61 protein-coding genes, 1 pseudogene and 1 riboswitch (1 of these 63 running past the window's edge) are annotated in these 57671 nt (G+C 46.2%); of the genes and pseudogenes, 51 read left to right on the top strand and 11 right to left on the bottom strand.

The genetic code is table 11. The features are described 5' to 3' along the window. A protein-coding gene (locus DWX43_RS13785) for an ABC transporter permease (protein WP_109731984.1) crosses the window boundary here: on the top strand, position 1 shows a 1-nt sliver of it. It extends 1049 nt beyond the left edge of the window; a 1-nt sliver of its 1050-nt coding sequence is all that appears in the window; its start codon lies off the left edge, out of view; its stop codon straddles the left edge of the window (only 1 of its three bases is visible, at position 1). Then, complete coding sequence (locus DWX43_RS13780) at positions 1–1026, top strand: ABC transporter permease (protein WP_109731985.1); 1026 nt, start codon at positions 1–3, stop codon at positions 1024–1026. The genes DWX43_RS13785 and DWX43_RS13780 overlap by 1 nt, the downstream gene beginning before the upstream one ends. Before the next feature lie 122 nt (positions 1027–1148). Continuing rightward, positions 1149–2390, top strand: a complete 1242-nt coding sequence (locus DWX43_RS13775; protein ID WP_242996113.1) for a sugar ABC transporter substrate-binding protein — start codon at positions 1149–1151, stop codon at positions 2388–2390. Positions 2391–2479: 89 nt separating this feature from the next. Further along, the gene (locus tag DWX43_RS13770; protein ID WP_109731987.1) at positions 2480–3517 is read left to right on the top strand and encodes a uroporphyrinogen decarboxylase family protein; all 1038 of its coding nucleotides are present in this window, start codon (positions 2480–2482) and stop codon (positions 3515–3517) included. A gap of 11 nt (positions 3518–3528) precedes the next feature. Beyond that, on the top strand, positions 3529–3852 hold the full coding sequence (locus tag DWX43_RS13765) for an L-rhamnose mutarotase (RefSeq protein ID WP_109731988.1): 324 nt from the start codon (positions 3529–3531) through the stop codon (positions 3850–3852). 756 nt (positions 3853–4608) lie between these two features. Further along, on the top strand, positions 4609–5604 hold the full coding sequence (locus tag DWX43_RS13760) for a WYL domain-containing protein (protein WP_118620681.1): 996 nt from the start codon (positions 4609–4611) through the stop codon (positions 5602–5604). 34 nt (positions 5605–5638) lie between these two features. Then, positions 5639–6544 carry a TMEM198/TM7SF3 family protein gene (locus tag DWX43_RS13755; protein ID WP_118620680.1) on the top strand — a complete coding sequence of 302 codons (906 nt, stop codon included), beginning with the start codon at positions 5639–5641 and terminating at the stop codon, positions 6542–6544. 105 nt (positions 6545–6649) lie between these two features. Then, positions 6650–7480 (top strand): PHP-associated domain-containing protein, encoded by an 831-nt coding sequence (locus tag DWX43_RS13750; protein ID WP_109731991.1) that lies wholly within the window; start codon positions 6650–6652, stop codon positions 7478–7480. A 10-nt stretch (positions 7481–7490) separates the two neighbouring features. Here the strand turns inward: DWX43_RS13750 and DWX43_RS13745 are convergent, their stop codons facing one another. Further along, entirely contained in the window at positions 7491–8369 is an 879-nt protein-coding gene (locus tag DWX43_RS13745; protein WP_109731992.1) for an AraC family transcriptional regulator, read from the bottom strand. A 165-nt stretch (positions 8370–8534) separates the two neighbouring features. Here DWX43_RS13745 and DWX43_RS13740 point away from each other — a divergent pair, with 165 nt between their 5' ends. From DWX43_RS13740 to DWX43_RS13725, 4 genes are all read left to right on the top strand, one after another. Further along, complete coding sequence (locus tag DWX43_RS13740) at positions 8535–10787, top strand: glycogen/starch/alpha-glucan phosphorylase (RefSeq protein WP_118620679.1); 2253 nt, start codon at positions 8535–8537, stop codon at positions 10785–10787. A 110-nt stretch (positions 10788–10897) separates the two neighbouring features. Beyond that, positions 10898–12247, top strand: a complete 1350-nt coding sequence (locus tag DWX43_RS13735) for an ABC transporter substrate-binding protein (protein ID WP_118620678.1) — start codon at positions 10898–10900, stop codon at positions 12245–12247. A gap of 89 nt (positions 12248–12336) precedes the next feature. Beyond that, on the top strand, positions 12337–13179 hold the full coding sequence (locus DWX43_RS13730; RefSeq protein ID WP_109731995.1) for a sugar ABC transporter permease: 843 nt from the start codon (positions 12337–12339) through the stop codon (positions 13177–13179). Then, entirely contained in the window at positions 13180–14052 is an 873-nt protein-coding gene (locus DWX43_RS13725) for a carbohydrate ABC transporter permease (RefSeq protein ID WP_118620677.1), read from the top strand. It begins immediately after the preceding gene. Positions 14053–14057: 5 nt separating this feature from the next. Here the strand turns inward: DWX43_RS13725 and DWX43_RS13720 are convergent, their stop codons facing one another. Continuing rightward, on the bottom strand, positions 14058–14732 hold the full coding sequence (locus tag DWX43_RS13720) for an MgtC/SapB family protein (RefSeq protein ID WP_118620676.1): 675 nt from the start codon (positions 14730–14732) through the stop codon (positions 14058–14060). A 330-nt stretch (positions 14733–15062) separates the two neighbouring features. On the opposite strand from DWX43_RS13720, the gene DWX43_RS13715 reads away from it, so the two are divergent. The 3 genes from DWX43_RS13715 (at position 15063) to DWX43_RS13705 (ending at position 17232) form a co-directional block, all read left to right on the top strand. Further along, positions 15063–15980, top strand: a complete 918-nt coding sequence (locus DWX43_RS13715; RefSeq protein WP_109731998.1) for a LysR family transcriptional regulator — start codon at positions 15063–15065, stop codon at positions 15978–15980. A 128-nt stretch (positions 15981–16108) separates the two neighbouring features. Continuing rightward, positions 16109–16633 carry a hypothetical protein gene (locus DWX43_RS13710; RefSeq protein WP_118620675.1) on the top strand — a complete coding sequence of 175 codons (525 nt, stop codon included), beginning with the start codon at positions 16109–16111 and terminating at the stop codon, positions 16631–16633. Positions 16634–16656: 23 nt separating this feature from the next. Further along, positions 16657–17232 carry a signal peptidase I gene (locus DWX43_RS13705; RefSeq protein WP_118620674.1) on the top strand — a complete coding sequence of 192 codons (576 nt, stop codon included), beginning with the start codon at positions 16657–16659 and terminating at the stop codon, positions 17230–17232. Between the two features lie 86 nt (positions 17233–17318). Here the strand turns inward: DWX43_RS13705 and DWX43_RS13700 are convergent, their stop codons facing one another. Next, positions 17319–18335 carry a putative ABC transporter permease gene (locus tag DWX43_RS13700; protein ID WP_118620673.1) on the bottom strand — a complete coding sequence of 339 codons (1017 nt, stop codon included), beginning with the start codon at positions 18333–18335 and terminating at the stop codon, positions 17319–17321. Between the two features lie 193 nt (positions 18336–18528). Here DWX43_RS13700 and DWX43_RS13695 point away from each other — a divergent pair, with 193 nt between their 5' ends. From DWX43_RS13695 to thiC, 3 genes are all read left to right on the top strand, one after another. Next, positions 18529–18756, top strand: coding sequence for a FeoA domain-containing protein (locus DWX43_RS13695; RefSeq protein WP_109732002.1), 228 nt, complete (start codon positions 18529–18531; stop codon positions 18754–18756). Then, positions 18753–20798, top strand: a complete 2046-nt coding sequence (feoB, locus tag DWX43_RS13690) for a ferrous iron transport protein B (protein WP_118620672.1) — start codon at positions 18753–18755, stop codon at positions 20796–20798. Before DWX43_RS13695 ends, feoB begins: the two co-directional genes overlap by 4 nt. Positions 20799–20889: 91 nt before the next feature. Continuing rightward, a riboswitch (TPP riboswitch) is annotated at positions 20890–21001 on the top strand. An 81-nt stretch (positions 21002–21082) separates the two neighbouring features. Then, entirely contained in the window at positions 21083–22387 is a 1305-nt protein-coding gene (thiC, locus tag DWX43_RS13685; RefSeq protein WP_109732004.1) for a phosphomethylpyrimidine synthase ThiC, read from the top strand. 32 nt (positions 22388–22419) lie between these two features. On the opposite strand, the gene truA is transcribed toward thiC, so the two are convergent. Continuing rightward, complete coding sequence (gene truA / locus DWX43_RS13680; RefSeq protein ID WP_118620671.1) at positions 22420–23151, bottom strand: tRNA pseudouridine(38-40) synthase TruA; 732 nt, start codon at positions 23149–23151, stop codon at positions 22420–22422. 194 nt (positions 23152–23345) lie between these two features. Here truA and DWX43_RS13675 point away from each other — a divergent pair, with 194 nt between their 5' ends. Together DWX43_RS13675 and DWX43_RS13670 are read left to right on the top strand one after the other, a co-directional pair. Continuing rightward, positions 23346–23831: a hypothetical protein gene (locus tag DWX43_RS13675; protein ID WP_118620670.1), complete on the top strand. Its 486-nt coding sequence runs from the start codon at positions 23346–23348 to the stop codon at positions 23829–23831. Continuing rightward, the gene (locus DWX43_RS13670; protein ID WP_109732007.1) at positions 23831–24304 is read left to right on the top strand and encodes an acyl-CoA thioesterase; all 474 of its coding nucleotides are present in this window, start codon (positions 23831–23833) and stop codon (positions 24302–24304) included. Before DWX43_RS13675 ends, DWX43_RS13670 begins: the two co-directional genes overlap by 1 nt. Here DWX43_RS13670 and DWX43_RS13665 read toward each other — a convergent pair. Further along, positions 24301–24582: a hypothetical protein gene (locus DWX43_RS13665; protein ID WP_118620669.1), complete on the bottom strand. Its 282-nt coding sequence runs from the start codon at positions 24580–24582 to the stop codon at positions 24301–24303. The two genes, DWX43_RS13670 and DWX43_RS13665, sit on opposite strands and share 4 nt — an antisense overlap. Then, positions 24533–25171, bottom strand: coding sequence for a hypothetical protein (locus tag DWX43_RS13660; RefSeq protein ID WP_182440696.1), 639 nt, complete (start codon positions 25169–25171; stop codon positions 24533–24535). Before DWX43_RS13660 ends, DWX43_RS13665 begins: the two co-directional genes overlap by 50 nt. 126 nt (positions 25172–25297) lie before the next feature. Here DWX43_RS13660 and DWX43_RS26975 point away from each other — a divergent pair, with 126 nt between their 5' ends. Next, positions 25298–25444, top strand: coding sequence for a hypothetical protein (locus tag DWX43_RS26975; RefSeq protein ID WP_181368741.1), 147 nt, complete (start codon positions 25298–25300; stop codon positions 25442–25444). A gap of 77 nt (positions 25445–25521) precedes the next feature. Here the strand turns inward: DWX43_RS26975 and DWX43_RS13655 are convergent, their stop codons facing one another. Next, positions 25522–25782 carry a chorion class high-cysteine HCB protein 13 gene (locus tag DWX43_RS13655; RefSeq protein ID WP_118620668.1) on the bottom strand — a complete coding sequence of 87 codons (261 nt, stop codon included), beginning with the start codon at positions 25780–25782 and terminating at the stop codon, positions 25522–25524. A 148-nt stretch (positions 25783–25930) separates the two neighbouring features. Here DWX43_RS13655 and DWX43_RS13650 point away from each other — a divergent pair, with 148 nt between their 5' ends. Further along, entirely contained in the window at positions 25931–26845 is a 915-nt protein-coding gene (locus DWX43_RS13650; protein WP_109732180.1) for a S8 family peptidase, read from the top strand. Between the two features lie 82 nt (positions 26846–26927). On the opposite strand, the gene DWX43_RS13645 is transcribed toward DWX43_RS13650, so the two are convergent. Beyond that, complete coding sequence (locus tag DWX43_RS13645; RefSeq protein ID WP_182440695.1) at positions 26928–28421, bottom strand: glycosyl hydrolase; 1494 nt, start codon at positions 28419–28421, stop codon at positions 26928–26930. A 116-nt stretch (positions 28422–28537) separates the two neighbouring features. After that, positions 28538–29392, bottom strand: a complete 855-nt coding sequence (locus DWX43_RS13640) for an AraC family transcriptional regulator (protein ID WP_118620666.1) — start codon at positions 29390–29392, stop codon at positions 28538–28540. Between the two features lie 290 nt (positions 29393–29682). Between DWX43_RS13640 and DWX43_RS13635 the strand changes: the two genes are divergently transcribed. From DWX43_RS13635 to trmD, 17 genes are all read left to right on the top strand, one after another. Then, positions 29683–30765: an alcohol dehydrogenase catalytic domain-containing protein gene (locus DWX43_RS13635; RefSeq protein ID WP_182440694.1), complete on the top strand. Its 1083-nt coding sequence runs from the start codon at positions 29683–29685 to the stop codon at positions 30763–30765. Next, complete coding sequence (locus tag DWX43_RS13630; RefSeq protein ID WP_118620664.1) at positions 30750–31649, top strand: class II fructose-bisphosphate aldolase; 900 nt, start codon at positions 30750–30752, stop codon at positions 31647–31649. Before DWX43_RS13635 ends, DWX43_RS13630 begins: the two co-directional genes overlap by 16 nt. Then, positions 31636–32844, top strand: coding sequence for a M20 family metallopeptidase (locus DWX43_RS13625; RefSeq protein WP_118620663.1), 1209 nt, complete (start codon positions 31636–31638; stop codon positions 32842–32844). The genes DWX43_RS13630 and DWX43_RS13625 overlap by 14 nt, the downstream gene beginning before the upstream one ends. Beyond that, positions 32829–33728 carry an alpha/beta fold hydrolase gene (locus DWX43_RS13620; protein ID WP_207666093.1) on the top strand — a complete coding sequence of 300 codons (900 nt, stop codon included), beginning with the start codon at positions 32829–32831 and terminating at the stop codon, positions 33726–33728. The genes DWX43_RS13625 and DWX43_RS13620 overlap by 16 nt, the downstream gene beginning before the upstream one ends. A gap of 1 nt (position 33729) precedes the next feature. Beyond that, entirely contained in the window at positions 33730–34719 is a 990-nt protein-coding gene (locus tag DWX43_RS13615) for an aldo/keto reductase (RefSeq protein WP_118620661.1), read from the top strand. Between the two features lie 13 nt (positions 34720–34732). Next, positions 34733–35161, top strand: a complete 429-nt coding sequence (locus DWX43_RS13610) for a hypothetical protein (RefSeq protein WP_181368742.1) — start codon at positions 34733–34735, stop codon at positions 35159–35161. A 19-nt stretch (positions 35162–35180) separates the two neighbouring features. Then, a complete protein-coding gene (locus DWX43_RS13605) occupies positions 35181–35672 on the top strand; it encodes a PTS sugar transporter subunit IIB (RefSeq protein WP_109732017.1) in 492 nt (163 codons plus the stop codon). A gap of 13 nt (positions 35673–35685) precedes the next feature. Next, entirely contained in the window at positions 35686–36432 is a 747-nt protein-coding gene (locus tag DWX43_RS13600) for a PTS sugar transporter subunit IIC (RefSeq protein WP_109732018.1), read from the top strand. Between the two features lie 17 nt (positions 36433–36449). Next, entirely contained in the window at positions 36450–37280 is an 831-nt protein-coding gene (locus tag DWX43_RS13595) for a PTS system mannose/fructose/sorbose family transporter subunit IID (protein ID WP_118620659.1), read from the top strand. A gap of 34 nt (positions 37281–37314) precedes the next feature. Beyond that, the gene (locus DWX43_RS13590; protein WP_109732020.1) at positions 37315–37572 is read left to right on the top strand and encodes an HPr family phosphocarrier protein; all 258 of its coding nucleotides are present in this window, start codon (positions 37315–37317) and stop codon (positions 37570–37572) included. An 18-nt stretch (positions 37573–37590) separates the two neighbouring features. Beyond that, positions 37591–39093 (top strand): phosphoenolpyruvate-utilizing N-terminal domain-containing protein, encoded by a 1503-nt coding sequence (locus tag DWX43_RS13585; RefSeq protein WP_118620658.1) that lies wholly within the window; start codon positions 37591–37593, stop codon positions 39091–39093. A 92-nt stretch (positions 39094–39185) separates the two neighbouring features. Further along, entirely contained in the window at positions 39186–39536 is a 351-nt protein-coding gene (ylxM, locus tag DWX43_RS13580; RefSeq protein WP_330405380.1) for a YlxM family DNA-binding protein, read from the top strand. 1 nt (position 39537) lies between these two features. Then, positions 39538–40893, top strand: coding sequence for a signal recognition particle protein (gene ffh / locus DWX43_RS13575; protein WP_109732022.1), 1356 nt, complete (start codon positions 39538–39540; stop codon positions 40891–40893). 96 nt (positions 40894–40989) lie between these two features. After that, entirely contained in the window at positions 40990–41235 is a 246-nt protein-coding gene (gene rpsP, locus DWX43_RS13570; protein ID WP_009003357.1) for a 30S ribosomal protein S16, read from the top strand. Positions 41236–41258: 23 nt separating this feature from the next. Beyond that, complete coding sequence (locus tag DWX43_RS13565; protein WP_009003358.1) at positions 41259–41489, top strand: KH domain-containing protein; 231 nt, start codon at positions 41259–41261, stop codon at positions 41487–41489. Positions 41490–41642: 153 nt separating this feature from the next. Then, a complete protein-coding gene (gene rimM, locus DWX43_RS13560; protein WP_118620657.1) occupies positions 41643–42146 on the top strand; it encodes a ribosome maturation factor RimM in 504 nt (167 codons plus the stop codon). Positions 42147–42161: 15 nt separating this feature from the next. After that, complete coding sequence (gene trmD, locus DWX43_RS13555) at positions 42162–42896, top strand: tRNA (guanosine(37)-N1)-methyltransferase TrmD (RefSeq protein ID WP_118620656.1); 735 nt, start codon at positions 42162–42164, stop codon at positions 42894–42896. Between the two features lie 57 nt (positions 42897–42953). Here trmD and glnA read toward each other — a convergent pair whose 3' ends face one another. Together glnA and DWX43_RS13545 are read right to left on the bottom strand one after the other, a co-directional pair. Then, positions 42954–44381 carry a type I glutamate--ammonia ligase gene (gene glnA, locus DWX43_RS13550; RefSeq protein WP_118620655.1) on the bottom strand — a complete coding sequence of 476 codons (1428 nt, stop codon included), beginning with the start codon at positions 44379–44381 and terminating at the stop codon, positions 42954–42956. A gap of 125 nt (positions 44382–44506) precedes the next feature. After that, positions 44507–45391 (bottom strand): MurR/RpiR family transcriptional regulator, encoded by an 885-nt coding sequence (locus DWX43_RS13545; RefSeq protein ID WP_109732026.1) that lies wholly within the window; start codon positions 45389–45391, stop codon positions 44507–44509. A 339-nt stretch (positions 45392–45730) separates the two neighbouring features. Here DWX43_RS13545 and DWX43_RS13540 point away from each other — a divergent pair, with 339 nt between their 5' ends. The 12 genes and pseudogenes from DWX43_RS13540 (at position 45731) to lepB (ending at position 57632) form a co-directional block, all read left to right on the top strand. Continuing rightward, on the top strand, positions 45731–46414 hold the full coding sequence (locus DWX43_RS13540) for a cyclase family protein (protein WP_109732027.1): 684 nt from the start codon (positions 45731–45733) through the stop codon (positions 46412–46414). A 25-nt stretch (positions 46415–46439) separates the two neighbouring features. Next, positions 46440–47456: a substrate-binding domain-containing protein gene (locus DWX43_RS13535; RefSeq protein ID WP_109732028.1), complete on the top strand. Its 1017-nt coding sequence runs from the start codon at positions 46440–46442 to the stop codon at positions 47454–47456. A gap of 78 nt (positions 47457–47534) precedes the next feature. Then, the gene (locus tag DWX43_RS13530; RefSeq protein WP_118620654.1) at positions 47535–49037 is read left to right on the top strand and encodes a sugar ABC transporter ATP-binding protein; all 1503 of its coding nucleotides are present in this window, start codon (positions 47535–47537) and stop codon (positions 49035–49037) included. Positions 49038–49051: 14 nt separating this feature from the next. After that, positions 49052–50041 (top strand): ABC transporter permease, encoded by a 990-nt coding sequence (locus DWX43_RS13525; RefSeq protein ID WP_118620653.1) that lies wholly within the window; start codon positions 49052–49054, stop codon positions 50039–50041. 16 nt (positions 50042–50057) lie between these two features. After that, positions 50058–50675: an SIS domain-containing protein gene (locus tag DWX43_RS13520; RefSeq protein WP_109732031.1), complete on the top strand. Its 618-nt coding sequence runs from the start codon at positions 50058–50060 to the stop codon at positions 50673–50675. Then, the gene (locus DWX43_RS13515) at positions 50672–51733 is read left to right on the top strand and encodes an alcohol dehydrogenase catalytic domain-containing protein (protein ID WP_118620652.1); all 1062 of its coding nucleotides are present in this window, start codon (positions 50672–50674) and stop codon (positions 51731–51733) included. The genes DWX43_RS13520 and DWX43_RS13515 overlap by 4 nt, the downstream gene beginning before the upstream one ends. Positions 51734–51764: 31 nt before the next feature. Next, positions 51765–53084 carry an NAD(P)-dependent oxidoreductase gene (locus DWX43_RS13510; protein ID WP_118620651.1) on the top strand — a complete coding sequence of 440 codons (1320 nt, stop codon included), beginning with the start codon at positions 51765–51767 and terminating at the stop codon, positions 53082–53084. A 13-nt stretch (positions 53085–53097) separates the two neighbouring features. After that, on the top strand, positions 53098–54612 hold the full coding sequence (locus DWX43_RS13505; protein WP_182440693.1) for an FGGY-family carbohydrate kinase: 1515 nt from the start codon (positions 53098–53100) through the stop codon (positions 54610–54612). A 252-nt stretch (positions 54613–54864) separates the two neighbouring features. Further along, positions 54865–55536 (top strand): annotated as a pseudogene (locus DWX43_RS13500) (Rpn family recombination-promoting nuclease/putative transposase); the annotation flags it as partial. 78 nt (positions 55537–55614) lie between these two features. Continuing rightward, the gene (locus DWX43_RS13495) at positions 55615–56349 is read left to right on the top strand and encodes a DUF6198 family protein (RefSeq protein ID WP_118620648.1); all 735 of its coding nucleotides are present in this window, start codon (positions 55615–55617) and stop codon (positions 56347–56349) included. A gap of 186 nt (positions 56350–56535) precedes the next feature. Further along, entirely contained in the window at positions 56536–56883 is a 348-nt protein-coding gene (gene rplS / locus DWX43_RS13490) for a 50S ribosomal protein L19 (protein ID WP_109732038.1), read from the top strand. A gap of 83 nt (positions 56884–56966) precedes the next feature. Continuing rightward, positions 56967–57632: a signal peptidase I gene (gene lepB / locus DWX43_RS13485; protein WP_118620647.1), complete on the top strand. Its 666-nt coding sequence runs from the start codon at positions 56967–56969 to the stop codon at positions 57630–57632. Positions 57633–57671 lie beyond the last annotated feature (39 nt).

Here is a 57671-nt window from a genome sequence, read left to right as displayed (position 1 = left end):
ATGAAAAATAAGAAGATTAAAATTAGTGCAAACTTAATTAATGAAAACAGATCTTATCTTTTCCTGGCTCTGATATTGATAATTGGTCTTTTTGTAGATAATTTTTACACCATGTACAACATTAGTGCCGCTACGGGAAACGGAAGCCTTGTAATCTGGCTGGGACTTGGGTTTACAGTATGTATGATCGCCGGGCACATGGACCTTACGATTATGTATATGTCCACGTTTGCAGCCCTGCTCTGCCTCGGTCTGCACGGTGACCAGGGACTGCCCTGGGCCGTATGTATTCTGATTGCAACACTGGCCGGCGTTTTGGTAGGATGCATCAACGGCTTCCTCGTTACAAAGTTAAAGATACACTCCTTTATCGCAACGCTGGGTATGCAGTTCGTATTAAAAGGCTCCATGTATATCTACACAGGCGGTGAAGAACTCAGTATCGGAAAAGATTATGCATTCAGTGATGTGCTGAATGACACACCGGTTGGTTTCCTGCCGTTTTCCACCTATTTCCTGATTACAACACTGGTTGTGTTCATCGTCATGATCGTACTGCGCTACACAAGATTCGGCCGCAACGTATACATGATCGGCGGCAACCTTGAGACGGCATGGCTGGCAGGAATCAAGAGCGACGGCGTGACAACAATGGCATTCGTCATTTCTTCCGCAGCATGTGCACTGGGCGGGGCGCTGAACGGAATTTACTCAGGAACGGCCGGAATCACAATGGGTGAGAAAGGAATCAGCCCTCTTATGATCGCCCTGACCGCTACCATCATCGGCGGAACCGCAATCAATGGCGGTAAAGGAAGTGTCATATGGACATGGGTTTCACTGGTTGCAATCGCACTTCTGAAGGCGATCTTTAAGAAAACAGAGATCCAGGTGCTTGTAATCGCCGCGATACTGATCGGATGTATCGTCTACGAAACAATCGCTTTATATAACAGGAACAAGACGGTTGGCACAAGACCCAACCTGCATAAAGAAGCCTTGAAAGAACTCGGAAAATCACACTAAATTTCAACGGGTGCTTTAGGATCAGGGGAAGGCCCCGTCAGAAATAAAAGATGCAGGGTGTTATATGGATTAGAAACATGCGGGACATGTTTTTAATAAACAAACAAAAGGAGGAAAGAAAAATGTTCAAAAAGTATTTAGCAGTTATGCTTGCCGGAACGATGCTGGTGAGCACCTTATGTCTCACAGGATGCGGAAACAGCGGCTCAGACTCAAAGGATGACAAGAAAGCGTCATCGGAGGATTCTTCTTCAGGCGGGGACAATCTGGCAGAATCAAAGGAATTGCTGCAGAAAGCAATCGATGACATTCAGACGACGGACAACCACCAGATGATGGCGGAAGGAACAACTTTCGACGTACCGGAAGCAGAAGGTGATGCAGAGGCACTGGAAAAACTGGATGATTCCGACATGAACAAGTGGCATTATTATGAATATCTGGACTGGGATTCAGAAGCTGACTCAAGATTCCCGGAATCTCCGGCTGACGGACAGAAGGGCAAACACGTAATCCTGATCGTACATGGCGCCCATGCATGGACAACATGTTATCAGGAAGCTTTTGAGGAAGCTTGTGAAGCAGTTGGAATGACTTGTGACGTATATGATCCGAACTGGGACCAGTCCACGCAGGACGGATATATTGACCAGGCTATCAATGAGCAGCCGGATGCTATCGTAGTTATTCCTGTAAGTGCTGACCATGCGGGACAGCAGTTCAAGAAGATCACAAAAGCCGGTATTCCTGCATTCTGCAGCAATACACTTCCGGAAGCTGACGCAATGAACAACATCTTAGCTTACACAGGACCGAACGACTGGTACCAGATGAGAAACCTTGCAAGCAAGCTTGGTGAGGAACTCGGAGGAAAGGGCGGCGTTGCCTACATCACACATAATGTAGGAACATCACCATATTATGCACGTACATTCGGACCAATGTCCACATTAGCAGAAGAATATCCTGACATCAAATCTCTTGACGTACAGTCACCGGGATTCGAAGCTTCTGCTGTAAAACAGGTTGTTTCAGACTGGATCACAAAATATGGAAAAGATCTGAATGCAATCGTTCTCGCAGATGATTCTGACCAGGCAATCGGAGCAACAGAGGCCTGCAAGGCAGCAGGGCGTGAAGATATCCTGATCGTGGCAGCAGGTATGTCCAAACAGGGTGCAGAGCTCATCCAGAGCGGCGAACTGAAATATGCAAGCTACCAGTCATGTCAGGCAGATGCAGGTCTGGCAGTAAGAACAGTATCCGAGTACTTTAACGGTGAAGATATCGAAAGAGTATCTTATATCGGAACAGACATCATCGGAGCTGACAATGTAGAAGAGTACCTTCCTTGCCAGTGGTAGGCAATTGAGCGAAGCAGCATAAAAAGAATGGGCGGACGGGCGGAGGCCGGCAGTAAAGCTTCCGCCTGTCTTGTAAAAAGGAGAGACAGATGAACAGTAAAGAACGTTTTTTGGCAACGGTTGAGAGGAAACCGGTAGACCGCCCCGCAGCATGGCTCGGTATGCCGGATATCTATGCACAGCCGGCATTATTTGAGTACTATGGTGTTAAGAATATGCATGAGTTAAAACTGGCGGTAGGGGATGATTTCTATGCGGTGGAAGTTCCATATCAATCACCGACGGCAAGTGCCATTTATGCTGCATTTGACTGGTATATGGACGGAAATGTGGATGCAGAAGACCGCACGCTGACCGCTGACGGATGCTTTAAAGATGCGGAGGAGCTGGAAGATCTGGATTTCTTTAAATGGCCGGACCCGGCGGAATATATTGACGTCGAAGAGTGCAGACGCCGTGTAGAGGCGGCTCCCGACGATAAAGTGACTTTAGGCATGTTATGGTCTGCACATTTTCAGGATACGTGCGCGGCTTTCGGTATGGAGACAGCCTTAATGAACATGATTGCAAATCCGGAGATTTACGAGGCTGTTGACGAGAAGATCATGGATTTCTACCTGAAAGCAAATAAAATTTTCTTTGAAGCCACAAAGGGCAGACTGGACGCCGTACTGATCGGCAACGACATGGGAAGCCAGAGGGGGCTGATGCTTTCTCCGGACATGGTTCGCCGTTTCATTATCCCGGGCTGTAAACGACTGGTGGAACAGGCACACAGTTATGGTGTAAAAGTAATCTATCACTCCTGCGGATCAATCGCCGATATTATTCCGGACCTGATTGAAGCAGGCGTGGATATCGTACATCCGATTCAGGCACTGGCTGCAGGCATGGAACCGGAAAGCCTGAAAGAAAAATTCGGTGACAAAGTATCCTTCTGCGGAGGCGTAGATACACAGGACCTGCTGGTAAACGGAAGCCCGGAGGATGTGCGTAACAAAGTAAAAGAACTGCGTACCATATTCCCGACAGGACTGATTATATCCCCAAGCCATGAGGCAGTTATGCCGGACGTTCCTCCTGCAAACATCCATGCATTATTTGAAGAAGCACAAAAAGTATATTAGGAGGTGCAGCAATGCAGAGATATGGTTCCATAATTGGAGTGAAAAAAGAAAAATTAGATGAATACAAATATCATCATGCAAATATATGGCCCGAGATCAACGCCATGATCAAAGAGTGTAACCTGTCGAACTATTCCATTTATAACTTTGGTGAATTATTGTTCTCCTATTATGAGTATACCGGCGACGATTATGAGGCAGACATGGCAAAAATGGCCGCAGACCCTAAGACACAGGAATGGTGGGATCTGGTGATGCCTTTCCAGCAGCCGCTTGACGGAAGAAAAGAAGGCGAATGGTGGGCTGAGATGGAAGAGGTCTACCATCTGGATTAATTCATGCCTGCATTATAAATATGTATACGAAGACAGCCTTAAGAATCAGGAATAGAAATATCTGACAATCAGACAGAACTGTCTGCCCGGAAACTGGCAGCAGAAACTGTCAGAATGTCAGATATTTTTGCTTTTAATCAAAAATAATACACACTTTATTCTTTGATTAGAGCCAAATAAAAAGATAATTACTCAAAAATATATAAAAAAACTAAAAATAGTGTTGACAAAATGGGAAACGTGTAGTATTCTTAATACAAGAAATAAAACAAATGAACAATCACTTAAAAAGAAAAAGTAATCTCATAAGAGAGAGGAAAATTCTTCGTAAATGAAAGTTCAGAATGTTTTAGTAACTGGACAAAAGTAAATGATTAGAACGGAAAGATGGAGAAATTATCATAATGACGAGAAAGTTATGAGAGAAGTAAAATCCATCGTAAAAAGAAAATCATCGAACAAGTCCGGTAAAGTTTAAGAACAGGAGGTACGGACCACCAGCAAATTAAAGTTTTAAACCAAACCGCTATCAACAAAATTGGTAGAGAAAGAGGTAAAAAAAGAATGATAGAAATATCAGTGTGAAGATGGGTGTTAATCATAATTAGATTGGCATCCATCTTTACTTTGTGTGGATATAAAATAGCTTTGCGGAAAGTGACCCGAAAAGCTATTTTGTGTTGTATATTTCTGCAAAAATTGTTAAAATAAGAAAGATGTGGGGAGAAATCAGAACATGTTGCAGGGGAGATGAGTATGGCAAGATCAAGTAACCAGAAGGAAAAGATCCTGTTTCTTATGAGGCTGTTCCACGAGGAAACAGATGCGGTGCATCCTCTTTCCAGAAAGCAGCTTGAAGAGAAGCTGTTGGAATATGGAATTCAGGCAGAACGGAAAAGTCTGTATAATGATATCGAGACGCTGAAAAAGTTCGGGATGGATATCGCTTACCGGAAAGAGCGGCCTGAAGGATATTTTCTTCAAAGCCATGAATTCGAACTGGCGGAGCTGAAATTACTGGTGGACGCGGTTCAGTCTTCCAGATTTATTACAGAGAGCAAGTCGAACAGCCTGATCCGTAAGATCGAGAGTATGGCAAGCAAGTATGAAGCAAAGCAGCTTCAGCGTCAGGTTGTTGTTGCGAACAGAATCAAGGCGATGAATGAAAGCATTTATTATAATATAGATAAGATTTATGCGTCTATTGCTTCAAACCAGCAGATTCTGTTCCGGTATTTCGAATGGACGATCGAGAAGACAACCAGGCTCAAGAAGGGCGGGGAGCCATATCAGGTCAGTCCCTGGGCGCTTACATGGGACGATGAGAATTATTATCTGATCGGGTATGATGTAGATGCCGGAATCCTGAAGCACTTCAGGGTGGATAAGATGCTTGATATTGAAACATTGGGAGAACCAAGGGTCGGGAAGGAAGAGTTTGGAAGATTCGACCTGGCACACTATACGAAAAAAACATTTGGTATGTTTGGCGGGGAGGAAGAGACCTTACGTATCAGATTTCATAATAAATACATAGGCGTTGTCATAGACAGGTTTGGGAAGGATGTATCTGTCAGGCCGGACGGGGAGGAGAGTTTCACGGCACGCGTGGATGTGGCTGTCAGTGGACAGTTTTTCGGCTGGCTGACCGGGCTGGGGAAGGATGTCAGAATTCTTTCTCCGGTGTACGTGGCGGATATGTATCTGGATTTCTTAAAGGAGATCACCGGGGCATATGACAGCGGGGAGTAACTGTAAATAATTTTAAGGGACAAAGGTGAACAAGATGATAATGAATATGGATTACATTTTAGGACAGGTGCAGGGGTACCTTGATACAGGTATGGCTGTGTTGACGGATAAGGGGAGAGGATTGGGTCAGGCGGATCTTATCACTTTGATTGTGGTGGCTGCCACCGGCCTTCTGTTTTGCTTCTTCGGACTGAAGATGGTGCGGTTCTGGGCAGCGGTTCTCGGACTGGCCGTCGGTTTTTCAGGCGGGGCGTATCTGGCTTCTTATTTCGGACTGGACGGCTACATCCCACTAATTATCGGTGCGGCGGCAGGTCTGATCCTCGCAGGGCTTTGTGCGGGATTCTTTCTGGCAGGGGCATTTTTTGTCATGTGGATTCTGGGTACGGCAGGCAGTGCATGCATTTTACAGCCGAAGGACTGGCAGTTTATGCTGGTCTGTGCAGCAATCGGGCTGGTCATCGGATTAATTACCCTGAAATTCGCGGGGCCGGTTACGATGCTGGTTACCGGTATTTGTGGTGGTTTTGCCGCAGGACAGGCAATTTACATCCTGCTTCCTTTGAAGAACCGGATTATAAATATCGCGGTCATCGCAGTGCTTGCGATTCTCGGCATTATTGTACAATTTCTTTTGGAATCAAAGAAGCGCAAAAAGCAGCATCTAAAGAAAGCTGAGGAGATTCGAAATACACAATCTGTTGCCAATGAAGTGGACAAGGCCCGTGCAATGGTGGACAATCTGGATCAGGAGGCACCAGTTATGGAGGCTGGCCCTGACGATATTGGTGAGGAGCCGGAGGATGAAGGTGAGGCGTATTCCGGTATGGATTTCGATGACATCGATGAGGATATTGACGAAGAATTTCTGGAAGATGATGAAGAATTCGAAGACGATGACGACATCCAGATTTTCAGTCTGGATGATGATGAAAAATAATCTGGATACAGTTTACAGGACGGAACAGGAAGAAGTTTATTGCCAGTCCCCCGGCAAAGTTGTATAATATATCTATAATCCAATTGAAGAAAAGGGGGCTTACTTATGAAGATTGATATGCATTGCCACGTGAAAGAAGGGTCTATTGACAGTAAAGTAAGCTTGGACGAATATATTACAATTCTAAAGAGCAAAGGTTTCCAGGGGATGGTGGTTACTGACCATAACACGTATAAGGGGTACCGCCACTGGAAGTACCACATGAAAGGGAAGGCCCATGAAGATTTTGTGGTGCTAAAGGGGATCGAGTACGATACGAGAGATGCCGGACACATTCTGGTCATCATGCCTGAGGGCGTGAAGATGCGGCTTCTTGAGATGCGGGGGATGCCGGTATCTGTGCTGATCGACCTTGTCCACAGGAACGGCGGTGTATTAGGGCCGGCCCACCCGTGCGGAGAGAAGTATCTGAGCATTACGAATACGAAGAAGTTTTATACGAACCCGGAGATCATGAAGCGCTTTGATTTCGTCGAGGCTTATAACTGCTGTGAGTCTGCCGCATCCAATGCGGGAGCGATGAAGCTTGCACAGAAGTATGGAAAGGTGACGATAGGGGGAAGTGATTCGCATAAGCCGGGCTGTGTGGGACGGGCCTATACGATCATACCGGAACCTGTGACCTGTGAGACCGAACTGATCTCCATGATCCATAAAAAGACGAAGTTTGAGACCGGAGGTACGTTATACGAGAAGACGACGAAGGACCGCATCGGCAAGGTCAATAAGATTCTCGTCTATTCCTTCTGGTTTTACAACAAAGGCGGCGAGCTGCTGAGAAGGCACGGAAGGAATGAGAAGATGGATGTCGAGAACCCGGTCGACCCGATTGATCCGATCGAATTGTACTACACGGGGGACCCAAACCTGTTCTAACCAGCCGCTGTCAGACAGATTTGCGGTACTGCATTGGTGTGAGGTGGTATTTACGTTTGAACAGCCGGTTAAAGTAGGACAGGTTGTCAAAGCCCGTGCGCGCTGCAATCTCAAGGACGGAGGCCCCTGTGGAGGCGAGCAGCCGCGCGGCCATCGTGAGGCGGTAGTCATTCAGGTATTCGATGAATCCTGTGCCCATATGGGTTTTGAAGAACTTCATGAAGTGGGATTTACTGTAGTATGTCAGTGCCGCCATATCATCGATAGTGATTGAATCGGCGTAGTGGTCTTCCACATATTTTAATATTGTTTTTAATTTCTTCAGAGATTTTGTCTTGATTTTCGGGACAGGGTCTCTGTTTTTTTGTGCCGAGATAAGAAAAAAGAAGAAGCGGAACAGCTCGGCTTTGACAGCAAGCTGATACCCTTCGGACTGCACCTCGCACAATTCATCGATATGACGGATACAGCCTGCAATTTGCGGATAAATCTGGCAGGCGGGGGTGATGAAGGTCAGAGGGCTCTGCTCCTCATTCAAAAGGGGCAGGATAAACCGGTTCGCACACAGGTCATTTTCACCCGATATGAGCATCCCGGGCATGAACAGTATATTCTCGTATTCCATTTCACAGCCTGCCTTCTGATCGATCGAGTGGAGCTGGCCTGGGAGGATCAGGACGATGTCCCCGGCAGTGACCGTCTCGGAGTGCAGATCTGCGGAGACATAACCCTGCCCCTTTTTTATGACAATCAGTTCCAGTTCTTCGTGCCAGTGGAACGGGACCTGCGTGAAATCCAGTGGGATGGAGCAGAGATAGGTATTGTAGGGAAATTCAGATGATGTATGTGATTTGGTTTCATGATAGTTTTGGTATTCTTTGATATTCATGGGAGGTCCTCATTTTCTGCAAAAAACTATTTTACGGATGCTGTTTTGCGATTAATATGATAGTATTGTACTATAAATGAAGAGGATTTTGCAAGAAAATGAGATAGAAACATATTAAAATGCATACTATAGAAACTGTTTATATGCATTGAAAGGAGTAGTCTAATGAGTATACAGGATAGTTTGCAGCAGAAATTAGGAAGAGGAATAGCGGAGGCGTCGAATGAAGAGATTTATTCGGCTCTTTTAAAGATTGTACAGGAGATGGCTAAGGGGAAGGAACGCCCGGAGAAAAAGAAAAAACTGTATTACATATCGGCAGAATTTCTGATCGGTAAACTACTTTCCAATAATATGATCAACCTTGGGATTTACAATGAAGTCAGGGATGTACTGGCGGCAAATGGGAAGGATATCTGCGAGATTGAAGAAGTGGAGCCGGAGCCTTCCCTTGGAAACGGGGGGCTTGGACGCCTGGCAGCCTGTTTTTTGGATTCCATTTCCACACTGGGATTGAGCGGTGACGGGATTGGGCTGAATTACCACCTCGGGCTTTTTAAACAGGAGTTTGAAAATGAACTCCAGAAGGAGACTCCAAATCCGTGGATTGAGAACGAAAGCTGGCTTGTAAAGACGGATGTGAGCTACCCGGTTTCCTTTAAGGGAATGACTCTGAATTCCAGAATGTACGATATTGAAGTGACCGGATACAATAATATTACGAATAAACTTCACCTGTTTGATGTGGAAACTGTGGATGAGGATATTGTGGAAAACGGGATTGATTTTGACAAGGAGGATATCGAAAAGAACCTGACCCTGTTCTTATATCCGGATGACAGTGATGAAAAGGGGCGCCTCCTGCGTATTTACCAGCAGTATTTTATGGTAAGCAACGGTGCCAGACTGATTCTGGATGAATGTACGGCGAAAGGTTGCAGCCTCTATGACCTGCCGGATTATGCCGTGATCCAGATCAATGATACCCATCCGACAATGGTGATTCCGGAACTGATCCGCCTTTTGATGGAGAGGGGGATGGAAATGGATGACGCGATTGATGTAGTTTCCCGTACCTGTGCATACACAAACCATACGATTCTGGCCGAGGCACTGGAAAAATGGCCGCTCGGATATCTGAAAAAGGTAGTGCCGCAGCTGGTACCGATCATCGAAGTGCTGGACGACAAGGTGCGGAGAAAATATGCGGACGAAAGTGTGGCAGTGATCGACAGGAACGACACCGTACATATGGCACATATCGATATCCATTATGGGTTCAGTGTGAATGGGGTTGCCGCACTGCATACAGAAATATTGAAACAGAACGAGCTGAATAACTTTTACAAGATTTATCCGGAGAAATTCAACAACAAGACGAACGGAATTACGTTTAGAAGATGGCTGCTCCACTGCAACCCGCTCCTGACAGAGATGCTGGACTTTATTATAGGAAAAGGATACCGTTCAGATGCAAAACAGCTGGAGCGCCTGTTGAATTTCCGGGGGGACCAGAACGTACTGAGCCGCCTGCAGGAGATCAAAAAAGCGAATAAGGAAAAACTCTGTGAATATCTCATGGAAACACAAGGGATAAAGCTGAATCCGGATTCCATTTTTGACATTCAGGTAAAACGCCTCCATGAGTACAAACGTCAGCAGATGAATGCGCTCTACGTTATCCACAAGTATCTGGAAATTAAAGCAGGAAAACTTCCGGCTACACCGATTACCGTAATCTTCGGTGCAAAAGCAGCTCCGGCCTATATCATCGCAAAAGACATCATCCACCTGATCCTGTGCCTGCAGGAAGTTATCAACAACGACCCGGAAGTCAGCCCGTATCTCAAGGTGGTCATGGTGGAAAACTATAACGTAACAAAAGCAGAAAAACTGATTCCGGCATGCGACATATCTGAGCAGATATCCCTCGCATCCAAAGAGGCAAGCGGAACCGGCAACATGAAATTCATGCTCAACGGAGCAGTAACACTCGGAACCGACGATGGTGCAAACGTCGAAATCCACGAACTGGTCGGCGATGAAAACATCTTCGTATTCGGCGCATCCAGCGATGAAGTCATTGAACATTACGCAAAAGCAGACTACATCTCCCGCGAGTATTACGAAAAAGACGCCGACATCAAAGCCGCGGTAGACTTTATCACCAGCGAAAAAGTACTCGCCGCAGGAAACGCAGAAAACCTGACAAGACTTCAGAACGAACTCCTGAAAAAAGACTGGTTCATGACACTGCTCGATTTCAAGGCATATGCAAAGAAAAAAGAAGAAGCATTCAAAGCTTACGAAAACAAAAACGAGTGGGCAAAGAAAATGCTGGTAAATATAGCGAAAGCAGGATACTTTTCCTCAGATCGTACAATAGAAGAATATAATAGAGATATCTGGAAACTATAAAGAGGTACACCACAAAAGTCAAAAAGGTGCACCACTGAAGTTAATTCGGGACGTAGCCTTTCTGCAAAAGGCTACGTCCCGAATTAAGTTTTATCATTAGGAGGATAAGTATGAAGAGCAAGAAGGTTTTATCAGCGATTCTGGCGGCGTCTATGCTTGCCGGGCTCTGCACCGGATGTGCGGGGAAAAAATCGGAATCTGCCGGTTCGAAGGAGGACAAGGGCAGTGTATACTACTTGAGTTTTAAGCCGGAACAGGCGAAGCAGTGGGAGAAGGTCGCGAAGGAATATACGGAGGAAACCGGTGTGCAGGTAAAGGTCCAGACTGCGGCGGCAGGTACGTATGAGCAGACTCTGAAATCTGAGATTGCAAAGAAGGACGCACCTACGATTTTTCAGGTGAATGGCCCGGTCGGATATCAGAACTGGAAAGATTACTGCATGGATCTTGCAGACACGAAGCTGTATACGTGGCTGAACGATAAGGACATGGCGATCAAGGGGAAGGGTGACGGTGTATATGCGATCCCTTATGCCGTGGAAGGATACGGAATTATCTACAATGAGGAGATTATGGATAAATATACAGCAATGGACGGGGCAAAGGTTAAGTCCGTGGATGAGATTAAAAACTTCATGACGCTGAAGGAAGTTGTAGAGGATATGACAGCTAAGAAGGACCAGCTTGGAATCAGCGGTGTGTTCGCTTCTACTTCGTTTTCGCCCGGCGAGGACTGGAGATGGCAGACGCATCTGATGAATGTACCGGTTTATTATGAATATAAAGGTGAAAATGTGACTGATGAAAATGCGATCAGTTTTAAATACAATGAGGAATTTAAAAATATTTTTGACCTGTATCTGAACAATTCTACGACGGAACCGGCGATGCTTGGTTCTAAAACGGTTTCTGACTCGATGGCTGAGTTTGCGCTCGGCAAGGCTGCAATGGTGCAGAACGGCAACTGGGCATGGGGAGATATCAGAGGCGTGGAAGGAAATATAGTTAAGGAAGATAAGATTAAATATCTGCCAATTTATACCGGGATAGAGGGTGAAGAGAAACAGGGCCTGTGTATTGGCGGTGAAAATTATCTCTGTGTGAATGATAAGGTTTCAGAGGCAGACAAGAAGGCTTCTATCGATTTTATTGAGTGGCTGTTCGGCAGTGAGGAAGGAAAGGAAGAAGTTGCAGAACAGCTGGGATTCATTACGCCGTTTAATACGTTTGAAGAAGACCAGAAACCGACCGATCCTCTGGCACAGGAGGTCATCCGGTATATGGAAAATCAGGACCTGACGAATCTCTCATGGGATTTCCAGACATTCCCGAGCCAGACCTTTAAAGATAACCTGGGAGCATCACTGCTCGAATATGCGACAGGGAATAAGCAGTGGGATGCGGTTGTTTCGGATTGTGTGGAGGACTGGAAGATCGAAAAAGAAGCGGCAGCCGAGTAGACATGTTCCGCATGTAATTCGTATAAAAAATGCAGAAGCAGGCGGGAGTGGTTTCGTCTGTTTCTGCATAATCAAACAGGAGGAACAGGATGCAGAAAGCTTATAAGAAATACTTTTGGATATTTGTACTGCCTACATTGATTGCATTTACGCTGTTTTTCATCATACCGTTTGTACTCGGCATCGGATTGTCATTCTGCAAATTTACTACGGTTACGAATGCGGTATGGGTTGGGACTGACAATTATGTGAAGGCCTTTTCCAACGCGGATTTCCTAAACGCACTCTGGTTTACCGTGAAATTTACCGTCGTGTCGGTGATCAGTATTAATGTAATCTCGTTTATCTTTGCCTATGGCCTGACCAGGGGGATTAAAGGCACCAATCTTTTCCGAACAACGTTTTTCATGCCAAATCTGATAGGGGGTATTGTGCTCGGCTATATATGGCAGCTGATGATCAACGGGGTGCTGGCCGGATTCGGCGTGACAATTACAACAGATGCAAAATATGGTTTCTGGGGGCTGGTTATCCTCATGAACTGGCAGCTGATCGGCTATATGATGATCATTTACATCGCAGGAATACAAAATATCCCGACGGAACTGGCCGAGGCGGCGAAAATTGACGGGGCCACGAAAATGCAGGCACTGTTCAAGGTCACCATTCCGATGGTCATGTCATCCATCACGATCTGCCTGTTTCTGACCCTGACGAATTCCTTTAAACTCTTTGACCAGAATCTGGCACTGACTGCTGGGGCGCCGTCCCGAAAAACATCAATGCTGGCGCTGGACATCTATACGACGTTTTATAACCGGAACGGCTGGGAAGGTGTCGGGCAGGCCAAGGCGGTCATTTTCTTTGTAATCGTGGGAATTCTGGCGCTGACACAGCTTTATTTGACAAGAAACAGGGAGGTAGAAAACTAGATGGCGGGAAAAACAGAAAAGCAGGAAGAACCTCAGATGATGGAAGTCTCAAAAGGAACAGGCATGCTGATGACCGTTGTATTTTCTGTACTGGCGGTCATCTTCATCTTTCCGATTGTGCTTGTATTTATGAACTCGTTTAAAAGTAAGCTCTATATCAGCGACAGGCCTTTTGCACTGCCAGACAGTGAAACATTTGCCGGACTTGGCAACTATGTGGACGGGGTGGCAAAAACGGGGCTTTTGAAGGCTGCGGGATACTCCATATTTATCACCGTATTTTCTGTAGCTTTGATCGTGCTCTTCACAGCCATGACGGCATGGTGGCTGACCCGGGTGAAAAGCCGGATATCCACAATACTTTACTACCTCTTCGTGTTTGCCATGATCGTCCCGTTCCAGATGGTCATGTTTACGCTTTCAAAAGTAACAGACACTCTGAACCTGGGGAACCCTGTCGGGATTATCTTTGTCTATATCGGGTTCGGGGCCGGACTGTCCGTGTTTATGTTCGCCGGATTCGTAAAAGCCATTCCGGTCTCACTGGAGGAGGCGGCAATGATAGACGGGTGCACACCCATCCAGACATTTTTCAGAATCGTCCTGCCCGTGCTCAAACCGACTGCGATCACAGTGGCCATACTCAATGCCATGTGGATCTGGAACGATTACCTGCTCCCCTTACTCGTTCTCGGTAGTGATTACCAGACAATCCCCATCGCGGTCCAGTATCTGAGGGGAGGCTACGGTTCCGTGGACATGGGCGCAATGATGGGAATGCTCGTGCTGGCAATCCTGCCGATTATTATATTCTATCTGGGCTGTCAGAAATATATTATAAAAGGGGTGGCGGCCGGAGCGGTAAAAGGCTGATCCGGTCAGATATCAACAGACTTTATCTGCGGATTGTCCTTTAACAGATCGATTACGTCCTGATACGTGTAATCCTCCGGAAACGCTACGTTCAGCTTGATCTTTAACGTCTGGCCATCCAGACGGGTCGCCTTCATTGTCATGATCTTTAAGTCCTTGATGGAAAAGGAATCCGTCAGGACCGACTTGATATTCTCCGTATTATTCATGACAAGTGTAATCTGCTGAATCGTCGGGGTCTTCAGCCAGCGGAATCTGCGGTGCAGGATAAACTGGAAAATGAGGATGCATACGGTCGTCATGATACCAAGGACATACATCCCGGCCCCGAATGCCATCCCGATCCCGACGGTTGCCCAGATTCCGGCAGCCGTTGTCAGGCCGCTGACACTGATATTCCTTGTAAAAATCACGCCCGCCCCGAGAAATCCGATTGCCGTGACAATCCCCGCGGCCACACGGGAAGGGTCTAGGCCGATATGGTCGAGGGCGAGGATATCCTGAAAACCATATTTTGAAATAATCATCATAACCGCAGAAGCAAGCGCAACAATCGTGTGGGTCCGGATCCCGGCCGTTTTCAGGTGGTTCTCCCGCTCGTACCCGACAAGCAGGCCGCAGATGGCCGCCCCGAGTATTCTTACAAGATATTCTAATTGAACAAAAATCATTGGCCACATAGCAATTCCTCCTTTTAAATGATTTTAGCACGCAATGTAAAAAAATACAAAATTCCGGATGGTTTTTTTGTAAACTTTCGTTACTGTTCACACCGTGCCGTGCACCCTGCTGCACGGCATCGGGCCAATAAAGTGATGGTCTCAGGGCATCTGCTTCTCGCCGAAGGCGACTTGAAATAAGCAGATGCCGTTACTGTGCACGCCCGCAGGGTGTGAACAGTAACAAACTTTCTGTAGTATAAAGAGCGTTTTGCTAGTCATCTTTCTGCCTCTATTGTATGACCAGATAAGGTATAATGCTATCACTAATAAAGGATAAGGGCCAAAAATATGGAAATAAGGGACTTGAGATATTTTGTTGAGATAGTAGACCAGAAGAGCATGAGGAAAGCCGCCGCGAGCCTGTACATCTCACAGCCGAACCTGAGCAGGGCCGTGCAGGGACTGGAAAAGGAGTTCGGCGCGCCGATGCTGGTCAGGACCAACAAAGGCGTGGAAGTAACGGAGATCGGGGAAGGCTTCTATTATTATGCAAAATCCATCCTGAAGCAGGTGGATGAGATTTCGATGATCAGACTCCAGAATGAAAAATACATAGAATCCAGAATCAGCATCGCCATCGGAAAACTAATCATGCGTGACGATATGATTTTCCAGTTTTACGAGACAACCAGGGCGGAGCGCACCGAAATCAATATAACAGAAACAACCATAGAAGACGTACTGGACCGGGTAGAAAAGACGGAGGCAGACATCGGCATTGTGACAATCAACAACATTCAGATGTCCGCATTTCACAAGCTGACAGAACTAAAAGACCTCGAAATACATGAGATCAGCCAAGGTCCTCTTTACATTCAGGTAGGAAAGGAAAATCCCTATTACAATGAGACTTCCATCGACGTGGAAAAAATGCTCCCATACAGCCATATCAGCCTTCCGGTCGATTACTTTGCAAATCTCAATAATATCATCAAGATAGACGGAAAGATCCAGATAGCAGACTTTTCCAAAAAGATAAAGATGAATAACTACCATGCCATCATCAACATGATTAAAAGAACAGACTCCTTCATATTCGGAAACAAATGGCAGGTAGAGGAGCTTAGAAAGGGTAAAATAAACAGCCTGCTTCTAAACCACTGCGAAGTCACCCAGAAGTTATTCTGGATCAAAAGAAAGCGGGAAATCCTATCCAGACAGGCCGAAGCATTCCTAAAACTGTTTCTGGAATGCTATGGGGATTAGAAAACAACATCCGCGATAAGTCAAATGCATCACGGGACAATCACATATAAGTATTAGCCAAAACCTCCTTTTGTGTATATAATGTAAACATAAAACAAAAGCACGGAAGCCTTAAGGAGGTATAAGGAATGAACAAATTAAAACTTGGTAAAAAGAAAATATTGGGATTCGTAACAGCAGGGGCAATTGTTGTGACGATGGCGGGGTCTTATGCGGCATGGGATCAGTTGACGGCTACAAGTAAAACAACATTAACAATTGGAAAGGCAATATCTTTGGATTTAGTATCTGGAAAAGAATTATCTTATGATGCCGTTGATGACAATGCTAGAGTATGGGGAGATACAGCTCCGACATATACAAGTAAGGAAGTACAGTTCCAAGCTGAAAACTTACCAACTGAGGGAGCTAATATTACACTTACTCCATCTTTGGCGATAGTTACTCCTGGAAATGATGATAGTGTGACAGCGGATGACTTTACAGTTAAAGTGATAGATGGAACAACGAACAATCCTGTGGGAACAGAAGCTCAGGAATTTAGTGCAGATAAAACCTACAAAGTAGTAGTAACACCAGAGAATGCAAAAGCTTCAAGTGCTAAGGTGCAAGTAACTCTGGATGCTACTCTTAGTGAAAAAACAACACCATAGATATAGAGGGCAAATAAATTTGTATGAAAAAAGTTGTAGTAAATGTGGTACCAATTATAACTATTTTGTTGGTTGTTTTATACACAGTATTAGCTAAAAATTACCCTGAGAGTGTAAAAAACTATATAGGTTATCAACCTTATGTTATCTTAACAGACAGCATGGAGCCAGTCATACCGACTGGCTCTGTTGTACTTGTTAAAAATTTAAAAGAAAATGAAGAGCCCCAAAAAGGTGACATCATTACTTTCAATGTTGATCGCTTGGGGAAAGAAGCTGTATTTACCCATTATTATCGTGGAACAGAAGTCCAGGAAGACGGCTCCGTCCGCTATCTCACAGAGGCTGCATTAGCAGACCGCTATGACGATTATGTCTCACACAGAGAGGATATCATAGGCACTTATGTTTTCCATATTCCATATGTGGGGAAATATGTCTTATTTTTAAAGAGTCCTTTCGCATTAATAGAACTTGGAATTATTATGTTCATTATGATTATCTATGAAGTTCTATGGAGTAAGTTTGACAAAGAAGAGCGTAAAGCACAAGAAGAGGCCGAGCAGTCCGAAGAGCCAAAAAGTATATGCAGCAATTAAAAGGCAGGAACCTCACACGAGTGGTTATCCTGCCTTTTGCCATTCTCCAACTATAAAATCTAAATTCCTATTCCTCGCCGGCCCTTCTATTTCCGCCTCCGCTCATTCACTTTCTTCCGCAGTTCCTCCAGCTGAACTTTATAATTTCGTGATTCCATCTTAGGGAATGCCTTTACAAGACGTCTGCTGACTTTCGGTGTCTTGATGCTGAGGTCCTGATAACGTGTTTTCAGATCGCCGATGCGGCTGCGCATTTCATCAGATATTTCCTGCGTTTTTTCCAGCAGGCCGGAAGCAGTTTCCTGCGTCTTTTCGAATAAACCGGAAGCGGTTTCCTGTGTCTTTTCGAATAAACCGGAAGCGGTTTCCTGTGTCTTTTCGAATAAACCGGAAGCGGTTTCCTGTGTCTTTTCGAGTAAACCGGAAGTTGCCTCCTGTGTCTTTTCTTTCCACTCTGCGGCCGCCACATCCAGTTTCTGTCTGGAGACTTCCTGTTTCTCCATTGCGGCGACGACTGTTTCGTAGATATCCTCGCCGATCTGGTCGGATATTTCGTGCAGTTCCCCGGCAATTTTTTCCATGCTTGCCAGACGCTTGTTAAACTTGAAGATTGCGGATGCTGTAACGTAGAGATCTGCAAACATTGCGATTCCGAGTACTGCCATCAGCACAATTCCGAGTGTGTGCGGGATGAATGTCAGTGCCTGATGGATCAGCGGGTGGACTAAATCCATGATTGCCACGCAGGCAATGCCCCATACGAGCGAGAAGATCAGGCAGACATATCCGCCGATGTTGAATGGCTGTTTGGAATAATCCCACCATTTATTATGAAAGATCTTATCCATTGCCCATCCGGTGACACCCTCCAGAAGTGTGACGAGGATGACCGAGGATATGTAAAGCAGGATCAGGTTGTCCTTATATGGTGTCAGGAATGCAATGACTATGGTAACGCCCACACCGTAGATCGGGCAGATGGGACCATTTAAAAATCCGCGGTTGACGAACTTGTGCTCCTTTACCGCGGCAAAACCGACTTCTGCACACCAGCCTAGAAAACCATAAACGAAGAAGTAAAGTATCATGTAGTAAATATCCATATTGTGTGCCCCTTTTCTATATCTAAATATAACTGCTCAAAACCCACGAACAGCTACGTCTAAACAATAGGGTAAATGTTATGGCGGAAATTGTCAATGTGTTTGACTTATTGCAGTAAAAGTTTTATAATTGCTAATAGATAATAATTATCAATTACAAAAATACGAAAGAAACATACTTACAGGAGCGGCCATGAGGTTAAAAGAGGGAAAGAACAATCAAACGTACCGGGTTCAGGAGATTGATATTGAACTGAATCTGGAGAGAAGGCTGGAGGCGCTGGGGCTTACCACTGGTTCAAAGATCACCATTTTAAACAATGATAAAAAAGGGGCTGTCACTGTCCGGTTTCGCGGAACACGCTTTGCAATGGGGCGGCGGATTGCGGATCACATTACCGTGGAGGAGGCAGCACAATGAGCAGGGAAATTATTAATGTAGGATTTATCGGGAATCCGAACTGCGGTAAGACAACGCTGTTCAATGCCTATACAGGGGCGAACCTGAAGGTGGCGAACTGGCCGGGAGTTACGGTTGAGAAGAAGGAAGGGAAAGCATTCTACAAGGAGCAGGAGTTCAAGCTGATCGACCTGCCCGGTATTTACAGCCTGACCTCTTATACAATGGAAGAAAAGGTGTCCAGGGAATGTATTATGAGCGAGGAAGTGGATGTCATCGTCGACGTTGTAGATGCTTCCTGTCTGGAAAGGAACCTTTACCTGACACTGCAGCTGATTGAGCTTGGCAAACCGGTGGTGCTGGCACTGAATATGATGGACATCGTGGAAGAGCGGGGCATGGAGATCGACCTGCACCGCCTTCCGGAGATGCTGGGGATTCCGGCGATTCCGGTTTCTGCCAGAAAGAAGACCGGGCTGGAGATTCTGATGCATGCGGTGGCACATCACAAGGATTTTGCAAAACAGAGCCCGTTTATCCACCACCATCCGCAGAAGACAGGACACATACATAATCATCACAGCGAGTATGCGATGGTATATCACGACGATATTGAGGACAAGATCGACCAGATCATCACGCAGTTGAACAAGAATTATCCAGAGGTTGAGAATAAGCGGTGGCATGCGATCAAGATGCTGGAGCAGGATAAGGCGGTCATGGAGAATCATCCTCTTGATATGCCCGCAGTACTGGACCGAAGCTATGAGAAGGATATAATTAACCAGAAGTATGACTTTATAGAAGAAGTGATTCAGGAGACGCTGGTAAATAAGAACAAGAAAGAGGAACGGACGGATAAGATCGACAGGTACATGACCAGTAAATGGCTGGGGCTTCCGATTTTCCTCGGGATCATGGCGCTTGTATTCTTTCTGACATTCACGGTCGGAGACTGGCTGAAAGGCTACTTTGAGATTGCCCTCGAGTGGATCTCGGGGGGAGCCGGGAATCTGCTGGAGGCATGGCACGTCAGTTCCATGCTGCAGTCGCTGATTGTAGACGGGATCATTTCCGGAGTGGGAGGCATCCTGACGTTTCTGCCGAACATCTTTATCCTGTTTCTGGCACTGGCTTTTCTGGAAGACAGCGGATACATGGCGAGGGTGGCCTTTGTCATGGATGACATCATGGGCCATCTGGGACTGTCCGGGAGGGCGTTTCTTCCGATGCTGCTCGGATTTGGCTGCTCGGTTCCGGCGATTATGGCTTCCCGTGCACTGGAGCACAGAAAGGACAGGCTGAAGACGATTCTGGTAACGCCGTTTATGTCATGCAGCGCAAGACTTCCCATTTATGTACTGTTTTCTTCCATGTTTTTCGGGAAAAATGCAATGCTGGCCTGTTATTCCATGTATATCCTCGGAATTGTCGTGGCGATTACGACGGCATTTATTCTGTCCAAGATTGACGGAAGCAAGGCAGAGCATGCGCTGCTCATCGAGCTGCCAGAGTACAAGACTCCGAACGCAAGGACGATTGCGATTTATGTGTGGGAAAAGGTGAAGGATTACCTTTCAAAAGCCGGTACGGTTATCTTTATCGCTTCAATCATCATGTGGTTTATTCTGAACTTCGGCATGTCCGGGTATGTGACGGACATCAGCCAGAGCTTTGGCTCCATCGTGGGAAAGGCCATTGTACCGGTATTTAAGCCGCTCGGGCTGGGTTACTGGCAGATCGTGGTTGCGCTGATTGCCGGAGTCGCGGCGAAGGAAGTCGTTGTATCCAGCTGCAGTGTTCTGTTCGGGATTCAGAACATCACTACGGCCCACGGGATGACAAGCTTCGTAGGGACACTGGGTGCAATGGGGTTCGGCGCGGCAAATGCCTATGCACTGATGGTATTCTGCCTGCTGTATGTGCCATGTACGGCTACGATTGCGACGATCAGACGGGAAGTGGGCAGCAGGAAGGTTACGCTCGGGATCGTTCTGTTCCAGCTGGCGGTTGCCTGGATAGTAAGTTTTCTGGCGTTTCATATTACAGGGCTTTTCCTTTAGGGTTTACACCATAATTTGGAACATGGAAAAATCGTGGTAGAAAAATCGTCAGTTTTCTCTTGTCAGAAGACAGGCCGCATAGTATAATAAAAAACGTAAACAGGGGAGCTCGCGTATCAAGCGGGCTGAGAGTAAGCTGAATCGCTTAGACCCATGAACCTGATTTGGATAATGCCAACGTAGGGATATACAGAAGGTGAATGGATTTTACTGCTGTAATGCTCATGTTGCATTGCAGCAGTTTTTTTAATTTAAAGACGATTCAAGAAAGGACGTAAAGAGAAATGGAAAATTATGCAACACAAATGGAGGCGGCACGAAAGGGTATCGTGACGAAAGAACTTAAGACTGTGGCTGGAAAGGAGCTTATGACAGTGGAAGAACTTCTTCCTCTTGTAGCTTCCGGCAGGGCGGTGATCTGTGCGAATAAGAGGCATACCTGTATTGACCCCGAGGGGGTGGGATCTATGCTGAAGACGAAGATCAATGTGAATCTGGGTGTTTCCAGAGACTGCAAGGATTATAGTGTGGAGATGGAGAAGGTAATGGAGGCCGTCCATATGGGGGCGCATGCCATCATGGACCTTTCTTCCCACGGGAATACCATTCCGTTCAGGCGGAAACTGACAAGCGAATGCCCTGCGATGATCGGGACGGTTCCGATCTATGACTCCGTGATCCACTACCAGAGGGATCTGGATTCTCTGACTGCAAAAGATTTTATAGACGTGATTCGTCTGCATGCGGAGGACGGGGTGGATTTTGTGACGCTGCACTGCGGAATCAGTAGGAAAACGATTGACCAGATTAAGAACCACAAGCGGAAAATGAATATTGTTTCAAGGGGAGGTTCCCTTGTGTTTGCATGGATGTGCATGACTGGGGAGGAAAATCCATTTTACGAATATTATGATGAGATTCTGGACATCTGCCGTGAATATGACGTTACGATTTCTCTTGGGGACGCATGCAGGCCGGGATGTCTTGCGGACGCCACGGATGTCTGCCAGATCGAAGAACTCGTGCGCCTCGGGGAACTGACGAAACGGGCGTGGGAAAAGGATGTGCAGGTGATGGTGGAAGGGCCGGGCCACATGCCGATGGACCAGATCGCGGCGAACATGAAGGTACAGCAGTCGGTCTGTCAGGGAGCCCCGTTCTACGTGCTGGGACCTCTCGTGACGGATATTGCGCCGGGCTATGACCATATCACATCTGCCATCGGCGGTGCCATCGCGGCAGCCTCCGGTGCGGCATTCCTCTGTTATGTGACTCCGGCGGAACATCTGGCACTGCCGAATGTGGAGGACGTGAAGCAGGGGATCATCGCCTCCAAGATCGCTGCCCATGCAGCGGATATTGCGAAAGGGGTAAGGGGGGCACGCGAAATCGATGACAAGATGGCGGATGCAAGAAGAAAACTGGACTGGGAGGCACAGTTTGACTGTGCAATAGACCCGGATACGGCAAGACGGATTCGTGATGAGCGGAAGCCGGAACACGAGGATACCTGTTCCATGTGCGGGAAATTTTGTGCGGTGCGCAGCATGAATAAGGCACTGGCAGGGGAACATATTGATATTTTATAAAAATAATAATGAGGGGCCGTAAAGCCCCTCTTTTAATATTCGATTTCCTGAAGAAACAATCCCTTGGGATCGCATGGTGCGCTGGCTGATTCCTCGCCGGAGAAGATGGCTTCGATGCATTCCTTCTTTCTCTTTCCCAGGCCGATGTCAAGCAGTGTGCCGGCGATTATTCTGGGCATGTTGTGCAGGAAGTCCTTTGCACGCATGGAAATCTGTATTTCATCGGCATCGCCGTAAATTTTAATCTCATACATTTCTTTTTCCGTGGACTTGCTCTTTTTTACGGTAGAAAAGTTCTTGAAATCGTGTTTACCGATCAGTTGGATTGCCGCCTGCTGCATAACCGTGATATCCGGTGTCTTGAAGGCGTAGTAGGTGTATTTGCGCTCAAATACGCTGGGGACATAACCTATGGCGATACGGTACAGATATGTTTTGGAAACCGCATTTAAAGAGGCGTGGAAGCGTTCAGGCATTTCTTCGGCCGTGAGCACGGCGATATCCATCGGGAGATAGCGGTTCAGGTACTGCTGAATCTCGTATGGTTTCATGTCAGAGGTGGTTTTGAAGCTGACAGTCTGCTCATAAGCGTGGACACCGACTTCCGTTCTTGCCCCGCAGTATAATTCCACATCCTCGGCAGTCATTTTGTGAATGACTTCTAAGAGCTTATTGGAAACTGTATTCGTGGATTCACCCGCGGCGCGCTGCCATCCCTGATAGCGGGAACCGTCATATTCCAGTGTTAATTTGATATTATGCATTGTTTTATCTCCTTTTGTAAAGAGGGCAACCCCTCATTTAAATGAAATGGTTTTAGATTCTGATGTTTCAATCTTACAGGAAAGGTACACAGAATTCAACAGATTCCGGAAAATTACCTTGAAGTGTGACTGCTTTAGAGATTATAATAGAGAAGTATCATTTCATAGAGTTTCCGGCTGCAGGGGAGGTTAATATGTTTCAATCAATGAGTAAAGAAGGTCTGGCATCTAAAGGGGCAATCCTGACCGGGAACGTGGAAGAAGGACTGAGACAGTATCAGTCAGTCATACTGAAAGGCGGAAAGCAGGCGATGGAAGCATTCCTTATGCGCTGTCTGGAGGAAAACAATGACAAGGCATACGCAGATTTCTATTATGCGGTGCTTGAAAAGGAACAAAAGGAACAGTTTGAGGCCGGGCTGGATGAGAAAGAAAAGTCTGTTTTTTCAGAATTTGAGACAGACCGGGGATGGGTATACTATCCGCTTCAAGAGGAGAACTTAGGTTTTCTGGCTGGGATTACAGCGCGAAACTGGCTGTTTTCCACATTTTACTTTACGGGACATAAAGCGGTGGTCTGGGGGAATTATAATCTGGAGTATCCTCTGTTCTGTGAGGATCTTCAGACTTTGGAATTCTATAAAAATATAGCAGCAGAATGCGGATTGGAGTTGTTGTAATGGTTGAAGAGAGAAGAGTTGCCGATTCAAGGGTGGAGACGGTACACATGGTGCGCCCGAACCATCTGAATGCGGCAGGGCGTTTGTTCGGAGGAATCCTGATGCAGTGGCTGGATGATGTGGCAGGGCTGGTGGCAAAGCGCCACACGCGTGGCAATATTATTACTGCATCGGTAGATAATCTGAGATTCATACAGGGTGCCTACCAGAAGGATGTGATCGTGATCATCGGGAAGGTGACTTACGTGGGGAACACATCTATGGAAGTCCGTGTGGATACTTATGTGGAGAACATGGACGGGATGCGCCGCCCGATCAACCGGGCCTATTTCACAATGGTTGCCCTGGATGACAATGATAAGCCGACGAGGGTTCCGCGCCTGATTCTGGAAGGGGAGGAAGAGCGCGCAGAGTGGGAGGCCGCTGAAAAGAGAAGAGAGATGCGGATTAAGAGAAAAGAAGAAGGTTTTTAACCCTTCTTCTTCATAATTGAACTGACCATATTAATAGTCTGGTCGATCTGGGCCTGTTCCTTTTTGGATTTGCCTTCTTTGAGGATTTCCAGTATCAGTGACATCTCATCCCCTGTGAAACTGATGCCTTTTTTATTGGCATTGGTGATCAGGGCAAGCATGACCGGGGCAAGGTCCCTGCCGCTTTTGCCGGAAGTCTGGGAAGCTGCCATCTGTATCAGCTCCAGCTTAACCGGGTCTATATTCTTCATTGCCGGATTGTTCATCCATTCGTTCATCTGTATCATCTCCTTTCTCGAAAAAGCTGTCTTTTGTGCCGTCAGGATCTGTGCTGTTTTCATTTGAACCCATCTCATTTGAGTTCATTTCATCCTCAAACATATGATTGTACATCTGGAACATATTCTGCTGTTCGGGGGTCAGCATCCCCATCATCATATCCATCGGATTGAATCCGCCGGATCCCCCGCCAAAGGAGGAGAACATATCTGACATGTCTCCGAAGGGACTTCCGCCCGTGTCACCCCCGCTTCCCTGAAACATCTGTACCATTTCCATTATATTCATCATATTCGAAAAAGTGTCCATCATTTCAGCTTCTTTCGGAGGCATATAGGGTTTGATTTCCTGCAGCATTTCCATAGCAGTCGGCGGAGAACTGCGGTTGAATGCCTGAGTATGTAAAAGATTTCCGGAATTCTGAAAAAATGCCATTGTTTCTTTCAATTCCAGAAATTTGATAAAGACCCCAAGGAACTGCTGATTAGAAGAAGGAGTGTAGGGAAGGATCAGCTTCAGCATATGAAGCTGCTGCGGTATTACCAGTTCATCAAAAGGTGTCATTGGTTTTGGCGGTTGTTTTTCCATAAGCACTCCTAATTATAACGTTGTAAATATATATGTTCGGAAGTATAAAAATATGAGGATTTGGAAAGACTAAAGTTAATGTTCCTACATACTATAATAGGGAATAGAAAGGGAATGGTAATTGATATGAAACGAAAATTAATCATTGACGGTAATGCAGTATATGAGATTGATGAGGACTGCATGCTCAAGAAACGTCTGAACGAGAATAAAGATACGAAGGAACAGAAAGCGAAGAACAGCCAGAACCATGAGAATCAGGCAAGGCCATAAAAGAACCCCGGCACAGGAAGCTGTACCGGGGATTTTTAGGACTTTTTAGATTAGAATGTTCTATTGCAGTGAACGAATTAGCATCCGCAGCCATTGTTGCATCCGCAACTATTTCCGCCGCCGAAACCGCCACAGCAGCAAAGCAGTAAGATGATCCACAGGCAGCTGTCATTTCCGCCGCATCCACAGTTGTTTCCGCCGCATCCGCCGCCGAAACCGCCGCCGCAGCAGCAAAGCAGGATGATGATCCACAGGCAGGAGTTCATTCCGCCGCCACAGCCACCTCCGCAGTTACTCTCACATCCACATCCACAGTTTGTAGCACTTAAATCACTCATGTTAAATCCTCCATATATGTTTGATTACAGTTCATAATATGTAGCGGGTTACAAATGTGTGAGAAAGTTTTTGAAAAAATTTTACCGGACCTGTTTGACGCGGACGCAGGACAAGATTTCTGAATACCTTATTAAAAAAGGTGTTTCTATGAAATGGGTAAAACAGACAGTAGGGTATTGGTGCCCGGATATCCTGATAAATAAATGCCTGGGACAGGGTGTGCGGGTTGCGGTCCTTGATACGGGGATTACGCTGCACCCTGATTTTGATAGAAGAATCATCGGATTTCGAGATTTCGTTCATAATAAAGAAAAGATATACGACGACGGGAAGCACGGGACGCACGTTTCGGGAATTCTCGGCGGAAGCGGGAAACTTTCCTCTGGTATCTACGGGGGAATGGCCCCTCAGGCGGAAATCCTGATGGGAAAGGTACTGGACCATACGGGAAATGGCTCTGTTGATCACGTCGTTGCAGGCATAGACTGGCTGCTATCGGTCCACAGGCAGATGAAGCTGCGGATTGTGAATATCTCTGTGGGGACCCAGCCGGGACTGGATGCGGCGCAGGAGAAGCGCCTTCTGGACGCGGTGGACGCACTTTGGGACGAAGGGCTGGTTGTGGTTGTATCTGCAGGAAATTATGGCCCGAAAGAGGGAACCGTGGCGGTTCCGGGCACGAGTAAGAAGGTCATTACCGTGGGGGCGATTGAGGATCGGAGGGCAGTGGTACAGGGGAGGGGGAATACCGGAGAATGGAATTATTCCGGGAACGGCCCGACTCAGGAATGCATTGTGAAACCGGATCTGTCGGCGCCGGGGACGAATATTCTGAGCTGCAACGGAGACTATACCAACCGGTGGCAGAAACCGTATGTGGTAAAGAGCGGGACTTCGATGGCGACTCCGGTTGTATCAGGAGCCATTGCCTGCCTTTTGTCCAAATATCCGGATATGACGAATGTGGAAGTGAAACTTAGGCTGCGGGCATCCTGCGTACAGACGGAATACGCCCGGCAGGGGTGGGGGATGCTGCAGGTGGGGAAGATGTTCGAGGCTTAAGAAGTGAAGCAGGAACTTGTTCTTTTTTAGAATGCTGTGCCGTCCATATTCTGCTATAAGGAATGTGGACGGCAGCAGCCTGTCAGGAGAGCTTTTCGATTAAAAGGAGCACTGCACCATGTACAGGAACGTCTTGTTCGATTAATAAATTTTCTTTTACCTGTTTCGTCTCAATGAATAAATGAGGGCTGTCTTTTGATTTCAGAAATTTGTGAACGCTGCCGCTGACGGAATCGGGATGTCCCATGTTCATCCAGGCATCGTATACGGAACCATGCAGCCTGTCGAGTAGATAGGCTTCTGTTTTATAATTGCCGGATTCCAGATTGAGAACCAGATTCAGTTTCAGCGTTTCTCCTTTTTCATAAATATTATATCTGTCAAAGCTGGACAGCAGATCCTTATCCCCTGATAAAAAGGTCTTGCTGAAATAACGGTAATTATAGAATATAAACTGGTACTGTTCTCCTGAACGGGTAATGATGTAGGAGTCACCGCGGAAGATTTCTTTATCCCCCAATTGATTTAAAAACCACAAACCTGTATAGACCGGCTTTTTTAACCCTGCAGCAGTGAGAAAGCCGGGACCGCCGTAAAAAGCTTCCCCAGATGGAATAAGTTCGTTCGGGTAATCCTGCATTAGGGAATAGATAATTTCATCAATCTGCCGTGGCGCGTTCAGGTGGGTATGAAGAAGATAAGAAAGCATGAAAACGGTATCCCGGCAGTAATCCTGAGGATAGTCGTTAATGTTCCACTCTGAGGCAATCAGAGGTGCTGTGCACTGATTGCGCTGCATACAATGAATGATTTTCAGTGTGGATTCATTAAAATAATTCTGACTGTCTGTGAAGTCCGCATCTGTCAAACCAGAAGGTGCATAATAATGATGATTAAGATTGAGTGGATTTGTAGGTGTGTATAAGTAGACATTCATAAAATCAAATTGAATGTGCTCTTCCCTGCAGTAAGTAAAAAAAGAATCCAGCCAATCTTCTTCATAATCCGGCAGCAGGGCGGGAGAACCAATCTGCACCTGTGGGAGTATCTGGCGTATGGTCAGATATGTTTTTTTCATGAAACGGAAAAAATCATGTGCGGTTTCAGAAGTTCTCATGGCACCTTCTGACGGAAGAGACCAGACCTGGAATTTCCAGCTGTTTACTTCCTGCCTGCCATAGCGCTCAATGCAGTGGGAACAGAAATCAGACAATATAAGGCCCCATTTTTTCCCGGAAGCCAGAATCGCATAATTCTGAGGCACAATCCCAAGCAGTTCGCGTTTTGTAGCAAAGAATCCGCAGGATGGGCCAAACACAAAGAATGGTTTCAGTGAAAGATTACATATAAAGTCTAACAATTCATCTATTTCTTCCCAGAAATAGGTGTAGGTACCGTCTTTCGATTCTCTGCAGAAAAAAATGTCGTCGGAAAAGATTCCATAGAACCTTATATACTGGAATGGAATCTCTGAGGTCAGCTCACGGATTTCATTCTGTACCTTGCGATGCAGGCATAATGAAGCACTGCCGAGAAACAGCGTGCGGTTCCAGATCTGTTTCAGGGGCCAGTCCACAGCCGTTTTCAGGTTAAAACCGATATTGACAGTTCGGATTTCCTCATCCGGCAGTGTATATGGAACCTGTTTTCCGGGTGGAAAATCCTGAATCAGATTTTCTCTTGTAACGGGCTTTATAAGATCCGGGTCAGGGGATTTTTTGAGCTTCGGTTCTTCGTGCGGTATTCGGAAGGGCTCTGTCCGAATTCTTTCTGAAACACCCGGCTGTAAGATTTCTGGGTGTTAAATCCATTGGCAAGTGCGATGTCTATAATCCTTTCTTCTGTATTACACAGCATGTCCAGTGATTTGTGGATACGAAGTCTGTTTACATAATCCAGAAATCCGGTTCCCATGACCGTTTTAAAATATTTTGAGAGATAAGGTTTGCTTAAACTGAATTTTTCAGACAGCATGTCAAGGGTAATTGTCTCCGAATAATTTTCATTCAAATAGCTTAGTATGTTTATAATCCGGGTCCTTTTTTCATCTTTCTTAACGTACAACTCAGAAGTTTGCATGTTAATACAGGACTCGCACAATTCTATGAGAATATTAGTGATGCATGACATCGACAATAGCAGGAATGTGTCAGGTTTTTCTACCAATTGATAAAGCAGTGTATGGAGCTGGGCATAAATATTTTTATAAACGGTATGTTCTCTGTTGTTTAACGTATCCCTGTATTGAAAGGGATAATCTGTAATCCCCGGATAGAAGCGGGTAAAAGCAAGCAGGTCGATGTGTATGCATAAAATCCGGCTCTCGGATGAATAAGAGTTAATGTGATGTAGTTCCAGACTGTTTACAAAGAAAAAATCTCTCTGGTTCAGAATGTACTTCTTGTAATCCACAGAATATTCCACAGAACCTTTTAAAATAAAAACCAGCTCCAGTTCAGGATGAATGTGCTGTTCTTCCTGAGACGGGGATTTGATTTCTATCCTATAGGGAAGATTTTGGCTTGATGAAATGATCTGTAAATCCATACGGAACCTCCTCGAATTATTAGAGCTTGTCTTTGTATGACTGCATCAAAGTACATGACATACTGCATGATATTATACATCTTATCAGTTTGTCCCGGATGAAGCCGGACAATTCTTAATTTATCATGTCCTTAAAATTAACCATATTTATTTTTGAATCGTCAAACAGAATTAAAAATAGGAAGAAAATAACAGAAAAAAGGAAAATAATATAATATTTAACATATATAATGAAAACAATCAATATAAAAACAGAAAAATAAAGAAATAATTGAAAAGGAGGCTGCATAATGGAGGAAAAAATGAGGTTTGGAGTCATTACAGCTGCACATCGGGCGGAAGTGCATGAAAGGCCGCTTCCGCCTCTGGGAGATGACCAGGTTCTGCTCAGGATGGAAACATGCAATATCTGTACAACAGATTACGGTCTGTGGACCGGGGCAAGAAAAAATCAGCCAATGCCGATGGCCGGAGGACATGAAAATGCAGGGGTAATCATCAAAAAGGGGAAGAATGCAGGCAGTCATCTCAATATTGGCGACAGAGTCGGCCTGGTAGCTTATGAGAACTGCGGGCAGTGCAGGGAATGCAGGCTTGGCCATACACTGGGCTGTACGAATATAGAGGACGACTGGGTACAGTCAGAGGACGGATACTGGGGAGACTTTGGTTTTGCTAATTATTATGTGGCGGATGCGAGAAATGTGATCAAGTTTCACTCAGATATTCCTTTTGAAGAGATTGGATTTCTGGAGAATTTGTCCACAGTTATGCATGGGATCCATATGCTGGATATCAAACCTTTTGAAACCGTTGTGGTGATCGGTGCGGGGACGATGGGACTCTTGAATGCAATGGCAGCAAGGGCCTATGGTGCGGAGGTTCTGGTTACTGAGGTTGACGAAAAGAAAATAGCACGCGCAAAGAAAGAAGGATTTCCGGTGATTCATCCGGGGGAGGCAGGATATCAGGAGCAGATACGGGAATCTTTTAATGGCAGGGCGCTGAACTCCATTATTGTGGCGGCAGGCGTGACACCTGCGAACAGGCAGGCGCTAGAACTGGCCCAGATGGATACGAAGATTCTTTTCTTTGCAGCGGGATACCCGGCACCTGACCTCCCGGTTGGTTCGAATGAGATTCATTATAAAAGGCTGCGCCTGATGGGAACCTTCGGCGCGGAATTAAGTGATATTCAGATAGCGGCAGACCTGCTCGATTCCGGGCGTGTAAAAGTAAGTGGACTGATCGAGGCGCATTATCCTTTGGATGACATCCAGAAGGCTTATGAGGCCGCAAGTACTCCCGGGGCATACAGGGTAGCAGTTCATATGTGGAAGGATGAGGAGGAGTCATTATGTACGTTACGATGAAGGAAATAGTAGACAGGGCTTATAAAGAAGGATATGGAGTACCGGCAGTACTGGGGGAAAATGAAACTTGCATTATTGCGGCAATCGGTGCGGCAGAAGAAACGAAATCTCCTTTGATTTTTATTAATTTTGTGGATACAATGCCAGATCCTTTCTTCTACTGCCGGATGGTAAAAACATATGCAGACCAGGCATCCGTACCGGTTGCACTCTGTCTGGACCACAGCCCCGATTTTGCAGATGCAGTGGCAGGAATACAGGCCGGATTTTCGGCAGTTATGATTGACCGTTCCAGACTCCCGTTTGACGAGAATGCTAAAGAAGTAAAAGAACTGGTGCGTATAGCACATTCCGTCGGCGTCACGGTAGAGGCGGAACTGGGGCATGTGGGAGACGGGGAAAATTATGAAACAGACGGAAAGACTGCATTTACAGATCCTGACGAAGCACAGCGTTTTGTGGAGGAAACGGGAATTGACTGTCTTGCTGTCGCAGTGGGAACTGCACACGGGGCATACAGGGGAACACCGAAAATCCAGTTTGACAGGCTCAGAGAGCTCCATGAGCGGTGCAGTGTACCTTTAGTCCTGCACGGCGGTTCAGGCAGCGGGGACGAGAATATCTATAAAGCCTGCCAGAACGGGATTGCGAAAGTCAACTTTGCACGAGATATCGTGCAGGCTGGCTATGATGCCCTCATGGAAGCAAAACTTGAGGGGGACAGCATGTATGATTTCTTTGATGTAATCACAAATGGAATCAAAGAAAAAGTAAAACACTTTTTTGACATCACGGGCTGCAAAGGAAAGGCTTGGTCCCAGATCCCGGAATTCGGGGTCCAGAAGCTTGGCCTTGAAGGCGGGAAAGAGCATGAAGATAAATAACGAACCGATTAAATGGGAAAGGGCAGATGATGATTATGTCATATCATGTTACAGGGAGCTGCACCAGATTCCGGAGACAGGACTCTTCCTTCCCCGAACAAAGGCTTACATAGTGAAAAAACTGCAGGAAATGGGGCTTACACCCGTGTATTATGAGGGACACAGCAGTGTCAGTGCAAAGATTTGCGGAAGGGATGAAAGCCGGGTGATTCTGCTTCGTGCCGATATGGACGGACTTGAGATGGCAGAGGAGACAGGGCTTCCATATGCATCAGCAAATGGAAATATGCACAGCTGCGGACATGATGCCCATATGGCGATGCTGCTCGGCGCGGCCCGGATTCTTATGCGGTACAGGCAGCGGATGAAGGGATGTGTAAGACTCTTATTTCAGGCGGGGGAAGAGGAACCGGGAGGGGCTGTCCTGCTGCTTGGCCAGGGGATTCTTGAAGGGCCTGTGGAGGCTGTATTCGGACAGCATGCAGGAAACCTTGCGGGACTGCCAAAGGGGAATATCGGAGTGAAATCCGGTCCGGTGATGGCGGCAAAAGACAGTTTTTCCATTACAATTCATGGAAAAGGGTGTCACGGTGCGATGCCGGAACAGGGAATCGATCCTGTAGTAACTGCCGCTCAGATCATTCTGGCTTTGCAGACACTAATCAGCAGGGAACGCAGAGGGACAGAACCGGCGGTGCTTACAGTTGGATCGGTACACGGTGGTGCGGCTGACAACATCATTTCCGACAGCGTGGTCATGAGAGGGGCTTTGAGGACAACAGACAGCAAATTCAGGGCGTATATGGAAGAACGGATCGTTACGATCTGCACTAAGACTGCCGAAGCAATGCGCGCAGGCTGTGACATCCATTATAGCAGAGGGTATCCGGTACTGGAAAACAATCCGGCCTGTACTACATTTTTCAGAGAACAGGCACAGCGGTTCTGGGGAAAAGAACAGGTATCGGAATTGGAAGGTGCGATACTTGCCAGTGATGATATGGCCTGTTATCTGGAACAGTGCCCCGGTGTTTACTGGTTCTATCAGACCATTGAGCCGGAAAGCCCATATGGGAATCATCATCCCGGATTTGTAACGGATGAAACGTTATTGATGAAAGGTGCCGCTTTTCTGGCACATCTTTCAATGGAATGGTTTTTGAAGAAGGAGGATGGGAATTGTTTGCAGAAATAAACGGAGCAAGGATATTTTTTGATGTAGAAGGGAAGCAGTTTGTGCCGGAAGGCCCCGTTATGAAAGAGAAGCCGGTCTGTTTTGTCGTACACGGCGGACCCGGCTGTGACCACGGGGATTACTGCCCGGTATTAAGCCCTCTCAGTGACTATATGCAGCTTGTTTATATTGACTACAGAGGAAACGGGAGAAGCGAAAGAACGAAAAAGGAAGAGTATACCCTTGATCAGAATGTAGAGGATATCGAGGGGCTCAGAAAATACCTCGGACTTGATAAAATCTACCTTCTGGGGCAGAGTTATGGCGGTTATGTAGGGCAGGCCTATGGAATCCGTTATCCGGAAAATTTAAGCGGACTTGTGCTGATCACTACGGCTTGTGATCATTCCGTCCACGAAAAAGGAATTGCGGAATTAGAAAAACTCGGGACGGAGGAACAAATACAGATGGGTAAAGACTATTTGTGGCACGGGACTTTTCCGAATAATGAAGAATATGACAGATATTATAAGGTTTTTATGGACCTGTACTCTTATAAAGTAAGAACCGGGGAAGTAAGCAGAGAGGAGGTCGAGGAGGAGATCCGGCGGGGAATCCCGTCCTATGATGCGGTAAATCAATGGTTTGGCGGGGAACAGCTGACTTTTGATTTTCGGGAAGAACTTCACACGATCACCTGTCCAACATTGGTAATCGGAGGCAGGCATGACTGGGTGGCACCGGTTTCATTTACTTATGAGATTGCAGACCTGATTCCAAAAGGAAAGGCTGTCGTCATGGAAAACAGCAGTCATTCCGTGTTTACAGATGAACCGGAGGAAACATTAAAGGAGATTATATCCTTCATTTTGGACCATGAGAAGCAAAGGGAGAAGGGAGTGTAAAATGAGATATAAACATTTTAAAAATGCAGATGTCAGAGTTTCCGTACTGGGACTGGGAAGCTGGGGGAATGGAGGGGCAGATGCACAGGGAAATAACTTCTACGGAAGATTTACAGAAGAAGACTGTCTGAAGGCGATGGATGTTCTGATTGGGGAAGGCGTTAATCTGATTGATACGGCCCCGGCTTATGGCTGGGGGAGTTCGGAAAGACTGGTCGGCGAAGGGGTAAAAGGAAAGAGAGATAAGGTATTGATTTCAACGAAATGCGGTCTGCTTCCTGACCCGGAAGAGGAGTGTATTAATTCGGCATCCTATCCGTCAGTAATCCGGCAGTGCGAAGAGTCTCTGAAAAACCTGCAGACAGACTACATAGACTTCTATTTTATACATGAACCGGATCGGGAAACACCTATAGAAGAGACAATGGGGGCTCTGGAAGAATTGAGGAGACAGGGGAAAATCAGATTCACCGGCCTGTCTAATTTTACAAAAGAGGAGACGGAAGAGGCGATGAAATACGGAAGGATTGACGTGATCCAGCCATCCTTTTCCCTTTTAAACCAGACAAATAAAGAGATGATTCTGTGGGCAAAAGAACAGGGCATTGACACCATGTCATACGGGACGCTGGGCGGAGGTATCCTGTCTGGTATTTACCGGCAGATACCGGAATTTGAAGAGAATGATATCCGGAATAATTTTTATTCTCTTTACTATAGGGAGCCGGTGTTTTCAAACATTATGAAGCTGCTGGAGACAATGGATGATATAGCGAAGACCCATAACCGGCCGGTGTCGCAGGTGGCGGTCAACTGGAGCACACAGCAGCCATATATAGGGACAGCCCTGATTGGGGCGCATAATGCAGGTAAGGCAAAACGAAATTGTGAGGCTTTCGAGTGGACGCTTACGGATGATGAGATCAGTAGAATTTCTCTGGAAGCGGAAAGGCTTGGGCTGACAATGCTGGAGCCGTCCTGGGATGAATAGGAGGGAATGGACTATGGAAAGCGTTTTTGATGCAGCTAAAATAAATCAGTCCCAGCCCGGAATATTACTTTTAAGCCACGGGCCTTATGCAAAGGCTCTCTTCGAGACAATGGAGCTGATTTATTCTGAAGTAGATAATGTGGCGGCTTTCTCGCTGGAAGAAGGAGATAATGTAGAAGAGTTTTATAAAAGTTTTGTAAAGGCGATGGAAAGTTATAAAAAAGGCTGTATCTGTCTGGTAGATCTGATGGGCGGAACACCCTGCAACCAGTTGAGAAAATACTCTCTGGTACAGAAGAAAGAGGTGTATGCGGTATTGGGAATGAACCTGCCTATGCTCTTAAGTGCGGTAGAATTAAGGCAGGAGACTGATTCCCTGGCGGATATGGCGAAACAGCTCGTTCTGGACGGACAGGAGGGTATCATGAACTTTAATGAGTAAGAGGAAGGGGCGTAAAGGAATGGCAAATATAGGATTAATCAGGATAGATTACCGACTGGTGCATGGACAGGTGGTAGTCAGGTGGAGCAAGGCGGTCCATCCGGACCGGATTGTAGTCATTGATGACGTGCTCTGTAAAGATGAGATGATGATGCTTGTATATAAAATGGCGGCGCCTAAGAATTATGAATTCAGTCTTCTCGGGACCTCAGACTTTATTGAAAAATGGAAGGCAGATACATTTCAGGATGAAACCCTGCTTGTACTGTTCCAGACAGTAGAGTCCTGCTATAAAGCATTCGAAGAGGGAATGCCGATGGACAAAGTACAGCTTGGAAACTGCCCGAAGGAACCAGGAAAAACAGATGTGTGCAAATATATTTTTCTAAGTGATGCAGAGGCCGGGATGCTGGAAAAAATGAAGGAGAGCGGTGTCACGATCTGCATGCAGAATGTGCCGGATGACAGAGAACTGAAGTATTCTGTAATTGAGAAAAAGATGAAGAAGTAGGGAGGGAATCTATATGACGTTGAAGCTCGCTATTATTTCCGGCATTATATATGGTTATGCCAATACGGAAATGTTCTATGTGCCGATGAATATATTCTGGCTGTGTGGTCTTGTACATGGCCTTATATTCGGCATTGTAACCGGTGATATTTCCACTGCTATGATTCTTGGCGGACAGATTACCCTCCTGACGATCAGCCAGGTGGCATCCGGCGGGGTAGAGCCGTCGGATATCTGCCTTGCCTCATGTATTACGATTCCTTTGGCACTGATTACAGGCATGGATGTTAAAACAGCCTTGCCGCTGTGTATCGCGGTGGGACTGATCGGCAATATGAATACCCCGTTTTTCTATTCAGTAAACAACTATATGGCCCATGTTGTGGATAAATATGTCGACAGAGGGGATATCAGGGGGATCAAAAGAATGACATGGCTGACTGCAGCCATTGATTTCGTAATCTCATTCCCATTTGCATTTATCGGTGTTTATTTTGGATCTACTGTTGTCATGGCACTTGTTGAGAAGATGCCGGAGTGGATTGTGAACGGGTTAAATGTAGCCGGTGGTATACTGCCTGCAATTGGTATTATGGTAACGCTGAAGGTGATTGACCGGCCAAAGATGATTCCTGTATTCCTGATGGGATATTTCATGGTTATACTATTCGGAGTTTCTGTAATCGGGGCGGCCATTATGGGCGGCTGTGTTGTAGCGATTATGTGGAATGTGTCTGCTTTCAGAACGGAAAAGCAGTAGAGAGGGTAGGTGGAAATATGGCTGAAAATCAAGAGAAAGAATCTGTCCTGACTAAGAAAGATATCAGAAAGGCTTATAATGGATGGCACCAGTGGGCAGAAGTAGGACACTCTTACGAGAGGATGCAGGGAATCGGCATGTGCCGCTCTCAGCTTCATATACTGGAAAAATTATATAAAGATAATCCGGAGGGACTGAAAAAAGCACTGAAAAGGCAGTCGGAACTATTTAATACAGAAGGCTGTATCGGGGCAACAGTTGTAGGGGCAACCGTGTCGATGGAAGAGACTATGGTTGAACTCCCCGAGGAAGAAAAAAACTCGATCATCACCAGTCTAAAGGTTGGCCTGATGGGACCGTTCGCGGGGCTGGGGGATTCTCTGAACTGGACGGTACTGAAGCCGATATTTCTTGGGATCGGCTGTGATCTGGCGATAAAAGGGAACCCTCTGGGTGCAGTCATTGCCATCATATTTGCAGTGCTGATGTATCTCGAGGGACGATATCTGTACCAGATGGGGTACAGGATGGGAAAGAGTGCATTTACAGCCATCTTAGGCGGAAATCTGATCAGTAAACTGACTACCATTTCCAGTATTCTGGGTATGTTTATGATGGGCGCCCTGGGAGCAAGTTATGTTTCTCTGGCGACTCCGATTGAGATTGTGATCGGAAACAATGATGCCATTGTACTGCAGGAGGCACTGGATTCTATCGTAGGCGGGATTCTGCCGCTGGGCGCGCTATTTTTGATCTATTTTATTATGAAGAAAACAAACAGGTATGGACTCATCTGTCTTTCTGTTATGGCAGTCAGTGTGGTGGGTTCATTCTTCGGAATCTTTTAAGAAGCGGCACCCTGATATATGACAGGAGGAAGAGATGGAATCATTTACCTATACGATTAAATGTGAAATAGGAATTCACGCGAGGCCGGCAGCAATGCTTGTGAAACAGACCCAGTCCTATACTTCGGAAGTTATCCTGTCAGCACAGGGGAAAAGGGCCAATGCTAAAAAGCTGCTGGCAGTATTGAAGTTAGGGGTTTCAAAGGAAGTAAAAGTAACGGTAACGCTGGAAGGTCCGGATGAGGCAAAAGAGGCACAGATACTGGAACAGTATTTTCAGAAGAATTTATAGATCAACAGGAGAGCCGGAATGGAAAAGTATGAAGGAAAGCTGGTAGTTCCCGGTGTCGCTGCCGGCACTGTATTTGTCTATTCGAAACAGAAACCGGATATCAGGCAGCAGGACGGCCAGGATAAGGCAGAAGAAATGAGGAGATTCCAGAATGCAAGAGTAAGGGCTGTTGAGCAGCTGAATCTCCTGTATGAAAAAGTCTCGGAGGAGATTGATCAGGATACAGCGGCCATTTTTGAAGTACAGGCTATGATACTGGAGGATGAAGACTATAATGATGCGGTTATACAGCTGATTCAGAAACAGGGGAAAAGGGCGGAATATGCGGTCGCGTTGACGGGAGATATGTTTTCCGGATTTTTTACTGGTATGAAGGATGAATATTTCCGGACAAAATCCATTGATATTATGGATGTGACAGAAAGACTGGAACATATTCTGACCGGAAAGGAAAAGCAGCAGATCCCTGAAAACGAGCCGGTCATACTGGCAGCGGAAGATATGGCACCGAGCGAATTAATACAGATTGAAAGAGAAAAACTGCTTGGCCTTGTGACGCGGTTCGGCTCGGCCAATTCCCACACGGCGATGATTGCAAGGGTACTGGAGCTGCCAATGATGATTCAGACAAAGATCAAGAAAAACTGGCATGGAGAGGAAGCCATTCTGGACTGCGAGGAGGAATGCCTTTATCTGCGGCCCGATGATGAAGTAAAAGAGATGGCGCTGAAGAAAATCAGGGACTCCCAGAAGCTGATCCGTACGATGAAAGGGAAGGCGACACTGACTCAGGAAGGAAAATCTGTACCGCTTTACAGCTGGATACAGGATAAGGCCGATATAAGCAGGGCCGGAAGATTTGAGGGTGAAGGTGTGGCTTTGTTTCGAAACTGGTATGCTCCGTTTACAGAGGCGTGTCTTTATGAGGCATATAAAAATCTGATGGGAACAAGGGCCTGGAGGAAACTGATCATCGGAGAGGATGGAGGGGAAGAATCTAAGGAACGACTGAAGATTCAAATGAAAGCCGCACTCAAAGTAAGTGCTTATGGAGCCTGTTCACTTGGTTTTTACCATGTGGCAACAATCAGCAGACTGGATGTCGTGAAAGGCTTGATAAAAGAAACAAAAGAGGAACTGGAGTCTGAGCGGATTCCATTCAAGGATATCCCGACAGGAATCTTGATTGAAACGGCTGGTGCGGGGATGATCAGTGACATACTTGCAGACAATGTAGATTTTATCGGTGTTTTTTTAAAAGAGCTGACAGAAAATATGCTGGCTGTACATCTTACAGATCAGGAATATCCGGAGGACACAGAAGGTTTTTATCCGTCTGTAATGAGGCTGCTTATGTTGATCTGCGGCAATACGAAAAAGGCGGGAGCCACATTTATTCTCTGTGGAAAAATCAGGAGGGATGGGACGCTGATACGAGAATTGATTACAGCCGGGATTGACGGTATTTGTGTTCCAGATTCCCAGATACTTTCTTTAAGGGAATGTATCAGTATGCTGTGAATTGTTATCCATTTTCAAAAGAAGAGACAGGTGTCAAGAAAAAATACTTGACACCTGTTTTACTTTTGTGTATGATAACTAAGGTGATGAATGTGAATGAGATTTTAGAACAGGCGTTGTTATACGATTTTTATGGTGAACTTCTCACAGATCACCAGAAAGACATTTACGAACAGTTTGTACTTGAGGATTTATCCTTGAGTGAGATTGCACAGGATGCAGGAATCAGCAGACAGGGTGTTCACGATCTGGTGAAGCGCTGCCAGAAGATTCTGGAAGGCTATGAAGTCAGGCTGCATCTGGTGGAAAAGTTCCTTTCGATTAAGGAAAAGGTTCATAAGATTAACGAAGTTCTCGATTCATATGAGAAGCAGGGAATGGAACCTGAAAAGATGGCTGAGAGAATCCGGAAGATTTCGGATACGATAATAGAGGAGTTATAGAATGGCATTTGACAGTTTAACTGAAAAGCTTCAGAACGTATTTAAGAACCTCCGCAGTAAAGGGCGGCTTACGGAAGATGATGTGAAGACAGCTCTCAAGGAAGTAAAGATGGCACTGCTGGAAGCGGATGTTAACTTTAAGGTCGTGAAGGGATTCATTAAGAGTGTGCAGGAACGTGCGGTCGGACAGGATGTCATGAACGGGCTGAATCCGGGGCAGATGGTGATCAAGATCGTGAATGAAGAGCTGGTCAATCTGATGGGGTCGGAGACGACTGAGATCCAGCTTCAGCCGGGAAGCGCGGTCACTGTGATTATGATGGCCGGCCTTCAGGGTGCAGGTAAGACGACCACGACGGCAAAGCTCGCCGGAAAGTTCAAGCTGAAGGGAAAGAAACCGCTGCTTGTCGCATGTGATGTATACAGACCTGCGGCAATCAAGCAGTTACAGATAAATGGAGAAAAGCAGGGCGTTGAAGTTTTCTCGATGGGAGATAAGAACAAGCCTGCGGACATTGCAAAGGCTGCGTTAGAGCATGCCAGGAAGAATAACAACAATATTGTGATTCTGGATACGGCCGGACGTCTTCATATTGATGAAGACATGATGGGAGAACTTCAGGAGATTAAGGAGGCAGTTACCGTGCATCAGACAATCCTTGTTGTGGATGCTATGACAGGACAGGATGCGGTGAATGTTGCCGGAAGTTTTAATGAGAAGATCGGAATCGACGGTGTGATCGTAACCAAGTTAGACGGTGATACCAGAGGTGGTGCGGCGCTTTCTATCAAAGCAGTGACCGGAAGACCGATTCTCTATGTAGGTATGGGTGAAAAACTTTCCGATTTGGAACAGTTTTATCCAGATAGAATGGCTTCCCGTATTTTAGGTATGGGAGATGTCCTGACCCTGATTGAAAAAGCAGGGGCTGAGATCGATGAAGAAAAAGCCAGACAGATGACGCAGAAGATGAAGAAGGCCCAGTTTGATTTTGATGATTATCTGGAGAGTATGAACCAGATGAAGAAGATGGGCGGTCTTTCAAGCATTATGGGAATGATGCCTGGACTCGGCGGCATGGGCGGCAAGATGCCCGACCTCGACAACGAGGAGAATGAAAAAAGGATGGCAAGGATGGAGGCCATGATCTATTCCATGACTCTGGAAGAGAGAAGGAATCCGGATCTTTTGAACCCATCCAGAAAGCACCGGATTGCGAAAGGCGCCGGAGTGGACATTGCGGAAGTCAACCGCATGGTCAAGCAGTTCAATGAAGCCAAGAAGATGATGAAGAAGCTTCCGGGCATGATGGGCGGCAGAGGTGGTAAGAAAGGCAAGTTTAAACTTCCTTTTTAACACATATATTACATAGCAGGCTGCATGGCAGTTTGCTAGCAGGTCCTTAAACAGGATCAGACAAAAAGAAAAAATATTAAGAAGAGGTGAAAGAAAATGGCAGTTAAAATCAGATTAAAAAGAATGGGACAGAAGAAGGCTCCTTTCTATAGAATCGTAGTTGCAGATTCAAGATCTCCTAGAGATGGAAAGTTTATCGAGGAAATCGGAACATATGATCCGAACCTGGAGCCAAGCGGAATCAAAGTTGATGAGGAAGCAGCTAAGAAGTGGTTAAACAACGGAGCTCAGCCTACAGAAGTAGTTGGAAAAATCTTAAAAGCAGCAGGTATTGAGAAATAAGCTGTTCCGCGGAGGTGGCTTAAATGAAAGAACTGGTTGAAGTAATTGCGAAAGCATTAGTAGACGATCCGGACAGCGTTGTTGTTTCTGAGAGACAGGACGGCAGAACTACGGTAATCGAGGTTCGTGTCGCTGACGGCGATATGGGCAAGGTTATCGGAAAGCAGGGACGCATTGCAAAAGCAATCCGCTCTGTGGTTAAGGCAGCTGCTGCCAAGGAAGATAAGAGAGTTGTTGTTGACATCGTGCAATAGCAAGAGAACGTAAGGGACAGCCTTCATGCATTATGAGCATCGAGTGACTGCCCCTTTCTTTTTCCTGCCGGACCGTTTTTTCCGGCAGAGATGGTAAATAGAGATACCGGCAGACAGATTCGTCCTGCCAAGGTACAGATATAGGAGACAGGTATGGAACAATACTTACAGGTAGGGATTATTTCATCTACTCATGGAATCCGGGGTGAAGTGAAGGTTTTCCCGACAACGGATGACCCGGCAAGATTTAAGGTGTTAAAAAATGTAATACTGGATACAGGAAAAGAGCAGATTCCGATGGAGATTCAGGGTGTGAAGTTTTTCAAGCAGTTTGTAATCGTAAAGTTCAAAGGAATTGATAACATAAATGATATTGAAAAATATAAAGGGAAGAGCCTTCTTGTAACACGCGAAAATGCTTCTCCACTGGAGGAAGATGAGTATTACATCGCTGATCTGATCGGGATGACGGTATTTACCGAAGACGGTGAGTTTGGCATGCTCAAAGATGTTATTGAGACCGGGGCAAATGAAGTCTATGTTGTGGATTCAAAGGAGCATGGGGAAGTGCTGATCCCTGCAATCCATGATTGTATACTGGATGTGAACGTGGAAGAACAGACTATGAAGGTACATCTGCTGGACGGACTGATATAGAGGAGCGAAAGAAACATGAATTTTCATATTTTAACCTTATTTCCGGATATGGTCATGGACGGACTGAACACAAGTATCATCGGACGTGCGGCAGGGAAAGGCCTTCTGTCTATTGAGGCCGTGAATATCCGGGATTATGCATTTAATAAGCACCAGAGTGTGGACGATTACCCTTATGGGGGCGGTGCGGGCATGCTGATGCAGGCGGAGCCGGTATACTTAGCCTACGAGGCGGTTGCCGGAAAGCTTGAAAAGGCTCCCAGAGTGGTATATCTTTCACCGCAGGGGCAGACATTTAACCAGCAGATGGCTGAGGAACTTGCACAGGAGGAGGAACTGGTCCTGCTGTGCGGACATTATGAAGGAATCGATGAGCGGGTGTTGGAAGAGATCGTGACGGACTACGTTTCGATCGGAGATTATGTGCTGACCGGCGGGGAGCTTCCGGCGATGGTTATGGTGGATGCGATCTCGAGACTCGTTCCCGGTGTTCTCCATAATGATGTATCCGCAGAGTTTGAATCCTTCCAGGATAATCTGCTGGAGTATCCGCAGTACTCTCGTCCAGAGGAATGGCATGGGAAGAAGGTGCCGGAAGTCCTGCTGTCGGGACATCATGCAAACATTGAAAAGTGGAGGCGGGAACAGTCTGTTCTGCGTACGAAAGAACGGCGTCCTGATTTACTGGAAAAATGTGAACTGACAGATGCGGAGAAAAGATTAATTGAAGATTACGAATCAGAAAAATAAAACAGCAGGGTAAGACGGATGCGATCCGGCTTGCCCTGCTGTTCTGTTATTCAGAAATTATAAATCATAATACTTTTCGAATTCCGCCGGATGCGGGATCTGTGAAATTTCAAGGCTTTCTTTCCGTTTGCGTTCCAGCCAGATCTGAATCAGCCTCTCGGGGAATACACCGCCGGCTGTCAGATAATCATGGTCAGCCTCCAGAGCGTCCAATGCCTCATCCAGTGTCTTTGGAAGCGACTGGATCTTTGCCTTTTCTTCCTCAGGAAGTTCATATAAGTTACAGTCATAAGGTCCCCAGCCGTTTACTGACGGGTCAATCTTGTTCTTGATGCCGTCCAGTCCGGCCATCAGGATTGCCGCATAAGCGTAATAAGGATTCGCCGTCGCGTCCGGGTTCCTGAGCTCGAAGCGTTTTGCCTTCGGAGACTTAGCGTAGGCCGGAATACGGATGACCGCACTCCGGTTAGAGGTTGCATACCCAATTGTGACAGGGGCCTCATATCCCGGGACAAGCCTCTTAAAGGAGTTTGTGGATGGGTTGGTCAGTGCACACAGAGAAGCAACATGCTTCAGCAGTCCCCCGATGAAATAATGTGCTGTTTTACTTAAACCGGAGTATCCGTTTTCGTCATAGAATACCGGTTCGCCGTCCTTCATAAGGAGCATATGTACATGCATCCCATTCCCAGCCTCCCCGTAGATCGGCTTAGGCATAAATGTTGCGGTCTTGCCCTCTTTTACAGCGGCATTCTGGATGATATACTTGATAATCATAGTCTTATCGGCCATATCAACCATATCGCCGAGTTCCACTTCGATCTCCATCTGTCCGGAACCGCCGACTTCGTGGTGATGGTATTTGACATCGACTCCCCAGTCCTGCATGTACATACACATCTTACTTCTTAGGCTGTAGGCGATATCGTGCGGCGCTGCAATATGGTATCCGCCCCCTTTAGGCACCTGGAAACCTGCATTTTGGGGCCCTTCGATCCCGCTGTTCCAGGATGCCTGTCTGGTATCTACGGTAAAGGACGTTTTCTGAGGTTCCACCATGTAGCTTACGTTGTCAAATAAATGAAATTCGAATTCGGGTCCGATCAGCATCTCATCTGCGATGCCCTCCGACTTCATATACTCAACCGCCCGCAGGCTGACGTTTCTCGGATACTGGTCAAACGGTGTATTCTCCCTGCCGATCACACATACATTGCCACACATGGTCAATGTAGGAATTTCAGTGAACGGATCGACAACCGCAGTCTCCGGGTCCGGGATAAAGACCATATCACTCTTTTCGACCGGAGCATACCCGTAATTAGATCCGTCAAATCCAATGCCATATACAAAAATATCATCGTTGAACCTCTCCACTGGGATCGTAATATGACGCCATCTCCCGTCTAAGTCTGTCATCTTGAAATCAATCATCCTGATTCCATTCTCACTGCATACCTTTCTGATATCCGTGCTGTTTAACATGCTATCCCTCCAATTAATACGTTATTTTTTATGTGCCGTACCTTAGGTTGTTAGTATCATTCTAACATAGGAAGAACATAAAAAGGAAGAGGTTATAAAACTAAAACAGATGCTCAAACAGATGCTTACTGCTTATTGAGAGAAAGGTACTCATTGACGTTATCAAGGAGCGGCTGCAGGCTGTCCTGTCTTTTCATCAATACAGAGAGGTACAGGGTATCCAGCAGGCACAATGCAGGCACACGCTTAGCCAGCACCTCATCCATTACCTCATAAGAAAAAGATGCTGTCAGTAAAAGGATGTCAGAGTGCTTTGCCAGCGGGGCACCGGGGAAATTGGTAATTGTAATGACAGGGATGCCATGTTCCCGTGCCACCTTAGCCAGATTGCAGACATTACGTGTCTTCCCGGAATGTGAGATACAGATAAGTGCATCTTCCGGAGTCATCTGGGAGAGTGCGATCAGCTGGGAATCGAAGTCAGAAGATGCTGTTGTCTGATAGCCGATGCGCATGAACTTCTGTGCAGCTGAAGCGGCGATAAAATGTGCATCTCCTGAAGCGGCAAATACAAGCCGCCCTGACCCGGTGAGCTGGTCGATTGCCCGGGACAGCGCTTCATAGTCGATGGACTGCAGGGAATCCTGAAGATATAGTACACAGGAATTGAAGACACTGGATGCGATTGTCTCAAGACCGTCTGATGCTGAGATGCCGATATAATGGAAGATATCTTCATATTCTTTCGCACGGATGCTGGCTCGTAATTCAGGGTATCCAGTATATCCAAGACGGCGCGCCAGACGCACAAGGGTGGCCTCGCTGCAGCCGCTCCGTTCAGCAACCTCGCTGATAGTCAGAGTAGCTACATCAGAAGGGTTACTCAGACAAAAATCAGCGGCTTTTCGTTCTGCTGATTTCAGATTGTCATAAATAAAATGAAATTTAATGAGACAAGCGTGTGATATTTCTTTGCTTTCTTTATTGGTTGGCCTGTTTTTGGTAATCAAATCTTTCCGCCTCCACAGTTAATTTTACCTTTGCGTGAGTTCTTGTAAGGTTAAGTGCATTCTACCATATATTGGGGGAAATGACAATGTGGTATTGGCATAAATCTGAAGAAAATGAACCGGGTGAAAATGTATGGTGGCAGAATAAACAGAATTTGAACCCTGATTTTGTACAAAATGTAGAAAATGCTTTCATTTTCACTTTTTATAAATAAAAATGAAAATATGTATTGAAAAGTAAAAATCCATGTGCTATGATTTGCCTAACAGGAGAAAAGGTTTCGAATAAAAAAGAAAGCAAAACCTGTACAAAATAATAAAAAAGAAAAGGAGGATATTATGAAAGTAAAAAGAGAGGATATTGTAGAACTGAACCATGTTTTAGAATCTGGGAAAGAGAATTTCCCCTTTGAATCTTCTTATCGTGATGTGGTAGAACTGGATCCGAACGGAAATGCCCGTGCGCATGCAAAAGATGTGTGGTACATAGAGAGTGAAGTAAAAATGCATTCTCATGTCGGTACACATGTGGAGGTACCTTTCCATCATAAATTTGACGGGCCGGACTGCGCACAGTATCCTGTTGAACGTTTGGTGGGTGAAGCGTTTGTCATGGATTGTACAGGGAAAAAAGCCGGGGAATTCATTACTCTGGAAGAGATCAAAAGATATGAAGATCAGCTTGAGCCGGGCGACATGATACTTTTTTACACCGGATTTGATAAAAAATTCCATGATCCGGACTGGGAACCTTTTCCACATGTAGAGAAAGAAGCGATCCTCTGGCTTCTGGAAAAATTTAATCCGCCGGTTATTGGTACGGATGCGTCAGGTATCGAGGTGCCTGATGATGACCGCCAGCCAAACCACACAAATTGTTTTGAAAATAATACGGCAATCATCGAATCACTTACAAATCTGGAGTCAGTAAAAGAGGAGCGGGTAACCTTATTTGTTCTGCCATTACGGATGAAACGGGTTGATTCATGTGCTGCCAGAGTGATTGCAATCAGGGGTATCTGATGAAAGAAAGTGGAGGGAAAAAGGTATGAAGAGAAAAATAATTGCATGGATCATAACGGGACTCATGGTTTTGTCATTGGCAGCGTGCGGAAATTCGTCATCTGATGAACCAAAAGAAGCGGATAAGTCAACAGAAGATACAGCAGACGGTGAAAAGACGGACGGATATACGATTGGCTGTGTCATCATTAATGATGCTAATACACATTGTATTGCTTTTGCCGAGAAGTTTAAAGAGATTGTAGAGTCAAAAGGTGATACGGCAATTGTGCTGGCTGCAAATGATGATTCTGAGACGCTCCTTCAATGTATTGACGACCTGATGGCAGCGGGTGTGGACGGTATTGTCATGGAATCCCCAAATGCAACTGCGCCGGTAGAGGCGTTGAGGGAAGCAGCAGGGAAGGGTGTTGTAATCTCCGCGGCTGATGTACTGCTTGATATTGAAGAGAGCGAAGGCGTCCTTGTATCTCAGACGGTATCTGATAATTACGGTGCAGGCGTGCTCTGTGCAGAGGACTTTATTAAAAGGCTGGATGGCAAAGACGGTACGGTCTGCCATATGATTTATGAGGAAAATGAGGCTGTAACGACACGTGTGCAGGGATTCCTTGATACAATAGCAAAACATGACAATATCACTGTTCTGGAAGGAACACAGCCGACGCCTGTAACACAGGAGGCAGAGATGGCGGTTGCAGAATCCTGGGCGGCAAAATACGATGAGATTTCCTGTGTGTTTGGAGGCGGAGGTCCCATTTCCATCGCATTTATGCGTGGCCTTGAATCAGCAGGCGTAGACTGCGGGCCGGACGGCGGATGCCTGATATATGGCGTGGATGGTTCTCAGGATGAATATGCTTGTATCGTGGACGGAGACTATACAGGAACAGCGCGTCAGCAGCCGGATGAACTGGCAAGGATTGCGACGGAGGATGTTTATACTGTCCTTGGCGGCGGGAAGATCGACCATGACTGGCTGACCTATGTAGACGTTATTTATGTAGATGCTTCTAATGTGGATGATTACTACGAGAAATAGGCGGCATGTAAAGAGCGCACAGCAGCAGTGTTAGTGCGCTCTTATATTAGAAGACTCACGAATGAAAAGGATGGGCTTATGGAAGAAATCATTTTAAGGATGAAAGACATTACAAAATCCTTTCCCGGAGTAAAGGCTTTGAAGGGAGTCAGCATGGAACTGCGTAAAGGGGAGGTTCATGCGCTGCTGGGAGAGAATGGGGCTGGGAAATCCACATTGATCAAATGCCTTGGCGGAATCTATCCGATCGACAGCGGCAGTATTGAGCTCGATGGACGAAAAGTGGATATCAGGACACCGGGCGAATCCATGAAGCTGGGAATTAGTGTAATACATCAGGAATTGGTGCTGGCAGAACAACTGACAGTGGCCGATAACATCTTTATGGGAATGGAACCGGCGAACAGGGCTGGGTTCATTGATAAGAAGAAAATATTCGGGGAATGTGAAGAAATCCTTCAGTCTCTGAATGCAGGTTTTCATGCCTATAACCGGGTGTTTACACTGAGTACGGCCCAAAAGCAGATGCTGGAGATTGCAAAGGCGATTAATAAGCAGGTCCGCATACTGGTGATGGATGAGCCCACTGCATCTGTGTCACAAAAAGAAGTCGATAAGATTTTGGATCTGGTACGCAGGCTGAAAAGCAGGGGGATTACAATCGTGTACATTTCACACCGTATGGATGAAATTTTCCAGATAGCAGACCGGATTACAGTACTCAGGGATGGCAGCAATGTGGCAACTGCTGAGGCAGAAAGCATTACACAGGATGAACTTGTACATATGATGGTCGGATACGATCTGGAACAGTATTTTGCCAGAAGCAGCCGGAAAATCGGTGAAGTGGTTATGAAGGGAGAGGGGCTTACCCGGAGTGACGGAAAAGTAAAGGATGCCAGTTTCGAACTGCGTAAGGGTGAGATTATCGGGTTCGCCGGACTTGTGGGTTCGGGCAGGACGGAACTGGTGGAGATGCTGTCAGGGATTGTTCCGCCCGGAGCAGGAAAGCTGGAACTGTCCGGCAGAAAAGTGTTTTTCAGGAATCCCAGACAGGCTCTGGATGCAGGGATATGCCTTGTGCCTGAGGACCGGAAGCACGAAGGGCTCATTCTCCGCAATAATGTACGGTTTAATCTGAGCATAGGGATTCTGCCCCATTTTATCCGGTGGAATTATCTGGGGGTAAACAGGCGGAAGGAAGAGGAGATTGCTCAGAAATATATTGATAAATTAGCAATCAAAGTATCAGGACAGCAACAGCTTGCAATCAATCTTTCGGGAGGCAACCAGCAGAAAATCGTGCTTGGGAAATGGCTGGCCGCATCGAAGGATATTATTATCCTCGATGAACCGACCAGAGGGATTGATGTCGGCGCAAAGGCAGAAATCTATGCATTGATGGATGAGCTTACGAATCAGGGAAAAAGCATCATCATGGTGTCATCGGAACTGCCTGAGGTAATCAATATGAGTGACCAGATATATGTAATGCGTGAAGGGAGCATCTGTAAAGTATACAGGGACAGGAGCAGCTTTGATCAGCAGGAGATTCTGAGATATATGCTGGGTCTGCAGTGAATGGAGGGAATGTCATGAAAGAAAAAGAAAAATTACCCGGCAGCCGGCAGCGGAATGTCGTGGATGCCTTAAAGATAAACGGAGGCGTACTGGCTGCTTTTGTACTGATCTTTATCATAAGTTCATTATTAAATTCCAGATTTTTAACTGTTAACAATATGATGACCGTTTTGCGGACGAATGCATGCACGGCTCTCTGTGCATTTGGCATGACATATGTAATACTGACCGGAAATATTGATCTTTCCGTCGGATCATTCATGACATTATGCGGGTGCCTGACGAGTATTCTGATCGAACAGGCCGGGATGCATACCTTTCTGGCGATAGGGTTATCATTAATTGTGGCGCTGATATTCGGGGCCATAAACGGAATCCTGATTACAAAGATGAGAATCCCCGCATTCATCGCCACACTGGCGTCTATGAATGTACTTCGGGGGGCCTGTTATGTGATGACGAACGGGAAGCCTGTTGTATTTTCAAAGGGCCTGTTCACCAGCATAGGCGGAGGGTATCTGGGAATATTTCCACTGCCTGCAGTCTATATGGTTATTGCTTTCGTTATTCTCTGGATTGTACTGAACCAGACCAAATTTGGAAGACGGATTTATGCAGTGGGTGGTAATCAGATGGCTGCCCGTTATTCAGGTGTGAATACTGACCGTACAATCATTCAGGTCTATATGATTTCAGGATTTATGTCGGCGTTCTCAGGGATCCTCCTGATATCGAGACTCGGATCCGGACAGCCGGTAATCGGCGAGGGTGCTGAATTGGATGCAATTGCGTCCTGTGTTGTAGGTGGCGTTTCTATGACAGGTGGGAGCGGTACTTTATTTGGAACACTCATAGGCTGTCTGATGATGGGAGTAATCAGTAACATATTGAATCTGGCAGGTGTCAATTCTTATATGCAGCTGATCGTTAAAGGTATCATCATTGTTTTGTCTGTATATATTGATATTCTGCGGATGAGCCTTGCTACAAGAAACAAGAATTAGTACAGGAGGCGTTTGTATGAATGACAAAGAGATACTTTGTGAGATAGACAGGTGTATCAGTATGGAAGCGGATGCCCTGCAGAAATTGACGGAACTGCCAAACGACGATGGGGTTTTACAGACAGTACATGCAATCAAAGAATGTAAAGGGAAGATTGTTCTGTCCGGCTGCGGGACATCGGCTATGGCTGCCAGAAAAATTGCCCATTCCTTAAACTGTGTGGACAGACCGGCTCTGTTTCTTGTGCCATCGGACGCGGTGCATGGCGGACTCGGTGTACTTGCTCAGGAGGACCTGCTGATTTTAATCAGCAAAGGCGGAAATACGCAGGAATTAGTCCGGCTTATACCGGCGTGCAGGAAAAGGGGCGCGGTACTGATCAGCGTTTCGGAGAATCCGGAATCCATACTGGCCAGAGAAGCGGATATTTATCTTCAAATTAAGGTTGAGCGGGAACCCTGCAGATTTAACATGCTGGCTACGGCAAGTACGCTGGCCGTGATATCTACGTTTGATGCTATTTGTATCGCGATGATGCAGCTCAGAGGTTATACGAGAGAACAATTTGCAGTGATCCACCCGGGCGGTGCCGTGGGGGACAGACTGCTTGGAAAGGCTGGGGATGTGAAATGAAAGGAATCATGAATGCGGCAGTGTTTAAAGATATTGGACACATGGAAATTGAGAAAAGACCCATCCCGGACTGCCCAGCAGATGGTGTTCTGATCAAGATATATGCCTGTGGGATCTGCGGAAGCGACGTGAGGAATTTTCATAACGGGCTTAAAGACGGCATCCGGGACCAGATTATGGGGCATGAAATAGCGGGGGAAGTCGTGGAGACCGGAGAGCAGGCCGAGGTTTTCCATACGGGACAGAGGGTGGCGCTTGCACCGGATGTGAGCTGCGGCAGCTGCTGGTATTGCAAACGGGGGCTTGTGAATCTTTGTGAACACCATAAGATGCTGGGGACGCATTACCCGGGCGGCTATGCGCAATATATAGCGCTCCCCGGTGAGGTGCTTAAGCGGGGGTTCGTGGAACTGATACCGGAAGGTATGAGTTATGAGCATGCTGCTTTTGCAGAAACCTGTTCTGCCGTTCTTGCCTGTCAGGAGAGGAACCAGGTATCATTGGGGGAAACGGTAGTCATCATAGGGGACGGTCCCGTGGGATGCCTGCATTGTGAGGTGGCACGTTCCAGAGGGGCGGCGCAGATTATTATGATTGGAAGAGACAAGCTTGATATGGCGGCGTCTTTTCAGCCGGACCTGCTTCTTGACGGGGCAAGATGTTCGGAAGAACTGGTTGATGAAGTACGATCTAGGACTGGAAACAGGGGAGCGGATATTGTCATCTGTGCGGTTCCTTCAGTCATGGTTCATCAGGAGGCGCTGGAAATGGTGCGTAAGCGCGGCAGAGTAGTGATTTACGGAGGGGTGCCGAAACATAATGAGATCAGCAGCCTGAATTCAAACCTCATACACTATGGGGAAATCACACTGACAGGAGCTTTTTCATATCCGGCTTCCGGGCTGTATGACGCACTGTCGGCACTTGAAAACGGGCATATACATGCAGAAAAATATATCAATGCAAAGGTGTCGCTTTATGATGTAGTGAAGGGAATGGACATGATCACAAAAGGACAGGCACTCAAAGTTATGATAGACCCGTGGCTGGAGCCATAGGGAGGATCAGCGGGATAGAAAGGAGAGAAATATGTACGAGATAGACAGCAAGCTGCTGGAACTGGAAGCAAAAGGGACTCCTGTCCATGTCAGCCTGATTGGCTGCGGCCAGATGGGAAAGGATATTGTGGCACAGATTAGTAAAATGAAGGGGATTTCATGTGATATTGTAGTGGATATTGATCCTGCAATTGCAGTGGATGGCTATCAGCAGGCAGGTTATCAGGCAGGGGACATTGTAGTGACAGATGACCTGAAAGCTGCTGAGAAAGCGGTCTCAGAAGGAAAAAAGGTCGCGTCTGCGGATTACCGGATGGCTGTTGCGGCATGCCAGACACAGGTAGTGATTGATGCGACGGGTTCCCCGGAGATGGGGGCAAGAGTTACGATGGAATGCATTTTTTATAAAAGGCATATTGTGATGATGAACGTAGAATGCGATGTTACAGTCGGACCTATTTTGCGCAAGCTGTGTGATCAGGCCGGGATTGTCTATTCACTGACAGCCGGGGACGAGCCGGGATCTATCTGTGAAATATACCGTTTTGCGAAGGCTTTGGGATTCAAGGTAGTGGCAGCAGGGAAGGGCAAGAATAATCCGCTGGATTTTTATGCAAATCCGGGAATGAGGGAGTGGGCCGATAAGGCGGCCGCACGCAAAATGGCGCCAAGGATGCTGATTGAGTTTGTTGATGGTTCCAAGACCATGATTGAAATGTGCGCGGTATCGAATGCAACGGGACTTGTGCCTGATATCCGGGGAATGCATTGTGCAAAATGTAATGTTAAGGATCTGACGAAGGTATTCAGTCTTAAAAGCCAGGGCGGGATACTGGAAAAAGAGGGCGTGGTAGATTTCGCGATTGGTGATATAGCGCCCGGTATCTTTGTTGTTGTCACAACAGATAACCAGAGGATCATTGATGGCCTGGTACAAAGAGACATGGGGGATGGTCCAAATTACCTCTTATACCGGCCTTACCATCTGTGTTCCATTGAGACACCGATAACAGCGGTGCAGGAGGCAGTATATGGAGAATCTACAGGACAACCGATGGACCACCTGACCAGTGAATGTATTACAATAGCGAAGAAAAATCTGAAGGCGGGAGAAGTACTGGATGCGATTGGTGAGTACTGCTACCGTGCCAGCATAGAACTGGCGGATGTGGCAAGACGGGGGAATATGCTGCCGGTTGGACTTGCAAAGGGCGCAAGGATGAAGGTGGATGTCCAAAAAGATGAAGTGATCACATATGATATGGTGGAACTGAATGAAACATCAGTACTGCTGCAGCTTCGCAGGATGCAGGACCAGTTGTTGTGCGGTGCTGCCGTGCAGGCACAATAAAGGGGGGACTCATGTGGACAGAGCTTATCTGTTAGGGCTTGATGTAGGGACGACGGGATGCAAGACAGTAGTATTTGATCAGGAGGGCAGAGAACTAGGACGCGGTTACAGAGAGTACCCGGTGTTCTGCAAGGAACCTTTTCAGGCAGAGCAGAATCCGGATGCGGTATTCAGTCTGCTTATAGAGAGTATGCAGGAGGCTGTAAAAAATGCGGAAATTCAGAATGCCGCCGCAGTCAGTCTGAGTGTTCAGGGGGATGCAGTGATACCGGTAGATAAGTCCTATGAAGTACTGCACCCGGCGGTGCTGGGAATGGACTACAGGCCGGAGAAACAGTGTGAAAAATACCGGGAGGAATTTGACGAGCGGCAGTTATATGAAGTAACAGGGCAGCCGCTGCATCCGATTAACATGATGGCCAAAATCATGTGGTTTCTGGATGAGAGACCGGAAATCTCAGAAAAGGCATGGAGATTCATTACGTATGAAGAATTTATCTTTCAAAGACTGGGCGGAGAACCAGTGCTGGATCTGACAATGGCAAGCCGCTCGATGGGATATAGTCTGGAAGAAGGAAAATGGTCGGGGCAAATACTAGAGAACATGGGGATTTCAGAGAGTCTGCTCTCACCTCTTGTCAAATCAGGAGATGTCATAGGAAAGCTATCGTCACAATTGGCAGACAGGATCGGTCTGAATAACAGGCCGCTGCTAGTGGCGGGCTGCCATGACCAGCCTGCAGGCGCTTTAGGGGCGGGCGTAATTGATACCCGGATGGCATTAGACAGTACGGGCACGGCAGAAGTACTGTCGGTCACCTTTCCAGAGCCGATCTTAAGCCAGAGTATGCGTGACAGTTTTTATTCCTGTTATGTGCATGCTGTACCGGGGCAGTATTTCTCCTTTGCACACATGCAGACAGGCGGAATTCTGCAGCAATGGTACAGGGACCAGTTTGGATACCGGGAACTGGAGGAGGCTGGGCATTTGAATATGGATTTCTATACATATGCACAGAGTAAATGTCCTGATGGCCCTTCCTCGATATTAGTGCTGCCACATTTTAACGGCAGCGGGACACCTTTGTGTGATATGGAAAGCAAAGGTGCTATTGTGGGATTAACGCTTTCAAGCACCCGGCATGATATATTGAAGGGGATTCTGGACAGTTTATGTTTTGAACTGAAGTTCAATATAGAAACGATGGAGAAGTCAGGGATTCTGATCCAAGGCCTGCGGGCCACAGGCGGAGGAGCACGTTCACCCCTGTGGCTCCAGACGAAGGCGGATGTTACCGGACTGACGGTCGAGACACTGGAATGCAAGGAAGCAGGCTGCTTAGGCAGCGCTGTTCTGGCTGCTGTCGGGGCAGGAATATACGATACCATTGAACAGGCAGTAAAACAGATGGTAAGGCCGGGCATAAGCTACCGGCCGAGGGAAGAACAGTCGGGCAGGTATCAGGAGCAGTATCAGTTGTATAAAAGCCTTTATGGATGCCTGAAACCTGTTTTTCATAAAATGTAACATAACGAGGGAAGAGGGGCAAATAGTAAATGGGGAATCCGATGCTGCATGATTAAGCTGCGGTATCGGGTTTTTCTGTGTCTTTCAATTTTCACCTTTCATTTTTCAATCGGCAGTTCGCCGGTTTACCCAATTAATTACTTATTTAGAACCGCAGAAAAAAATAAAAACACTACATTTTGAAGGTATTTCTGTCTTTTACATATCTGTATTTCATGATATGATAATAATAAATCAGAAGAACTTAAAGACGGGACGCAGATGAACATGGAAATGCAGGTCAAATACTTTGAATACTGGGATGAACCCGCCTTGTTCTACTTAAGTAAGATGTTTAACAGCCAGATCCGTAAAGGTGAGTCCTATGAAAAGCTGCAGAAGTGTATCCATGTAAGTATTTTAGACTTCATCCATTTTCCGAATGACAACAAGTGTTACCGCAGGATTCATTTCCGGGATGATCAGACATCACAACTGTATTCCGATAAAATGGAACTTCAGATACTGGAGCTGAAAAAACTGCCTCCTGAGGTTAAGACCGGAGAAGATGTTCTTGCATGGATGAGGTTCTTCAGCAGCAAAAACAAGGAGGAATTTCAGAATATGGCTAAAACTAACGAATATTTCGATGAAGCATACAATACATTACTCAATCTGAGTGCTGACGAGCAGAAACGGCTGGAATACGAGGCCAGGGAAAAGGCATTGAAGGATTATAATACCCAGATCAGCAGCGCTGAAAAGAGAGGAATTAAAGCTGGGGAAGAGATTGGGTTACGCAGGGGTAAGGAGTTGGGAGAACAGGAAGGTGAACGCCGTACCCGTCAGATATTCAAGTTATACATGCAGGGTAAATCACTGGAAGAAATTGCTGATCTCTGCAATATCGGTATAGACAGAGTGAAACAAATATTGGAGATTTAAAAATAGTAGAAGAAAGTCTATTTTATGTTAATATAGAAGAAGGCTAAAATTACGACTGGAAAGAAGCGTATTTATTTTATGAAAAAGGCATATTTATTCAGAGGATTCTTCTATCTTTTAGGGCTGCTTGTTCTTGCTCTAGGCATTACATTAAACACAAAAACAGGTCTCGGGGTATCTCCGATCATATCTGTTTCCTACAGCATTTCTACTATATGGAACTTGAATTTCGGAAATATGACACTTGTGCTGTATGCATTATTTGTCGTGTTTGAGATGATTCTGCATGTGATCAGAAACAGGAAATATTCGATAAAGGAAGGTGCTGTTCTGGAACATGCAAATCAAGTGAATCTGAAATTAGTGCTTTTTATGGATGTGCTGCAGTTTCCTCTGAGTCTTATATTTACAAGGTTTTTGAATATATTTTCAGGCTGGCTGCCCGATCTTCAGAAAACATATGGTGGCAGCTTTGTGGGAAGTTTTGCAGGAAGGGGTCTGTTTTTGGTCCTCGCAATTATCCTGACCGGGGCGGGTGCAGCCATGTCATTGAATATGAGGGTAATCCCGAATCCGGGGGACGGGATCGTGCAGGCGATTGCAGATTGTACTGGAAAGGGTGTGGGATTCACAAAGAACTGTTTTGACGTGGTGAACATTTCTATAACGATCACAGTTGGACTTGTGTTCGCGGGAAAGCTGGTCGGAATAGGTCTCGGCACTGTGCTGGCGGTAATCGGTGTCGGAAGGGTAATTGCAGTGTTCAATCACCTTTATATGGAAAGAATGGATGAACTGGCAGGGATTGGTTGAAACAAATAGAAGAAATAAATACCCTTTAAATAGTAAATTCTGCTTGAATCTTCGATGAAAGTATGGTAAAATACAACAGTTGTGAAATGAAAAGCGATGGTCCTCTGATGCGCAAAAGGTCCGACAGACACCAGATAAGTCTGCTGATAGGCATTAAGAACGTCTAAATATTAAGGAGGTCACACAATGAATGATATTATCAGAAAAATCGAAGCAGAGCAGTTAAAGGAAAATGCACCGGAATTTAATGTTGGTGATACTGTAAAAGTATACGCTAAAATTAAAGAGGGTAACCGTGAAAGAATTCAGGTTTTTGAAGGAACAGTCCTGAAGAAACAGGGTGGAAGCACAAGAGCTACTTTCACAGTTAGAAAGAATTCTAACGGTATCGGTGTTGAGAAGACTTGGCCGTTACACTCACCAAACGTTGAAAAGGTAGAAGTAATCAGAAGAGGTAAAGTAAGAAGAGCTAAACTGAACTACTTAAGAGACCGTGTTGGTAAGAGAGCTAAGGTAAAAGAATTAGTAAAATAGTAACATTGAGAGGGACAAGTACAACATGTATATTGTCCCTTTTATCTTTTAAGAAGGTATAAATGTAATTATGAGGAAAATATATGCAGGATTTGAATTTTCGTAAGAGGCGCCGGAAGCAGGCAAGAAAAAAACAGAAAATGAAAAAGCAGGGGCTCAGGTTTGAGACCGGCAAGCCGCAGCTGCGTTTCCGTAAGGAAAAGACTAAGGCTCAGCGGCAGAAAGCGGCTGCAGTCGTGAACTGGACGGTTCAGATTGCAATTACCTGTATGATTGCTTTCGTGCTTGTATGGTTTTTTGGACAGCGTGTCAGCAATGCTGGGGATTCGATGAAACCTGTTCTGCAGAACGGGGATGTTGTTCTGGTGAACCGGCTGATCTATAATGCCAGTAAACCAAAGCGGGGGGATATCATTGCATTTAAGCCCAACGGAAATGAGAATACCCATTATTCCATCAAAAGAGTTGTAGGGCTTCCGGGTGAGACGGTGCAGATTAAGGACGGGAGCGTCTATATCAACGGCACCGAGACACTGGAACATATTTTCGCAGAGGATATCGAGGAAGCAGGCATCGCGGAAGAGCCTGTTATATTGGACGGGACAGAATATTTTGTCCTGGGAGATAATCATTTAAGCAGTGATGACAGCCGTATGGCTGATATCGGGAATGTTAAGAGAAGTGAGATATATGGCAAGGTCTGGTTCGTAGCAAGTTTTGGATCAGATTTCGGCTTCGTGAAGAGATAAAGTCCAGCTAATAAATGTCAATAGTTAAATGAAAAAATT

Source organism: Clostridium sp. AF19-22AC, from assembly GCF_003479085.1.
Classification (GTDB): Bacteria; Bacillota; Clostridia; order Lachnospirales; family Lachnospiraceae; genus Faecalicatena_A; species Faecalicatena_A orotica.
The sequence above is the reverse complement of the archived record's forward strand: the minus strand, read 5'-3'. Positions and strand labels throughout refer to the sequence as shown.

Coding starts and splice junctions, on each gene's coding strand:
- DWX43_RS13780 (WP_109731985.1), top strand. CDS start 1: ATGAAAAATAAGAAGATTAAAATTAGTGCAAACTTAATTAATGAAAAC.
- DWX43_RS13775 (WP_242996113.1), top strand. CDS start 1,149: ATGTTCAAAAAGTATTTAGCAGTTATGCTTGCCGGAACGATGCTGGTG.
- DWX43_RS13770 (WP_109731987.1), top strand. CDS start 2,480: ATGAACAGTAAAGAACGTTTTTTGGCAACGGTTGAGAGGAAACCGGTA.
- DWX43_RS13765 (WP_109731988.1), top strand. CDS start 3,529: ATGCAGAGATATGGTTCCATAATTGGAGTGAAAAAAGAAAAATTAGAT.
- DWX43_RS13760 (WP_118620681.1), top strand. CDS start 4,609: ATGGCAAGATCAAGTAACCAGAAGGAAAAGATCCTGTTTCTTATGAGG.
- DWX43_RS13755 (WP_118620680.1), top strand. CDS start 5,639: ATGATAATGAATATGGATTACATTTTAGGACAGGTGCAGGGGTACCTT.
- DWX43_RS13750 (WP_109731991.1), top strand. CDS start 6,650: ATGAAGATTGATATGCATTGCCACGTGAAAGAAGGGTCTATTGACAGT.
- DWX43_RS13745 (WP_109731992.1), bottom strand. CDS start 8,369: ATGAATATCAAAGAATACCAAAACTATCATGAAACCAAATCACATACA.
- DWX43_RS13740 (WP_118620679.1), top strand. CDS start 8,535: ATGAGTATACAGGATAGTTTGCAGCAGAAATTAGGAAGAGGAATAGCG.
- DWX43_RS13735 (WP_118620678.1), top strand. CDS start 10,898: ATGAAGAGCAAGAAGGTTTTATCAGCGATTCTGGCGGCGTCTATGCTT.
- DWX43_RS13730 (WP_109731995.1), top strand. CDS start 12,337: ATGCAGAAAGCTTATAAGAAATACTTTTGGATATTTGTACTGCCTACA.
- DWX43_RS13725 (WP_118620677.1), top strand. CDS start 13,180: ATGGCGGGAAAAACAGAAAAGCAGGAAGAACCTCAGATGATGGAAGTC.
- DWX43_RS13720 (WP_118620676.1), bottom strand. CDS start 14,732: ATGTGGCCAATGATTTTTGTTCAATTAGAATATCTTGTAAGAATACTC.
- DWX43_RS13715 (WP_109731998.1), top strand. CDS start 15,063: ATGGAAATAAGGGACTTGAGATATTTTGTTGAGATAGTAGACCAGAAG.
- DWX43_RS13710 (WP_118620675.1), top strand. CDS start 16,109: ATGAACAAATTAAAACTTGGTAAAAAGAAAATATTGGGATTCGTAACA.
- DWX43_RS13705 (WP_118620674.1), top strand. CDS start 16,657: ATGAAAAAAGTTGTAGTAAATGTGGTACCAATTATAACTATTTTGTTG.
- DWX43_RS13700 (WP_118620673.1), bottom strand. CDS start 18,335: ATGGATATTTACTACATGATACTTTACTTCTTCGTTTATGGTTTTCTA.
- DWX43_RS13695 (WP_109732002.1), top strand. CDS start 18,529: ATGAGGTTAAAAGAGGGAAAGAACAATCAAACGTACCGGGTTCAGGAG.
- feoB (WP_118620672.1), top strand. CDS start 18,753: ATGAGCAGGGAAATTATTAATGTAGGATTTATCGGGAATCCGAACTGC.
- thiC (WP_109732004.1), top strand. CDS start 21,083: ATGGAAAATTATGCAACACAAATGGAGGCGGCACGAAAGGGTATCGTG.
- truA (WP_118620671.1), bottom strand. CDS start 23,151: ATGCATAATATCAAATTAACACTGGAATATGACGGTTCCCGCTATCAG.
- DWX43_RS13675 (WP_118620670.1), top strand. CDS start 23,346: ATGTTTCAATCAATGAGTAAAGAAGGTCTGGCATCTAAAGGGGCAATC.
- DWX43_RS13670 (WP_109732007.1), top strand. CDS start 23,831: ATGGTTGAAGAGAGAAGAGTTGCCGATTCAAGGGTGGAGACGGTACAC.
- DWX43_RS13665 (WP_118620669.1), bottom strand. CDS start 24,582: ATGAACGAATGGATGAACAATCCGGCAATGAAGAATATAGACCCGGTT.
- DWX43_RS13660 (WP_182440696.1), bottom strand. CDS start 25,171: ATGGAAAAACAACCGCCAAAACCAATGACACCTTTTGATGAACTGGTA.
- DWX43_RS26975 (WP_181368741.1), top strand. CDS start 25,298: ATGAAACGAAAATTAATCATTGACGGTAATGCAGTATATGAGATTGAT.
- DWX43_RS13655 (WP_118620668.1), bottom strand. CDS start 25,782: ATGAGTGATTTAAGTGCTACAAACTGTGGATGTGGATGTGAGAGTAAC.
- DWX43_RS13650 (WP_109732180.1), top strand. CDS start 25,931: ATGAAATGGGTAAAACAGACAGTAGGGTATTGGTGCCCGGATATCCTG.
- DWX43_RS13640 (WP_118620666.1), bottom strand. CDS start 29,392: ATGGATTTACAGATCATTTCATCAAGCCAAAATCTTCCCTATAGGATA.
- DWX43_RS13635 (WP_182440694.1), top strand. CDS start 29,683: ATGGAGGAAAAAATGAGGTTTGGAGTCATTACAGCTGCACATCGGGCG.
- DWX43_RS13630 (WP_118620664.1), top strand. CDS start 30,750: ATGTACGTTACGATGAAGGAAATAGTAGACAGGGCTTATAAAGAAGGA.
- DWX43_RS13625 (WP_118620663.1), top strand. CDS start 31,636: ATGAAGATAAATAACGAACCGATTAAATGGGAAAGGGCAGATGATGAT.
- DWX43_RS13615 (WP_118620661.1), top strand. CDS start 33,730: ATGAGATATAAACATTTTAAAAATGCAGATGTCAGAGTTTCCGTACTG.
- DWX43_RS13610 (WP_181368742.1), top strand. CDS start 34,733: ATGGAAAGCGTTTTTGATGCAGCTAAAATAAATCAGTCCCAGCCCGGA.
- DWX43_RS13605 (WP_109732017.1), top strand. CDS start 35,181: ATGGCAAATATAGGATTAATCAGGATAGATTACCGACTGGTGCATGGA.
- DWX43_RS13600 (WP_109732018.1), top strand. CDS start 35,686: ATGACGTTGAAGCTCGCTATTATTTCCGGCATTATATATGGTTATGCC.
- DWX43_RS13595 (WP_118620659.1), top strand. CDS start 36,450: ATGGCTGAAAATCAAGAGAAAGAATCTGTCCTGACTAAGAAAGATATC.
- DWX43_RS13590 (WP_109732020.1), top strand. CDS start 37,315: ATGGAATCATTTACCTATACGATTAAATGTGAAATAGGAATTCACGCG.
- DWX43_RS13585 (WP_118620658.1), top strand. CDS start 37,591: ATGGAAAAGTATGAAGGAAAGCTGGTAGTTCCCGGTGTCGCTGCCGGC.
- ffh (WP_109732022.1), top strand. CDS start 39,538: ATGGCATTTGACAGTTTAACTGAAAAGCTTCAGAACGTATTTAAGAAC.
- rpsP (WP_009003357.1), top strand. CDS start 40,990: ATGGCAGTTAAAATCAGATTAAAAAGAATGGGACAGAAGAAGGCTCCT.
- DWX43_RS13565 (WP_009003358.1), top strand. CDS start 41,259: ATGAAAGAACTGGTTGAAGTAATTGCGAAAGCATTAGTAGACGATCCG.
- rimM (WP_118620657.1), top strand. CDS start 41,643: ATGGAACAATACTTACAGGTAGGGATTATTTCATCTACTCATGGAATC.
- trmD (WP_118620656.1), top strand. CDS start 42,162: ATGAATTTTCATATTTTAACCTTATTTCCGGATATGGTCATGGACGGA.
- glnA (WP_118620655.1), bottom strand. CDS start 44,381: ATGTTAAACAGCACGGATATCAGAAAGGTATGCAGTGAGAATGGAATC.
- DWX43_RS13540 (WP_109732027.1), top strand. CDS start 45,731: ATGAAAGTAAAAAGAGAGGATATTGTAGAACTGAACCATGTTTTAGAA.
- DWX43_RS13535 (WP_109732028.1), top strand. CDS start 46,440: ATGAAGAGAAAAATAATTGCATGGATCATAACGGGACTCATGGTTTTG.
- DWX43_RS13530 (WP_118620654.1), top strand. CDS start 47,535: ATGGAAGAAATCATTTTAAGGATGAAAGACATTACAAAATCCTTTCCC.
- DWX43_RS13525 (WP_118620653.1), top strand. CDS start 49,052: ATGAAAGAAAAAGAAAAATTACCCGGCAGCCGGCAGCGGAATGTCGTG.
- DWX43_RS13520 (WP_109732031.1), top strand. CDS start 50,058: ATGAATGACAAAGAGATACTTTGTGAGATAGACAGGTGTATCAGTATG.
- DWX43_RS13515 (WP_118620652.1), top strand. CDS start 50,672: ATGAAAGGAATCATGAATGCGGCAGTGTTTAAAGATATTGGACACATG.
- DWX43_RS13510 (WP_118620651.1), top strand. CDS start 51,765: ATGTACGAGATAGACAGCAAGCTGCTGGAACTGGAAGCAAAAGGGACT.
- DWX43_RS13495 (WP_118620648.1), top strand. CDS start 55,615: ATGAAAAAGGCATATTTATTCAGAGGATTCTTCTATCTTTTAGGGCTG.
- rplS (WP_109732038.1), top strand. CDS start 56,536: ATGAATGATATTATCAGAAAAATCGAAGCAGAGCAGTTAAAGGAAAAT.
- lepB (WP_118620647.1), top strand. CDS start 56,967: ATGCAGGATTTGAATTTTCGTAAGAGGCGCCGGAAGCAGGCAAGAAAA.